Below are 57671 nucleotides of genomic sequence, written 5' to 3'. Positions count from 1 at the left end.
CAAAGGTAGCGCGTTTGGTGATGGAGGGAGAGCCTATTGAGAGCGCGGCCAAACACCATGCCTCTATAGATGTGAATATGAAACCCACCTTCAATGTCACCGGCGGATACATTAACTATGTTGTGCCGGCGGTGTTTGTATTGATACTCCAGCAGACATTGGTAATGGGCGTGGGCATAGTTGGGGCCACCATAGCTAAGCGAGAGTCATGGGCTCGATTGTTGGCTCGTGTGGTCTGCTTTACAGGATTCTACTATGTATTGAGCGCTTACTATTTTGGCTGGAGCTTTGATTACTACTCCGTATCTCGCCTTGCCAATCCATTTGAACTCTTCATGTTTGGTACGCCATTTTTGCTCTCTGCCTGCATGATAGGTCTGTTTCTTGGAATGATAGTACCTCGCAGAGAACTAGTGACGGTGTTGGTGCTAATGAGCTCAATGCCACTGGTGTTTAGCGCGGGCTTTATATGGCCACTAGAGTCGATTCCACAGCCTTTGGTTTGGGCTTCCAACCTGTTCCCAAGTACTCCTGCCATTCAAGGTTTCTTGAAGCTTAATCAGATGGGCGCTGACTTCTCTCAGGTTGTATCCCAGTATTTCATACTGTTGCTACAAGTCATTGGATGGGGGGCACTAGTGGTGTTTGCTAGAATTAGGAAGAATCACACTCAGTGTAGTGACTGACTATTTGATCATCGCATTCTAAACTAAGGAACAGTATGAAAAGTGCAATAGCGACAGGCGTGCAGGCTACGCTGGCAGTATCAATATTTTATCTAGGATACTCCATATATTCTGTCATCAACAAAGTCGACCAGGTTATTGAGCACTTTCCTGTGATGGTCACACAACTAGATGAGTTATCTGGAAAGCTAAAGATAGATGACTGGCTAGCAATCGCAGATGCAGTGAATCAGCAGCTTCCTGAGATGGTTAAAATTGCAGATCAAGCAACTAAGGCTATTGAAAGCACTAATAAAACACTAGCGTCTGTTGATGAAAAAATACCGCAGATACAGAAAGAGTTAACTCTATATCGAGAAACGGTGATTCCCAGCACTCAAAAAGAACTTCAGGCGTATAGAGAGACCGTCGTTCCCCCGTTATTAATCGAGTCTAAGCAATATCGTGAACAGACTATTCCTGCTGTCTTAGCAGAGTCGCAAGCTTTGCGTAAAGACGCTCCTGTCGTTATTGCCAGTGTAGATGAACTGCTGGATAAGAGTCAGGACCTTGGAAGGGAAGCCTCCAAGGGAGCGGTAAAAGGGGTGATACTGTCTCCTGTCGATATACTCATGGACACAGGTAAGCAAGTGGTAGGCAATGACGAGGAGTAGGCTGGTAGTATGAAGCATGAGAGGCTATTGCTTAGCGGTAGCCCGTAAGCTCCATATACCCACTACCCGAATGACTGCCCGATATACTCACAGGCCCCTCCCAATAGGGTACTGTAAGGGGCATTTTTGCCATAGGGTTGAGTGCTGATACCGATAAATCGATATGTTGTGACGGAATTTGAACGCGCCAAGTGGTTGGGTATGGGCGACCTTCTATGGTGGTTTGCTCTATGGCTTTAAGTGTTATGTCATCCTTTGAGAAAGTTTGCCCACTGCCATCTTCATGCATTAACTTCGCATGAGCATAGCTTGCCTCGCCAGTGCTTGAGTCTCTTAATTGAAAAACCACTAAGCTGGTTTCTTTGCTGAGCCTAAGTGCAAACCAATCCCAGCCTTGCTGATTATCTAAAAGAAACTGCGAACTCCACTCTCTATCTATCCAACCTTGACCAGTTACCTTACGGCGATGACCGTCAATAGTGACCTCACCTGACACCTCAATAAAGGGCTGACTGTAGTAGTAAGAGGCGACACTTCCATCGGCACTTTTTGCGCTATACCCTTGATCTCCTTGTTTTTGGTAGGGTGCTGAGCTTGTCAGCGTGAGCGAATAGCTAAACGCCTTTGACTTAGCGTTGAGCGTTGCTGGGAACAGTTCTTGAGTGGATGAGCGCCACTGCCAATCGTCGATGAATACTCGAAATGGGGTGCTTTCTACGCCAGCCAATTCAGGATGTGCCCGTGACCATTTTTCATCGGCATAGTGGAGGTTATCTGTGGTGACGGCGCTATGAGCCATATACATTTGCTGGCTGTGCCAAGCGCCATTAGCCGATTTTTCTTGTGGATCTACCGCAACACGAAACTGTGTCCACTGTATGCCAAGGGCTTTGCCTTGGTCATCGGTTAGATTGGCGGTTAAGTACCACCACTCATGTCTGAAGTCGCTGTGAGCGTTATGGTCACGAGGAAATTCAAGCGATTTTCCTTTGAGCACTGACGTGTAGCTTTGCTCGCTTTGTCCCAGCCAGTTGCCTAGGCTTTCGGGCGCTTTTTCTTCACAGCCTATAAGCAATACTGATGATAAGGTTAAGGCAAGCACAGTTAAATTCTTCATCACAGCACCTCGCTTTGTAGGCTACTGACTACGGGGCGGTTGACTAAGCGCCACAGAGGTAAAAAGGTCGCCACGATTGCCACTAAAAGGGTGATAACGCACACCGTCATAGCATCCCCCCAAGACCATAGATAGGTTAGGCTCCAACCAAAGGCGCGCAGGGTGACAATGTCGGTTAGCACGTAGCCAACAATGGCTCCCAGCGGCAGTGCAATAACGAGCGTAAATGCCACTAGCGCAGCAATCTGGCCTATCATCATAGCCATCAGGTTTCGACGTCTAACCCCTAGCGCGTAAAGCCGAGCAATGGCCGCCTTGCGCGCATCAAGCAACATATAACAGGCACTAAATAAGCCAATCACGGCAATCATCAAAGTCACCGCATTGAGTGCGCTGGTCACAGCGAATGTTCGGCTAAATATGTCTAGCGCAATAGACTTTATCTGGGCTTGGTCGTAGAGCTGGCTAGGGTGGAGCTGCAGCTGCTCTTCTAATGCTTGGTACATCGCATCTTTATCGCCATGTACTTTAACCCCTAAGCTGGTGGGGATGGGAGTAAAGCCTTGCTCAAACCACAGGGTCGGGGCAATGAGCACTTCTCCCTTAGGCGTACCATAATCGTGAAATATCGCGCCAACTCTCAGGGCATGCTTGGGAAGACTATCTAGCTTCAATGCATCACCTAAGTCTAAATCCAGCGTTACTGCCATTGGCTCACTGATAGCGGCGAGTTCGCCTGCGTAGAAGCGCTGCCAAAAGTCATCGACAGATGACTTGAATACCATGGTTTGTTCTAGTGTGGCGGTATCTTTTGTCCCTAGCGTGATTGGTACGTTTTGGGTGGTATCATCAACGTAGTACTGTTTGTACACAGTGCTGATGCCATCAAAGCTCTCTAGCCTTTTTTCGACATTACTCATCTCTCTTTGTGAGGGACTGACATAAATGTCGGCGTGCAGTCGCTGCTCTAACCACTGCTTTAACGTGTATTCAAAACTCCCGACCAAAGTGTTCATTCCTATATTGGCGGTGACCGCCAGCAGCAGTGCCATCATGGCGAGTGACAGCGGTGCTATCAGCTCTTTTAATTCAGCAAACAGATATTGAATGAGACCTGCTTGTGTGCGCTTCTCACTCCATAGTGCAAGTTGGTGAAGCGCTTTGGGCAGATAGAGGGGAATAGAGACAATAAATAGACCGAGCCAAGCCATAGTGAAGCGAAAGTGCTGGCTTAACCACAAGCCTAGTAATGCGATGATTGATAATAAGCAGCCAAGCATAAATAGCTTGGTAGCCTGGTTGTTTTCTGGCAGTTGGTAGAAACCGCCATGCGAAGAAAGGGGCTGATTTATGCGCTGCTTGAAGTGTTGAACGCAGGCGATGGACGTTGCGATTAACGTCAGTAGCAGTGCCTGAATCCACCATTGCCACAGCCAAGTTCCAGGAAGCAGTGTGGCACCATAAAGCTGTTCAAGGGTGAGAGCGATCGTTGGATGAAGCCAGTGGCTTAGTTGGATCCCAAGGATAAAGCCAACACTGGAACCAATGGCAACCAGTATGAATAATTCAGTTAATAGCCCAATCAAAACAGCAGACGCTAGAGTGCCGGACTGTCTCATCTGTACCAACAAGCGGTTGCGTTTCAGTAGACTGTATTTCACGCCGTTATAAGCGATAAATAGCCCAACCATAAAGGCGAGCAGGCTCATTGCGGTGAGATTTAAATGAAAGCTTTCTGTAAGGGCATCAAGATCGGTTTCTTGGGTGTTGATGACCCATTGCGCTTTGCCTTGAATAAGGTCTGTAATGGCGTTTGAGGTTGGCTTAAAAATGGCGATATAACTGAGCCTGGAAGGCTTATTGAGAAGTTGCTGTGCGAAGCCAATATCCATCAGCAACCGACTACCGAGTTGCCATTCATCGGGCAGCACTACGACCTCGACGCTCACATCGTCCAGTACAAGCTGTGATGAAACTCCCATTCGCTCTGCCTGTGCCTCACTCATCATCACAATGGGCTCGCCAGCTAACAGTCTTGGCAGCGGAAACGATCCATTAAACAGAGACACTTGCGTGTTATCTTGGTTGTAATGCAGCCCTGATGTGATGGCTGCAATAAGCTCACTGCCCTGCACTGTCCAACGGCGGCCTTGCTCATCTCGCACTCTCCCCTCAATTATGGGTAGGGACGCGCTAAGGCCAGATTGGCGCAGTTCGAAGTACAGTGATTCAGGGATGGTGTCTTGCCCTGACAAAGGAATAATCATGCTTTGCGCGCGTGCACTGAGCTGCTCCGTTGACTCACTGTAACTGCGCTTGGCGTTGAGATTGATGGCTTGAACTGCCACGAATAGGGTGACAGCAAGAATAATGCCCACCAAGATTGCCGTGGCTTGCAAAGGGGCTTGGCGATAGTGAGCCACAAACAGCTTCAACACTACCCATGCGTGTCTGAGTCTATTGCGATTCATGCAATTGCCCGTTGGCTAGATGAAAGCGTTGTTGCATAAATTCAGCACATTCAAGACTGTGCGTGACCAAGGCTATTGCGCAGTCGCCTTCAGAGGCGATCTCGGTGAGCAATTGCATCACCTCTAACCCTGCTTTTTGATCTAGGTTGCCTGTGGGTTCATCGGCTAATAGTAATGATGGTTTGTGAGCCAATGCTCTAGCGATAGCAACTCGTTGCTGCTGACCCCCAGAGAGTGAGGCGACGTGTCTGCTGAGCAGGGTATCGATTTCCAGTTTTGCTACCAGATGATCGCACCACGGGTTCCATTTCTGTTTGCTGAGGCTTAGCGGAAAGGCGATATTCTGCGCAACATTCAGCGGAGTGAGTAAGTTAAATTGCTGAAATACCACACCTAACTGCTGATGACGAAACAAGCTCCATTGTGGGTCGTGCCACGTTTTTGCATCGATGCCATTAAGCAAGAGGGTGCCGTCGGTTAAGGACTCAAACCCCGCGATAACATTAAGCAAGGTGCTTTTTCCACTACCACTGGCTCCAGTTAGAGCAATACTTTCTCCGCGGCTTAGAGAAAAGTCCACCGCATTCAGAACGCTGTGTGTCTCCTTGCCATCGATAAACTGCTTAGTTGCGTTTTGAAGCTGCACCAGCGGGTTGGTCATTTAATTTCCCTTTAAACAGAGCCTGTTAACTGATACCAGTTTTATCAAACAAGTGATCATTTGCCACATGGGCTGAAGACGTTTTTACACTGTAAACTGTAGTTGAGTAGGGAAGGGATGCTGACTTTCTTCTACAGATTGTGTGGGTGCACTAGACTGGTAAGTAATTGATCTATTAGCAATTGGATGCGTAACAAAAGACATGACTACTATTCTTGGCTACATGGGACTGATTCCCTTCATTTTTTTACCGCTGCTTTTTGGCTTTTCGGCAGAGGGTTCATCTTTTCATTTCTTGATGCCTTTCTTGATGTACAGCGCGGGCATTGCCCTCTTTATGGCGGGTGCTGTGTGGGGAAGATGTGTCGACGCAAAAGCGCCTGACTCTCTGCCGCTGGTGGCGTCCAACGTAATATCTCTGGTTGTTATTGGACTTGGGCTGCTTGCGTATCACAGCCCGGTTGCTCTGCTAATTGGGATAGGACTTGCGCACGGGTTTAACTTATTGTTCGAGCCAAAGCGAGAAAACCCTAGCTATCAGAAGCTGAGGGTCGTCTTAACCAGTGTTGTGTTAACTTCTCACTTGGTGATGCTGGGGCTCTTTGTGCTTACCTGAATCTGTTGTGCTCCGCGTGGTTTAAACTCAAATACCTTTGTGGGGCACACTTCAATGCAGCGACCGCAACTGATGCATTCTTGGCTCATCACTCTGCGATCCCCCTCTTTAAGAGGCTGCTTTAGTATCTCTGGCTCTGGGCAGACGTAAAAGCAATCCATACACTTGGTGCAGGCTTCTCGGTTTGTTGCCGTGATTCTCAGCGTGCTCTTGCTTCCAATCACTCCGTAAGTTGCGCCCAATGGACACAAGTGTCCACACCATCCGTGTTCCACCAGAACAAGATCCAGCAGAAACACCAATACGATGAGGATCCAGCCCGCACCCATGCCAAAAACTAATCCTCGGTGCAACGTCGCGACGGGATCTACCCACGCCCACAAGGTGGTTCCAGAAATGGCGCTGCCAATAAGAATCACCGGGATCAGCCAGTATCTAAGGCTTGATGGCCAGCGATAACTGGCTTTTAGGTTGAGTTTTCGTCTCATCCAAGCCGCCAGATCTGTCACCATATTGAGCGGGCATACCCAGGCGCAAAATACCCTTGGCGCTAGCACTGCGTAGAATACAACCACAATCGCCACACCAATAAAGGTGGTCATTTCAGGGATGTGTCCTGTGGCTAGGGTTTGCAAGACAATCAATGGATCGCTAAGTGGGATGGTATCCAAAAGTAAGCTGGATGAGAGATTTCCCTTGAGTATGCCGAGTGTTGGGCCAAGCATGAAACAGGCCATAATTGAGATTTGGCACAAACGGCGATAGATAAGGAAACGGTGTGTTTGCCACCACCCGAGTGCTTCTATTGCCTCTTTACCAGCATCTTTTGCGAGGTTTTTAGCCATTACTTGTTCTCCCGCATCTCTTTTAGGCTCGGCACGGGGATGGTTTCATCACCCTTCCAGCCCAATTTGTAGTGATGTCCTAACTCACCCTTAGCCAGTTCAGTGGGTACCACCTTGATCGCCGCTATTGGCAGCACGCAAGCTTGTTCACATTTACCACACCCGGTACACGACTCTGAATGCACTGTAGGGATCATTTTGGCGTGAATGCCCGTGCGGTTGTTTCGTTGGTACTCAAGGGTAATGGCTTCGTCGATTAACGGGCAAACGCGATAACAAACATCACAGCGTAAACCAAGATAATTGAGACAGGTTTCATGGTCGATAAGTACGGCTGTTCCCATCAAGGCATCGTCAATATTGGTTAGTGCTGGGTCAAGAGCACCCGTTGGGCAAGCAACAACACAGGGTATGTGGTCACACATTTCGCATGGGATATCCCGAGCGGTGAAATAAGGGGTACCAGAAGCAGACTTGGACATTAGGGTAGACAGCTTGAGAGTGTCGTAAGGGCAAGCTTGAACGCAAAGCCCGCATCGTACACATGCCGCCTCAAAGTCCCCTGCAGGCAGTGCTCCCGGCGGACGAATAGGCACACCAGACCCACCGGCTTGGCTTTGTCGTGATTGAATACCTAGGAGTGTCGCTACAGAAGCCACTCCAACAGCCGTGCGTGCCGCATCACGCAAAAAGCGCCTTCTACTCGGAGAAGGGCCATTTCTTGGTTTGTTCATCGTGCTACCCCAGCGGATATTCCCCCTATTAATTATGTGCCTTTATTGAGCAAATAGTGAGCTTTTAGGGTGAATAATTAAGAGGAAGTTGGCTTTTTATGATCTAGGGCTAGGGAAGGGGGAGTTAAAGCCTTGATGTAGGCGTTGAGGGCTATGAGGTTTAGAATATTGACGCCCACTCGTCTTGCTAAACGAGTGGGCTTTTTTGTGGTGGCAAAAACAGGGTTAGTTACAGAGACTTAACTGAGTCGCGAGGGAAGAGCTTAACGCCCATGTTTACCCGCTTGGCAACATTTACATTCTCATTAAACTCTTGAATAAGAAGTTGTATTGCAGCTTGCGCGGTTAGTCTGTGATCGCAGCCGATCGAACTCAACGCAGGACTGATCATCTTACCTATGGATAGGTTATCGAACCCCATTACCGACATATCATCAGGAACGGAAATTCCGCGCTTTTCTAGCTCATCAAGCAGGGAAATAGCAGTTCTATCACACAAACAAAATACCGCTGTAGCACCGTTGAAAAGCCCCTTATCTAATATCTGAGGCAATACCTTACTAGCTCCAAAGTCGGCACCGGCTTCACCGAGTTTTATACTTTTGCAGATATCAATTTGGTCGGTGTCTTGGCAGTATTGCAAGATATCAATCACAGTGACTTCTTCAGCACCATACTCATGTGCCGCTCTCTCAAAACCATAGGTTCTTTTGCGAATAGAAGGCCTTGTTTGGGCGGTCAACATAGCTACATTTTTGTGGCCATTATTAACCAGATACTTAGCTGCAAGCTCACCTCCCAATTCATAATCGAGAGAGATACTGGATATTCGCATATCCACATCAAAGCCGTTGACCATCACTACTGGGATATTTCTATCCTTGAGTGCGTTGGCAACAACGGGCAGTTCAGGGCCTAGCATTAACACACATTCTGAGCTTGATAGCTTTTCTAGTATTTGCTCATCACCCATGGAGGCATTGAGCAAGATTAGCTGAGGCTGAAGCCCCATTTGCAGAAACTGCTCTTGGAATTGATTAATCATGATGGAGTAGTACGGATCGGGAGTATCCACCAAAACCGTCGTGGCTATGGTGACAGAGCGGATCGGCACATCATATTTCACCTTGGATGCCTTTCTTAGGTATCCACTTTCTTCAATGGCAAGTTCCACCTTCTTGCGCACTTCAGGGTCAACCTTTGGGTTGTTATTAAGCACTCTTGAAATGGTGCTTCTTGATATACCTGTCATTTCAGACAAGTCAGTTATCGTCACTTTTTTCATTTTTAGTAGGTACAGAACGCTTAAGGAAAACTCATAGTAAACGTTCTTAAGAGAAATTTCACTAACTTTAGAATGCGTGAAATATTTCACACGCGTGGGATATTTAAATCTTGTGATTTTGCTCACGGCACTATCATTTCAACTAATACATAATCGCCTCAGTTGATAATTTGGCTCCTGAATAAAAAGAGTGAACATGACAAATAAAAATAATCGCTATCAGGTTCAAGAGGACATCCTAGCCTCGATTGAAAGGAACCTACCTCGTATTGGCACCCGTAACCCTATGATTGGAAATGGTGCACCCAACTTCGATTGGCACTACCCAGATGAGTACTTCTGGACAGATTCATTTTGGACAGGTCAGCTTTGGCTTGCTTACAGCTTGACTGGTGAAGAGAAGTTTAAGAACAGCGCTCGAATGAGACGTGTGCAGATGGAGAAGATCCTAGCAACCCCTATGTGGATTGACCACGATATGGGCTTCTTATATAGCCTTACTGCGGTTGCTGATTACAAACTTACAGGTTGCAGTGAAGCAAAAGCTCAGGCATTGCGTGCAGCTGAAGCTCTGCGTAATCGCTTCAATTGGAATGGTCGTTATTTACCCGCGTGGAACGCTCAACCAAACAACCCTGGTCATGCTGAATTTGTGCAAGGCAAGATCATCATTGATTGCATGCAGAACCTAGGTTTATTGCTTTGGGCTCACAAAGAAACCAGCATCGAGTCGTTTAAAGAAGTGGCGTTGCAACAGGCTGACACCACTCTTAAGTATCTTGTACGTGATGACTTTAGTACTTATCACTCGTTTAACTTCGACCCAAAGACGAACGAACCTATTGAAGGCAAAACAGTACAAGGCTTTGCTGATGAATCTTGTTGGAGCCGTGGTCATTCTTGGGCTGTGCATGGCTTTGCTCAATTGGCTGAAACCACGGGCAACTTAGAGTATGCCGATATCTCAGCGAAGCTAGCAGACTATGTGATTGAACATATTACTGATGATTACATTCCGTTGTGGGATTACTCCCTACCAACGAGCGAAACTCAATATAAAGACACATCTGCTGGCGCAGTAACTGCATCTGGTATCTATATCTTGGCTGATGTGTATAAAAAAGCCGGTCGCCTAGAAGAAGCCGCTAAATACCACGCGTTTGCTGAAAAAATGCTAACGGCGTTACGTATTCATCACGACCTAACAGAAGTTGAGCACGCTGAGGGCCTACTTTCGGGCGCTGCGTCTTTCGTCAAGATGAGGAAGGGACCAGAAACTAGTTATCTGGCTGATGGTATGTTGCCTTACGGTGATTATTACTACTTTGAGGCGGTGATGCGCTCTCTTGGTCACAACCAGTTCTTTTGGAATTAAGAGGAATTATTAATGCCGTACTATTCCCGTTTTTCTGAAAACCCAATGCAGTCTAAGCAAGATTTCCAACAGCTTGTATTAGACCTATTTGAACCAATGCTCCCTTATCTAGAAACTCAAGGAACACATCCTGATTTTGATGAAGGTGGCGCAATCTTTGATATGTCCGCCAGTGGCCTAGAGGGCATCGCACGTCCGCTATGGGGAATTATTCCAATGGTGAAAGGGGGCGGTAAGTTTGACCACTGGCCTCTTTATCACAAGATTATTTCTCAAGGTACAGACCCAGAAGACCCACAGTATTGGGGGCCTGCAAAGGGCATCAATCAACGCAGTGTTGAAATGGCCGCTTTTGGTTTACTGCTTGCCGTTCTTCCTGAGCATGGCTGGGAGCCATTATCTGTTGAAGTACAAGACAATCTAGCGACTTGGCTTGCGAATATACAAAACTGTCCAATGCCGCAAAACAACTGGCTGTTCTTCACCGTTTTGGTTCAGGCAGGTCTGCGTAAGGTAGGGCGAGCCGATTTAGTGGATATCGATGTTGAAGCTAAATACTTAAATAAACTAAAGAATTTTTATCTTGGTGATGGATGGTATGGCGATGGTGAGGTTGAAAATATTGACCACTATGGCGGCTTTGCTATCCACTTCTACAGCCTATTGTACGCAACGGTTTTAGACCATACAGACTCGGAACTTAAGCAGTTGTTTCTTGAGCGAGCAGAAGCTTACTGTGAACCCTTTTCTTACTGGTTTGCAGAAACAGGCGAGTGCTTGGCTCAAGGTCGCTCTCTAACGTACCGCTTTGCTACTTCTGGTTTCTGGGGCGCAGCGGCGGTTGCCAATGTGAAATCAATGCCAATGGGTGAGGTTAAAGGCTTATGGGCGAGACAAATTCGTCAGTGGAAAGATAAGCCAATCTTTACTGCAGACGGCCTGATGAGCCGTGGCTACGACTACCCAAACCTGAATGTATGTGAGGGCTATAACTCTCCAACGTCACCGTACTGGGCATTCAAAGCATTCTTCCCTCTGCTATTGGATGAGTCTCATGAGTTTTGGCAGTGTGAAGAACTTCCGCAAAAACTGACTAAAACAATCTACCCAATGCCGGCTGCGCGTTCTATCGCTCAGCGTATTAATGGCCACAGTATTGTGCACTTTGCAGGAAAGATTGAGCCACAGTTCCAAGTGGATAAATACAACAAATTTGCTTACTCAACCTGCTTTGGCGCGGATATTGGTGCATTGCAATACAGCAACATGCTCAGCTTTGGTGACAATATCTTGGCATTTAGCTTCGATGAGGGTGCAAATTGGCAAACGCGTCTGTTTAACCACGAAGTTGATGTTGCTAACAATGAACTCAAGGTCGAGTGGAGCAGTGGTTCAATTCGCGTAATTACGAAGATCGAAGTTTTGGAAAATGGCGAGTCTATTCGTCACCACGACTTTGAGCTCGATAGCCCTGCATGGGTTGTTGAAACCGGTTTCGCAGTGAGCAACTGGTACCAAGAGCGTGAAACCTTGCAAGAGACTTCAGGTGTGAATGCTAAGGTCGAATTACGAGGCACAAATGGTACGTCTCTAATCGCCAGCGAAGACAGTCACCAAAAGGATGCAAGGCAATGTTGCAGGATACACAGCAACCTTGTTTCACCACGTACACATGTCCCATATTTGCTTACAAAACTGAATGCAGGGCAACATCGCATTTCGAGCAAATTCTGGGTGTCCCCAAAAAATAATAATGAATAATAACGCGCTAAAATAGAAGGCCTACAAAATGAAAAAGACTCTGATTGGTTTAGCACTTGCCTCTATGTCCCTCTCTGTGGCTGTAAATGCTAAAGACACTGACACTCCGAACCTGAAAATTCTGAGTGAATCTACAACTGCATGGACGCACAATTTTAACCCTTGGCTGGGCGGTTTATCCTCGGCTGAGTTTGCTTACGAACCATTGTTCATCTTTAACCTATTGGATGACACTAAAGAGTACCCATGGCTAGCAACCGGCTATGAGGTTAGCGAAGACCTTAAGGTACTAACTGTAACTCTGCGTGAGGGTGTGACTTGGTCTGATGGCGAACCGTTCTCTGCAAAAGATGTACTGTTTACCTTCAATTACACTCGTGAAAACCCAGGCATTGACGTAACGGGCCTGAGCTCTTCAGTAGAGAAGGTTGAGCTAGTAAACGATCACGAGATCAAGATTTATCTGGCCGAAGCTAATGCGTTCTCTCAGTACGATATCTTAATGACAAAGATCGTTCCTGAACATATCTGGAAGGACATCGAAAACCCATCTCAGCAAGTGGTTAGAAACCCTGTGGGTACTGGGCCGTTCACCGAAGTAAAACGATTTACTCCGCAGGTGTATATCCAGTGTCAAAATGAACATTACTGGAATGAAGAGCTAGCGGTGAAATGCCTAGAGTTCCCTCAATACTCTTCAAGTGACGCTGCACTTGAGATGATGGCAAAGGGTGAAACAGACTGGAATGGCATCTTTGTACCTGACATTGAACGCTTGTTTGTGAACGCAGCTGAGGGTAACAAATACTGGTTCCCATCGGGTGATGGTGTGCGCATCACCATGAACTTCCAAACCAAAAATGAAGGTGCAAAAAAAGCGTTTAACGACGTGAATTTTAGAAAGGCCTTTAACTTGGCAATGGACCGAGAAGCGATGAAGGAGCTAGGCGCTTACGGTTATGTAGAACTAGGCAACTCAGCGTCTAACCTGCCGAGTTCACTAGAGAGTTGGCGTGATGCAGAGGCCGATAAGACCTGGGCTAAGTATACCGATTATAACATTGTTGAAGCGAAGAAATATCTAGCGGATTCTGGCTACAAAGATGTGACGGGTAATGGCTTTGTTGAAAACCCAGACGGCTCAGAGCTGCGTTTCTTGATGCAAGTACCAAGTGGTTGGTCTGCAATGGTGAACAACGCCATGATTGCTATCGATGGACTGCGTGAAGCGGGCATAAACGCGAACTTAATCACTCCAGAAGTGCAGGCTTATAGCCAAAACTGGCGCGGTGGAAACTTTGATGTGACCTTTGGTGGAGGCAGTATCGCTTCTTCAGGTTGGAAGTTCTACGACTACACCATGCACTCTCGCTTTGCTAAGAGCGGACAATGGTGGTCCTCAACAATGACCAACTACGAAAACGCTGAATTGGACTCATGGATCGAGGAGCTGAGCACTACCATTGACCCTGAAAAGCAGCGTGAGATTTCCTCGCATATTGAGCGCATCTACGCTGAAAACGCGATTCAGGTACCGCTTTACTACAACGCGATCTGGTATTCGTACAACGATTCTCGCTTTACAGGCTTCTTTAATGCTGAGAACCCAGTTGCACACCCAGCGCCATTTGAATCAAACAAGCTTCTTCATGTTATGCACATTAAACCAAGAACTTAGTGGTTTGACTGTTTAACCCTATTGAAGGTGGGAATACCCACAGTGGTATTCCCCATATTGAAACTGATGTATTGAGGTTCAAATGAAATTTATTCTTAGCCGACTTGGCTTTTATCTACTGGCGTTTTTAGCGGCAGTGACCATTAACTTCTTCTTGCCGAGGCTTATGCCAGGCGACCCTATCCAATCGTTCCTTGCGCGATTGGCTCAGAACGGCGGTCAGATTAGTGCAGAAACTATCGCGTCGCTCGAGGTGCTTTATGGCTACTCAACCAACACTCCATTGTTCGAGCAGTTCATCACTTATGTTGGCTCGATCCTAACGGGTGAGTGGGGAACATCGACTCGCTTCTTCCAACCAGTGTTTGAAGTGCTGGGTCGCGGCATGCTTTGGACTCTACTACTTGTTGGTTGTTACCTACTTGTCTCTTACACCATCACGACTTTGCTGGGTATTTACGTAGCGTGGAAACGTGGTACATGGACTGACTCAGTCATTACGGTTAGCTCAGTGGTTGTTTCATCTGTGCCTGCAGTGGTAATGGCGCTTGGTATGTACTTCCTATTTGCCTCAAACCTAGGTTGGTTCCCAACAGGGTATGCCTACAACCCTTCTATTGACGCAGGTTGGAGCTTTGAGTTTGTTGGCAGTGTGGCTTACCACTTGGTTCTACCGCTGTTGTGTATGGTTGCTCTGGGTATGGGTAACGTGATGGGCATGCGCTCAAACATGATTAACCAATTGGGTGAAGACTTCATCGTGATGGGGTGGGCCAAGGGTGTGAAAGACAAAAAAGTGATGATGCAATACGGCGCTCGCAATGCGGTTCTGCCGATGATCACCACCTTTGCAATGTCAGTGGGCGCAATCTTTGGCGGCTCGTTGATTATCGAAATCATCTTTAACTATCCAGGCCTAGGCCAAGTAATGTTCCAAGCCATGCTGGCGCGTGATTACCCACTGATTCAGGGTTACCTACTGATTATGACAGTGATGGTACTAGGAGCGAACTTCGTAGCTGACTGCTTACTGTTCGTATTAGACCCACGCCTACGTACTCAATTGGATTAAGAGAAGAGATTCATCACTATGAAAACGCTTAAATTAATTAAACAGTTTTTCCTCGATAACCCAAAAGCGGCTATCGGTATATTCATCGTAGCTACGGTTTGCTTGATGTGTCTGTTTGCACCATTGCTGACCCAGTTCGACCCGACAGGGCGTGTAGCGAGACCACACCAAGCGCCAAACCTAGATAACCTGCTTGGAACGACCCGAATGGGACGTGATGTTTGGGCTCAGCTACTCTACGGCGGCCGAATCTCACTGATGGTGGGCTTTGCAGCAGGCACCTTTGTGATTGTGATGGCAATGATTGTTGGTATTGCATCAGGCTACTTTGGCGGCATTGTTGATAACGTTCTGTCTTTCATTACTAACCTGGTCATGGTAATTCCGAGCCTACCGCTAATGCTAGTGTTGGCGTCGTTCCTAGACCAAGTATCGCCACTGGTTATTGCCGTTATTATCGGCGCGACATCGTGGCCATGGGGAGCAAGGGTGTTGCGTTCGCAAACTCTGGCTATCAGAAACAGAGACTTCGTTCATGCAGCTGAAGTTATGGGTGAGAGCAAAAAGCGTATGTTGTTTGCTGAGATCATGCCGAACATGATGTCGATTCTAGCCTCGTGCTTCATTGGTACGGTTATCTACGCCATCATGACTCAGGCAACGCTAGAGTTCATCGGCTTAGGTGACCCATTGACGGTGACTTGGGGTGGCATGCTGTACAACGCAGAGCAAACATCAGCGATTCGTATTGGAGCATGGTGGGAGATTGCAGCACCAAGTATAGCTCTTGCTTCTGTAGCCATTGGCTTAGCGCTAATCAACTTCTCTATTGATGAGATTTCAAACCCGAAACTGAAAGCACAACGCATCATGGCGCGCTTCCGTCGCGAAGAGAAGAAAGCGGCAAAGTTGGCAAAAGCTGAAAAAATGAAGACTGTGGAGCAGGCGTAATGAAAAAGTTAGTTGAAGTAAAAAACTTGTCTGTAGATTACATCACCTTTGATGGCCGCGTTCGCGCGGTCAACGATGTCAGCTTTCACATTGGTGAGGGCGAGATCCTTGGATTAGCCGGTGAGTCTGGTTGTGGTAAATCCACCATCGCCTATTCACTAATGCGTCTGCACCGTCCGCCAGCAATGATCTCAGAAGGTGAAATCTTGTTTGATGGCAATGATGTACTAAAGATGGATGAAGAAGAGCTGCGTAACTTCCGCTGGAAAGATACCTCAATGGTATTTCAAAGTGCGATGAACTGTCTAAACCCAGTAAAGACCATCGAATACCAATTCCATGACATCTTTGATGCGCATGGCCTAGTAGAAAGCCGTGAAGAGTCTATTGAGAAGGCAAAAGAGTTGCTGCGTATTGTCGATATTCCGACCGAGCGTCTGTTCGATTACCCGCACCAGTTCTCTGGTGGTATGCGCCAGCGTGTGGTGATTGCAATGGCGCTAGCGCTAAAGCCGAAGCTATTGATCATGGATGAGCCGACTACGGCATTGGATGTGGTTGTTCAGCGCGAGATCTTACAAAAAGTCCACCAACTCAAAGAAGAGTTTGGCTTCTCTATCTTGTTTATCACTCACGACCTGAGCTTGATGGTTGAGCTGTGTGACCGCATCGGCATCATGTACTCAGGGCAGCTGGTGGAGCTTGCTCCGTCAAAAGAGATCCTGAGTAAGCCTAAGCACCCATACGCTTTTGGTTTAGGAGACTCTTTCCCTACTTTGCATGGTGAGCTTCAGGAAATGAAGGGCATCCCAGGTACTCCGTTAGATCTGAAAAATGTACCAGCCGGTTGTCGCTTTAGCCCACGCTGCTTCAAGGCGACGGAAACTTGTAGAACGACGCCACCAAGATTGCTAGGCGCTGGCGAGAATCGTTGGGTTTCATGCCACCATCCGTTGCCTATAGAAGGCGAGAAGATTGAGATTGTTGAGGAGGCGGTATAAATGAACGCTATCAATCCAGAAATTAATAAGTCGTTGGATGAAGCTCATCCAGTGGTTCTTGAGGCTAAGAACCTTACTATCGATTTTCGCAAAAAGGGCGGGTCTTTCTTTGGGCCTAAGCAATACCTTCGCGCTCTAAATGGACTGGACTTCAAGCTTCGTGAAGGACGTTGTCTAGCGGTGGTGGGAGAGTCTGGTTGCGGTAAGAGTACCAGTGCCAAGATTGCGACCAAGATTCACAATGCGACAGAAGGAGGTATCTACTTCCACGGCCAAAACATTGATGAAATCACCGATGCTGAGCAGTTAGATGCGTATCGCCGCGACGTACAAATGGTATTCCAAGACCCGTTCAGCTCTTTGAATCCACTGCATACTATTCGCTATCACTTAACGCGTCCTTTGAAGATCTATCATGATCTTCAGCCAGGGCAGGAGATGGAAGAACGCCTTGTTTCTATCCTTGAGCAAGTGGGCTTAACGCCGGCGAAAGAGGTTCTAGATAAGTTCCCGCACCAGTTATCTGGCGGTCAGCGTCAGCGTGTGTTTTTGGCTAAAACACTGGCTATTGGTGCCAAGGTAATTCTAGCCGATGAGCCGACATCGATGTTGGATGTGTCAATCCGTATTGGTGTACTTAACCTAATGAACAAGATGAAACATGAAATGGGCAAGGCCTTCATGTACATCACTCATGATATCGCGACAGCGCGTTACTTCGCCGAAGATACGGTTGTGCTCTATTGCGGTCATATGGTGGAGTGGGGTTCTACGGAAGATATTACGCAGAACCCGCAGCACCCTTATACACAGCTGCTACTGGCAGCAGTGCCTGATCCTAGTCGTAGTATTCATGAGAAGCTCCCGACGCATCGCTCAATGGAGACGCCAATGTGGTCACCGGAGAAGAAGGGATGCCCTTACGCCGCTCGCTGTCCACAAGCTAAAGCTGAGTGCAGTGAGTACTTACCAGATGCGGTGGAGGTGGCACCAGGTCATTTCACTCGTTGTCATTTATTTGTGTAGTTAAGGCAGATTGGTAGCTGATGAACACTTTGAAGACACCTTACTTCTCAGACTGGCCGAAGATAGATTCGGCCATTGCCAAAGACCCTGCGATGGAAGCGACTATTGCTGACATAGTTGCGCAGATGACGCTAGAGGAAAAGATCGGGCAGATGGTTCAACCCAACTTGCGCGGTGTGACCCCACAGCAGGCAAAAGAGTACAAGCTGGGCTCAATACTCAATGGCGGCGGTGCATGGCCGAACGAGAATAAGTACTCTTCAGCGCAAGAGTGGGCGGATAAAGCCGATGAGTTTTGGCTAGCCATAGAAGAGGCGTTTGCTGACCGTCCATTTCGCATTCCTTTTATGTGGGCAACGGATGCCGTGCACGGCCATAACAATGTGTTTGGCGCGACGGTATTTCCCCACAATATCGGTCTAGGTTGCGCTCGCGATCCTGATTTGATTGAAAAGATAGGTGAAATCACGGCTATCGAGGTTGCGGCTACAGGCTTAGATTGGACGTTTGCCCCAACGGTTGCCACACCTCGCGATTTGCGATGGGGCAGGGTGTATGAGGGATACTCGGAAGACCCTGAAATCACTTATGCGTACGCTGGGCGCATGGTTAAGGGTCTACAAGGCAATGCAACGGAGCTGAAAAGTGACTACAAGGTGTTGTCAAATGTGAAGCACTGGGTCGGAGACGGAGGCACGCAATTTGGTGTAGACCGTGGCATCAACGACTACAGTGAAGACCTACTGCGAAATATCCATGCTATGGGCTATTTCAGCGGCTTGGAAGCCGGTGCTCAAGTGGTGATGTCTTCATTTAATACGTGGAGCAAGGAGAGCAACTACGATCATGCTCCTGAGTCTGGCCCAGAGTACAACTACAAGATACACGGTAGTAAGTATTTGCTTACCGACGTGCTAAAGCAAAAAATGGCGTTTGATGGGGTGGTCGTTACCGATTGGCACGGTCACTCTGAAGTCAGCAAGTGCAGTGACAGTAATGCGACATACGCTATCAATGCGGGCAACGATGTACTGATGGTTCCTGAAGAGGAGCACTGGATCGATCTTTACCATCAAACGGTCAGCGATGTTAAAAATGGCACCATTGCACTGTCGCGAATTGATGATGCCGTTACACGTATTCTGCGCATAAAAATGCGTGCAGGTTTATGGAATAAATCTCAACCTAGTGAGCGCTTACTTGCTGGAAAGCAGTCGTTGATTGGTGCTTCTGAACATCGAGAAGTGGCTCGTGAAGCGGTAAGAAAATCTCTGGTACTGCTTAAGAACAAAAATCAGCTACTGCCCCTAAAGCGCGACCAAAAAGTGCTACTGACAGGCAGTGCAGCAGATGATCTTAACAAGCAGTCAGGTGGGTGGAACCTCACTTGGCAGGGAGATGAAAACCAGCTTTCTGATTTTCCTGGCGCAACTACACTGCGCATGGCATTAGAAGCGGAGCTGAACTCTGATTGCGTTACCTTTGACCCATATCTAGAGACTGATTTATCTCAACAGCAAGTGGCTATCGTGGCGTTTGGTGAGGACCCTTATGCTGAGATGATGGGAGATATCAAAGAATGGCAATCACTAGAGTTTGCCACCCTAAAACGTAAGTATCGTGCCGATTGTGAGCTTGTCGACAAGCTCCATAAGGCAGGGGTAAAGGTGATTTCTGTCTTCTATAGTGGCAGACCTTTGTATCTCAATAGTGAAATTGCTAAATCTGATGCCTTTGTTGCGGCGTTTCTGCCTGGAAGTGAAGGGTTGGGAATGACGGATGTGTTGCTTAGGGATGAGCATGGCGAAGTGAACTATGACTTCCAAGGAACGCTTTCTTTTAGTTGGCCTAACCACAGAAATAGCGCTCGTGTTAGCAAACTGGCGAGCCATATTCCTAATTATCAGGTACCCGCTAATGAGCAAGATCCACAAGGAGAGCATAAGCCGCTATTTAGCTACGGCTATGGACTAAATTACTCTAATAACTTACAGAGCACCGACTTAGATAACTTGTCTGTTGATGCGTTAGCGAGCGATGAAGTCAGCAAGCAGCAGTCTATGCATATCTATGGTGTTCGCTCTACCATTGGCGACTTTCAGTTGATGGGATCATTGCAAGGAGAAGATAATGGCTTTGAAATCTCTCGCAATAACCCAATGCAGTTCAATGGTTTTAGCACTAGACCTTATAACTACATGCAACAGCAAGATGCAATGGAAGTACAGTTTCAGGGTAAAACTGCCAATGTCTATGTTATGGCAACAGGCGGGGCGAAAGAGTCTCTTTCTCAATATATTGAGAATGGGTCATTAACCTTTGATATCAAAATAAAGAATATACCTACTGAACCAGTATTGGTTTCTGTGCAATGCGGAGACTCAGATATTGATAGAGAAGTAGATATAAGTGGTCAATTAAAAAATATAGATAGCTTTGTTGAAATTAGTATTCCTGCGAAAGAAATAGTATTAAATGATAATTGTGAATTTGATCGGTTATTTAATATATCAACTGGTGGGAATCTTGAAGCTGTTTTGGCAAATATAAGGTGGCGTAACAACTAAAAAAATCTCTGAATATAAAAACCTCAAAAATATAATAATAAAATAAATAACCAAAGCCTTGAATATTATTCAAGGCTAGGGACTCTCTATACCTAAACATAATGGATAAACAATGAAAACTAACTTTGTAAATAAGTCTCTTATTGCCCTTGCTGTCTGTTTTTCTTTTGGCGCTCAAGCCTCAACAGATTTCTTTGGATATGCCCGTGCTGGCATGCACGTATCTCCAGATGGGGAAAAAGGCAATGGTCACCCAGATTATATTCGTGCTGAAGGCGCACCCAATAAATATCGCCTAGGTAATGAGGATGACTGGGCAGAATTAGGCGTGCGTCACGACATGTATGAAAACGGTCCAGAGCGCGCTGAAATTGGCTTTATGATGGGTACCTGGCACAACCCTGAAACGCGTTCTAACTCATTTACCATTATGCAAGCATGGGGGCAGATGTACGGCATCTTAGGCAGCGATAAAACGAGTATCTGGGCTGGTCAACGATACACGCGAAATATTGCCGATGATATGCTGGACTTTAAATACTGGGATAACAGTGGCCGTGGTTTCGGACTACGTGATATCGAAGCGGGCAGTGTGCTAATGGACTTTGCGACAGTCTATAACAATGTGGCTTATGACGACGTCAATAACCCTGATAGCACGCGACGATCTGCGGTACTAATGCCTGAGTTCCGTGTGCATGGCATTGATTTCTTAGGCGGCAACCTGACACTAGGTGCTAACTACGCGTACATTATCGACGATACCGACATTAAGAAGCACGTAGGAGCAGGTAACTACGATCGTGATGGCTACATGTTTACCGTTAACCACAAAGCAAGCTTTGCTGGTACCTACAATATCTTCACGGTACAGATGAATGGTGGCATCGGTGTTGGCGGTTGGCATGATGGTGAAGGTGAGCTGCTAAACCTAACTACCCCAGGTACGAGTTACCGTATTATGAACCACGGTTTCTGTACCATTAATGAAGACTGGAGCTGTCAGTACTCTCTTGCCTACGAGAACATCAGCATGGATAACGCTTCCGATGACGGAAAGGACTGGTTTGCAGCGGGTATTCGTCCGAAATACAACTGGAACAAGTACCTGCAAACTGAAGTTGAGCTAGGTTACCAACTGGTCAACAGTGATCGTTTTGATGATAGCAACACATCTTGGAAGGCCACTTTATCTCAAAAAGTACACTTTGGTACTGTGCCACATATCCGATTCTATGCGACTTATGCAGAGTCAGAAACGAACTGGGAAGAGCAAAGCTTTGGTAAACACGTAGCAACACAATCAAAAGAAATGGATTCTTGGACGTTTGGCGTTCAGTTTGAAGCGTGGTGGTAAGAGATATATGTCATACTTCTTTAATTATTTTATTCAAAGTGTAGAAAACAGTGTTGAATATAATTAATCTAAAAGAAGAACATAATATTTTAATTGGTTTGTTATTTCTAATAAATTAACGAAGAGTCCACGATGTTTCGCATTGTGGACTTTGTTGTTTTTTGCTCTGGTAATTTTTATGAATAAGATATTTAAAGGAACTGCGTTTTTATTTGGCCTGCTAGCATTAGGATGTCAAACAACGGAGGTTCTGGAACAAGAAAACTTTGAAAGTCACTCACAACTCTCAGAGATTACTTTTACAGATATAAGTAAGCTAGGTAAATATGAGTTTGATGTAACCTCGAGTACACAGAGATTATCCAATGAAACGATTAATAGCCCTGTTATCGGAGTAAATCTGCCTAAGAGTGAATCAGGGTTTTCTATTTCAATCAGTAGTGAAATAAACAAGAGTGTTTTTGCTCCCAATATTGTCTTTTTGGACGATGAATGGAAGCCCGTTGAATCGGTAGATTTTGCTGAGTTTGAGTATCAACGACCAGATACCTACAAGGGGGACGCGCTCACCTACAAGTTTGAAGTCAACAGCATTGAACACAGAGAGTTTTCTCACATGGTTCTCTACACCACACCCGAGAATCTTCAGTCCTATAGCCATGCCATTCATCCGGCCCGCTTGAAGGCAGAGATGAGGGATGAAGTGCTGGATATCAATGATATAGAAGTTAAGCACTCGGAGTATGGTGAGATTAGCATAACTCTTGATTCCGTCGTGTTAGACAGTGAAGAGGCAAAGCAAGAGCGTCAAGAGAGAGCCAAATCAGCAGACTATTACTTTAGCGAAATTAACAAATACGTGAGTGAAGGTGATATAGAAGAAGCGCTACGCATACGAGATGAGGCTAAGTTCTATGGTATTGAGGGTGCTGACGAAGCCTTTGCCAAGGCCTTGCAACAAAATCAGTAATCACTAGCCGTCTTCTAACAGCTAGTGATGCACAGAGATTAGACAACAGAGATGTCACACCTAGGGTGTGGCATTTTTTATAGGCCTAATGCCTTGTTCAAGTTGTTATATTCCTGGTCAATACGCAGCAGCACATACTTTTTTCGTTCAATATAAGGGGCAGTGTCTGACATCGCCTCAACTTTTTGTTCAACCAAAGAGAGTTGTTCGGCTTTCCAGTCGTCCAATACGCTCTGAATTTGTTCTGTAGTCATGTTTTGCTTGATTGACTCAATACTCAAAGAGTCTAGGGCATTGGTTGCCATGGTATTGAAAGAGAGTGTTAAGCCAATTGCTAGCGTACCGGCAGTCAATATCTTCATGTTATCTTCCTTGTTGTGACCCAGAGGTGAGTGTAATCATGATAAGTGTTGTAGATAAATCTTTCTTTTACAACGATAAATTAGGATAAAACCAAAGAAACATTGAAGAAATTGGCGAGATATTTCAGTGAAAGGATTATGCTCGGAAGCTGCGAAATTTAATAGGATCAAGAGAAAGTTCTGAGATGAGCTAGGCAAACATCTCAGAACTACTCGTAGTTAGTGCTTTATTTCGCGAAGTTCACGATAGGGAAGCATTTGAAGAAACCATTATCGGCACAGTTAATTAGGCCGATTTGAACACCATCGATGCTTTTGGTTTTGTTGAAGATACCCACTTGGATATTGGATTTATTAGATAGGCTTACTAGACCTACATCTGCCATGGTTTGGCCATCTGAGTAGTTCACTGCTGACCAGTTTAAGCCTTCTACATCGTGTGTAATGTTTGCTAGACCTAAGTTAACACCGGTTGCCTTACCTGTGTTCCAGTTGAACCAACCCCAAGAGAGACCTTTCATTTCTTGGTTTACCTTGTTTGCACCAAACCATAGGTTAAGGTTCAAGCCAGTAGTACGGTCTGTTTCTGACATACCTAATAGAGAGATATCAACACCTTTAACTTCTGAGGTTTTACCGTGCAGTACTGAAAGTCGCACACCTTGCACTGAGCTATCTTGTGGTGCGTTCATGTCGATCGTTGAAAACATGACAGGAGTTTGTGCCGATGCAAAAGAAGAAGCCATGGTTGCAGCGATAGCAGTAGCGATTAGTAATTTTTTCATGATTTATCCATCCCGGTAAATATTTAATTAAGTTCTTTTCGATGGAAGTGATAATAGCCATGAAATTGGTTTTATATAATATCTAAAAATGGAAAGTAATCTTATTAAGCGATAATCTCACTATTAGTAAAAGTAGGCCTTATTTCTTGGTTGTTAATTTAACTGTCTGTTTTTGCTTGTCTTTTATGTTGTGTCTCTTGTTGGTTTATCGCGGTAGATAACGATTTAATCGTATTTATTAATTTAACCGGAACATAACTTATATTAGTGTTCCTGTTATTTTGTGATCTTTTATGCTGCGACTTATTATATTGTCATCTCATTAAATAAAATAGATACTCATAGTTTAACCTTAATAGTTAACTCGACTATTAACCGCGTGTTCTTCATTGACGCGTTGCGGTGCAAGCACGAACAGATCACCTTGCCACATCTTAAAGTCGAAGCACCATTTGGCAAACTCCTCTCGCGCTGGTTTATCTAATTGCATAGCCGCGCAATGCTGATGGCAAAACTGCTCCCAACTCTCGGTTTCCAAGAAAAGGTGGGGCTCAGTCTCTGTTAAGTATTTCTCTATAAACAGACGACGCTTTTTAGCTTCATCTTGTTGAAGTCGGCTTAATAGAAGAAAACGCTTTGATGCGTAGGCCATTGAATAGTTCTACAAGGTAATGGATTCGCTTAAATGGTAGGGTTTAACGTGCTTCAAGGGCAAACTTTATCACTAATTATGAGTGAATAGCGTGACCCAGTAGGCATCACAATGAAAGGAGTTTACAGCAATTAGGCGCAGTTTAACGACAATTTGTATTACTTTATATCAAGATGGAGCAGGCCCTAGACCCTGATACGACCTCAATAAAGTAGACACCTAATTTAAGGATTAGGTGTCATGCAAGTAAAACAAAGACGAGTATTTTCAAACGAGTTTAAAAGAAACGCAGTTCAAAAATCACTAGAGTCTCCAGATACAGTAAACTCAGTCGCTAAGTCATTAGGTATTCATCCTAGGCTTTTGAGTAAATGGAGGCGCAAATTGACATCATCTAAGCAAACTTCAAACCCAATTAAGAACGAAGGTCCAGAGCATTCTTTAGCTGAGCTAGAGCGAGAAGTCGCTCGTCTTAAAAAGCAGCTTGAAAGGGCTGAAATGGAGAATGACATGCTAAAAAAGGCGAAGGCCTACTTCGACAGCCGAAAAGAATAAAGTTTGAGTTTATAGCTAAGCACCATAGTGCCAAGCGACCGATTAAGTGGCTTTGCCATCTCTTTGAAGTCTCTCGTTCAGGGTATTATAAGTGGTTGAACAGTGAACTTAGTGAACGGTCTGTAGAGAATCGTACATTATCTGATTTTCTCAAGGCTACCAGCGACGAGCAGCACTGTATTCCTGGTTATCGGAAGCTTTGGAAATTTGCGATTGAAAACAGCTTTGTGTGCAGCAAAGCGAGGGTCCAACGCTTACTGCAAGCTATGGGCTATCGTTCTCGGGCTTGTAAACGCAGCTTTGGTCGCGCAGTAAGTAAATCAAATACCATTAACGCTTTTAATCTGCTGAATCGAGAGTTTAAAGTCGCTGACCCTAATCGTGTTTGGGTATCCGATATTACTCAGGTTAGGTGCCGGGATGGTTGGCAATACTTGTGTGTAATTCTTGATTTGTACTCAAGAAAAGTTGTTGGTTGGGGAACGAGCAAAATAAACAATGCTGACTTAGTCATAAAGACACTAAATCGAGCGTGGAAGCTCAGAAAGCCGGACGGTGACAAATTACTATTTCATTCAGATCAAGGAACCCAATATACGGCTGAGAATACATTGCTTTGGCATCACAAACGGAACATTACCGTGAGTATGTCTAGGAAAGGAAATTGCTGGGATAATGCGTGTGCAGAGAGCTTCTTTGCACAGTACAAAAAAGAGTGGATGAGTAACGTTGGAGAGATATCTCGCCAGCAAATGATCACTCAAAGTCGACTTTATATCGTTAATTATTATAATTCAGTAAGAAAACATGGGACACTCGGTGGAGTTAGTCCCAATGATTTCGAACTAGTAAAATAAAACCCCGTGTCTACTTTTACGGGGTCATATCACCCTAGACCCTAGAACCTAGAACCTAGAACCTAGAACCTAGAACCTAGACCCTAGAACCTAGAACCTAGAACCTAGAACCTAGAACCTAGAACCTAGAACCTAGAACCTAGAACCTAGAACCTAGAACCTAGAACCCAGAACCCAGAACCCAGAACCCAGAACCTAGGATCTAGGTTCTTATAATCAAACTAACGTTGCCGCAGTTTGATCTCCTATCGCAAATAACCTTTCTAGTACACGCTCACCATCAGCACGTATGCCGTTGTGTTCGTACTCATTGGTTATCCATGCTTGAGAGTTCGGTATCTTGCTGAGCGTCTCACAGCTTAGTGCCATCTCAACGAACATATCGTCGGCATAAACTGCGCAGCTTAGAGGAACCTTGTTGCTTGATAGCACTTCTGGGTTGTATAGGTCTCCCCAGTCGCTTTTCTCAGCAAGCAGGGTAGCTGCGCCTTGAAGTGGCTTGAGATTGGCATATTGCTCAAACATCCAAGGGAAGGTCATCTCGCCTGTAAAATAGAAGGGCTGACCTTGTTGGTAGTTGAACTGCTCATTCTGTTGGCGAACTCGATGAGCACTCCATTGTGAAGAAGCGCCTTGGCAATAGATGGATTCATGCAAAATGGCGTAGATAGGGTTGGTTTGAAACCCTTGCTCAGAAAGCATGGCGTTCAAGAACTCATAGCTCAGCTTTTCTGTGCCATTAACGTCAACGAATGCATTTTCTAACAGGTAGTAGGTAGGTAAAAAGGTATCACTCATACCAAAGTTGATACCTATCTGCTGGAATTGCTCGACGGTAAATCTTTGTCCGTTAGGTAGACACTCTTCGTTGTTAACAAGGTGGTCAGCAATTTTTTGACAAAGCTGCTGTGCCGATGGGAACTGTCTAAAGAACGCCTTATTTTTTTGCTCAGTACGTTTGAATGTTGCTTTGTAGACATCGTCGATAGGTCTATCTATAGAGGGGATCCCTCCAGTGACATAGCACTGTAGTAGGCTATCTGGAAATAGCGAAAGATAGGCAAGTGTACAAAAGCCGCCATAGCTTTGCCCTAGCGTTGCCCATTTCTCAATGCCGAGTTTTTCGCGGATGGTTTCGGCATCACGCACTATATTGTCGGCTCGAAAATGAGTCAGGTACTCAGCTTGTTCAGCACTGCTAAGGTGTGCCATGGTTTGGTGAGTGATAACGTTGCTGTGTCCAGTGCCACGTTGGTCGAGTAGCAGAACGCGGTATCGCTGTAGGGCGGCTTTTAACCAGCCAGAGTGACCGTTCGGTCGTGGCGAAGGGAAACCAGGTCCACCCTGAAAGAATAGCAACCAAGGCTTAGCGCTGTTTTCATCACCAACTAAGCGAACCTCTCTGGCAAAGATTGATAGCTTTGCAGACTGTGGGTCGCTGTAGTTAAGCGGTGCTTCAAAGGTGTGATTCTGATAGCAACACCCATCGTTGATAAAGGTATGTCCCTGTACTGCTTCTACGTGCATTGATTTTCCTTGGTTTTGATTTTGTTTCTACCCTACTGATCGCTAATGCGTTTGCCAAGCAATAGCCCGCAGAAACTGCTGATTTATCGTGTTAGAATGTTGCCGTTTTCATCCTATATTCCAGAGTATTTATGCCCTCTTCTGCAAAATCTGTTGTTGTTCTCGACTTTGAAACCACTGGCCTGTCTCCTAATATGGGCGACCGTGCTATTGAAATCGGTGCCGTTAAACTGGTCAATGGTGAGGTTGTGGATACCTTTCAGCAGCTTATGAATCCAGGCTTTCGAGTCAGCTCTTTTATTGAGAGGTACACTGGCATCACCAACAACATGCTTCGCACTGCGCCAAATTGTGGCGAAGTGATGCGTGAGTTTGCCTCATTTGTTGGAGCGAGCAACATGGTGGCGCATAACGCCTCTTTTGATAAACGCTTTTTGGACGCAGAATACTCCCCTTTAGGCATTGAGTACCAAGGACAATTTGCCTGCTCTATGTTGATCGCAAGACGTCTGTATCAAGATGCGCCGACCCATAAATTGGGTGACTTGGTTCGCTATAAGAAGATTGACCACGATGGCGTCTTTCACCGCGCGTTAGCGGACTCAGAGATGACAGCAAAGCTTTGGATGGTCATGCTACAAGACCTACAATCCAGTGGTATTGTTGATCCTGATTTTTCTTTTATGCAAAAAATATCAAAAACAAGCAAGAGTGCTTTGAGTTCTTTAATTAGCAAGCAGGTAAGGCTAGCGAGAGCTTGATTCTAGGCAGACATTATCCCCCTGCTAATTTATAGGCAGGGGTTCTTTCTTCTTTACACTGTAAATACCTTCTCCTTTTATCTTCTAACTTCGATAACTATCTTTTAATTTTTCGATATTTCGTTATGTAAATCAGATGTTTACTATACTTCAAATCGCAACAGTTTTTGTTTGGCCAAAATACTGTCATTGGAGGAAGTAAATGAGATCAGCGAAAAAGCAGTATGCCGTGATAGGACTGGGTCGATTCGGCTTATCAGTGTGCCAAGAATTAAGCCGAGCAGGAGCACAAGTGCTAGCTGTCGATCTGAATGAAGAGCGGGTAAAGAGCGCCATCGAGTTTTCCACCGAAGTGATAGTGGCAAACTGTACACAAGAAGAAACGGTTGCTGAGTTAAAGCTGGAAGAATATGACATGGTGATGGTGGCAATCGGTAGCGATATCAATGCCAGCATCTTAACCACTTTGGTACTCAAAGAAGCGCACTGTAAGACCGTTTGGGTTAAGGCCAACGATAAATTTCATGCCAAGATCTTAACCAAGGTTGGGGCCGACCGTGTGATCATGCCTGAGAAGGAAATGGGCATTCGTATCGCCAACCAGATGATCGATAAACGAGTTAAAGACTTCCACCCGCTTGGCAGTGGCTTGGCGTTGACCGAGGTCGTGGTCAGCTCAAATCTACTCGGAAAATCCTTGTCTGATATGTCTTTGTGCCGTGAAGAGGGCGTCAGTGTGATCGCTCTTAAACGAGGCCCAGAGGTCATCCCTTCACCTAGCTTCGAGAAAAGCCTTGAGATAGGTGATGTCATTATCGTAGTCGGCCCTGAGGCCGAGCTTGCTCAAAATCTGCGCGCATTATGATCCCAAGAATTCATCAAAGCCGAGTCTATACCCTTGGCCCAGAACGAAAGGGTGGTAAAGGGGGAGAGCCTAGGATCATCGTACTTACGTTCTTGATGATCTTGCTTCCTTCTGCTGTGTTGCTCACTCTCCCTGTTTTTTCTGTATCTGGTCTGTCGATGACCGATGCTCTGTTTACGGCAACATCCGCGATTAGTGTGACGGGCCTCGGTGTGGTAGATACCGGGCAGCATTTTACGCTGAGCGGAAAAATCCTATTAATGATTCTGATGCAGATTGGCGGTCTAGGGCAGATGACCTTATCTGCTGTACTTCTGTATATGTTTGGTGTGCGATTGTCGTTGCAACAACAAGCGTTGGCAAAGGAAGCGCTTGGACAAGACCGCAGAATCAATTTACGAGGCTTAGTGAAGAAGATCATTATCTTCGCACTTGTGGCCGAATTTGTTGGGTTCCTAGTACTTAGCTTTAGGTGGGTGCCTGAGATGGGATGGAGCACTGGACTGTTCTACGCGTTATTTCACTCTATATCTGCGTTCAATAATGCTGGCTTCTCCTTATTTTCCGACAGCTTGGTAGGCTTTGTTGGCGACCCAGTGATTATTAGCACTCTAGCAGCGCTATTTATCTTGGGCGGTCTAGGCTTTACCGTAGTTGGCGACCTATCGACTAACTTGCACAAAGGCTTTAGGCACCTTCAACTGCACACTAAGATCATGCTAGTGGGTACGCCAACGCTTCTCATTGTTGGTACTTTGATGTTCTGGTTACTTGAGCGGCATAACGCAGCAACGCTAGGGCACCTTTCCACTTCAGAGCAATGGCTAGCCGCCTTCTTCCAATCGGCAACCGCTCGAACTGCAGGCTTTAACAGTATTGACCTCGCCTCGCTTACCTCTCCTGCTATGTTGTTTATGATGCTACTCATGCTGGTGGGTGCGGGTTCAACGTCGACAGGCGGTGGTATTAAAGTGTCTACCTTCGTAGTGGCTGCTGTGGCGACATGGGGCTTCCTGCGACAAAAGAAAGATGTGGTTCTATTTCATCGAACCATAGGCTCACAAATCATAGTGCGCTCACTGGCCATCATAGTGGTCAGTGGCATCTTGCTATTCTTGGCCATGTTCGCATTGATGATTACCGAGCAGGCGCCGTTTAAGATGGTTATCTTTGAAGTGATTTCGGCATTTGCGACAGTAGGTGTTAGCGCAGGCTTAACAGCCCAACTCTCCGAGCCCGGTAAGTTAATTATGGTAATAGTGATGATCATCGGCCGTATTGGACCTTTGACCTTGGCCTACATGTTAGCGAGACCGGAGAAGACGTTGGTTAGGTATCCGGAAGAGCCGGTGTTTACGGGGTAGATATAAAGGGTTCTAGAGGCCTAGGCCCTAGGTTGTGGGGAGGGCTATGGCTCTATGGTCTGAATCCTGTTGTTCTCGCATGCTGTTAATGGGAATTTAGGAATACGCTAACTCTAAGATTGCCGATAAGAGCCCTCGGCAATGACGAGCCTACACTTGGTGGTATTTGGGGCGACTGTATAAGTGGAAGCTGTGTCAGTCCCTACGTAGCAACAACCGACATTCGTCATCCCCGAAGTGTCCTATCGGGGATCTCTTCACCTTCAGAAGCTATCAGGTTCCCAATAAAACACCTTGGGAACGACGAAGAAGTTAGTCCTTTCGAACCAATGACCGACATTCGTCATCCCCGAAGTGTCCTATCGGGGATCTATTCACCTTCAGAAGCTATCAGGTTCCCAATAAAACACCTTGGGAACGACGAAGAAGTTAGTCCTTTCGAACCAATGACCGACATTCGTCATCCCCGGAGTGTCTTATCGGGGATCTCTTCACCCTCGGTAGCCAACAGGTTCCCAATAAAACACCTTGGGAACGACGAAGAAGTTAGTCCCTTCGAACCAATGACCGACATTCGTCATCCCCGGAGTGTCTTATCGGGGATCTCTTCACCTGCAGAAGCCAAAAGGTTCCCAATCAAACACCCCAAGAACGACGGGTACCGAATCTACTGTTCGACAACCGTTCTCACGGTGTTTCTTTCTACCAATTTAGGCTCTAGTTGTACCGTTTTATGTGGTGCATCAGCATTACTCAGTTTCTGCAAAATAGCGTCCACTGCTGCCTTACCCAGTCGAAATTTTGGCTGATGAATGGTGGTCAGTGCCGGGCTCATAAATCGTGCGATGTGCAAATCATCGTAGCCAATGATGGAGAGTTGTTCGGGTATAGTAATGCCTAACTCATGCGCGGCATTAATCGCCCCCATCGCCATCATGTCGTTGCATACGAAGACGGCGCTTGGCAGTTTGTCTTGCTTAAGAATGCGCTGCATGGCGTTGTAGCCACCGTCACATTCAAAGTTACCTTCATCGACCCATTGCGAGTTTAGGTCAATATCGGCCTGCTGTAGTGCCTGCTTAAATCCTTCAAAACGCTTCTGCGCTTGATACTTAGACATTGGGCCGGTAATACAGCCGATATTGCGATGACCGTGCTCAATCAGGTGCTGAGCGGCGAGATACCCGCCATGCAGAGAGTTATCTTGGATCTTGTCACTTTCAAAGCTCATGGTGCCCCAATCCATCACCACTACTGGAATGTTAGGAGAACGCTCAAAAGACTCTAACTTTTCGCCCTCAAGTGAAGGACACATGAGTATCAAGCCATCGACCCTTTTCTGCATTAAGGTGTCGATAGATTCGCGCATGCGGTTATGGTCGCCTTCTGTGTTGCATAAGATCAGGTTGTAGCCTTTCTCATAACAGTGTCTTTCAACGCCTTTTACCACCTCGCCAAAAAACGGGTTGGTGGAGTTGGTCACCAACATGCCAATGGTATTAGTGCGATTCATTTTCAGACTGCGCGCCAAAGCAGAAGGGAAGTAATTCAACTCTTTGGCGGCTTTGTTAACTCGCTCGGATATTTCTTCACTGACGTAGCGTCGTTTACTGATCACATGACTTACCGTCGAGGTCGAAACCCCGGCTAATTTAGCGATGTCTTTCATTGAAGCCATGTAACGTCCTTTAGTTATTGCTGTAAAAATGCATCGACTTCTTGTCTCGTTGGGATAGAAGTTTGCGCGCCAAATCGAGTGACTGAGATTGCCGCTGCCGCATGAGCAAAGATGATGGCGTCGTGCATGGACTTGTTTTCAATCAAGCCAGTCACCAAAGCACCATTAAAGGTATCACCCGCCGCCGTAGTATCGGTAGCTTCTACGCGAAAACCTTCGATAAGTTGCCCGCTGCCGTTTTCACTCAGCCAAACCCCTTTCGCACCAAGAGTGATCATCACTGTGGTGATGCCCTTGCTGTGCAATTCATCTGCGGCTAATTGTGCCGTTGTTTGGTCTGTAACTGCAATACCTGTCAGTACTTCTGCTTCAGTTTCATTTGGGGTGATGATGTCGACTTGTTCAAGAAGTTCGTCAGACAGAGGGCAAGCTGGAGCAGGGTTGAGGATAACCTTGGTATTGTGTGAATTGGCATGCAGCGCGGCTTTTGTCACGCCACACATTGGCGTTTCTAATTGCATCAAGAGGTAGTCAGCAGAGGCGATGCTAGGAAGGTCTTGCTCTATCGACTGTTCGGTTAGGGTAGCGTTGGCTTCGGCTGAGATACAGATGCTGTTTTCGCCGCTATCGGATACTTGGATCATAGCAATGCCTGTCGGAAAGTCAGAAGTGACTTTTACACCAGAGACATCAATGCCATCGCTCGCAAAGCTCTTAACGATATTAAGGCCAAACGCGTCATTACCCACGGCAGCAATGAAAGCAATATCAGCGCCTAAACGAGCGGCCGCAACGGCTTGGTTAGCCCCTTTCCCTCCAGGGATAACTTGATAGCTTCGCCCGTGCAATGTCTCACCGGGACGAGGAAACGATGGAACCTGCAAAACATGGTCAGCGTTCACGCTACCCAAAACGACTAATTTGCTCATTGGTGGTCCTCACAGATATAAACAGATAAGTATGAACTCTAGGAATTAGAGCTCAGGCGTATCTGTCCAGCCCTTGGTGGAGAGGCAAGGGCTGGATAGAAAGGGTTATTGCTTAGTCACTACTTTTAGAGGAACAGGGATGTACTGCTCTACGTCTTGGCCCTTAAGAACCTTATCTGCAGTCTCTACACCTAGAGCGCCGATCATATCTGGTTGCTGTGCAATCGTTGCTGATAGCATTCCGCGATTAACGGCTGCGATACCGTCGTCAGTGCCGTCAAAGCCCACAATAGTCACGTCTTTACCTGATGCTTGGATGGCACGTAGTGCGCCCAGTGCCATTTCATCATTCTGAGCAAAAACAGCTTGAACGTTCGGGTTTGCCGCTAGTAGGTTTTCCATAACGTTTAGGCCTTTGGTGCGGTCGAAGTCAGCTGGCTGGCTAGCAAGTAGCTCCATACCACCGCCGTCAACGGCCTTCATAAAGCCTTCGCCACGTTCACGTGCCGCAGAAGTACCAGCAATACCTTCAAGCTGGATAACCTTCGCTTTCTCACCGACGCGCTCCATGATGAATTTACCGGCCATTTCACCGCCAGCAACGTTGTCTGATGCGATATGGCTGACGACTTCACCTCGGCTTGCACCACGGTCTAATGTCAATACAGGAATGCCTGAGCGGTTAGCCATACGAATAGCGTTGGATACAGCGTCCGAGTCTGTAGGGTTGATTAGGATAGCTTTAACACCGCGAACAGTAAGGTCCTCTACATTGGAAAGCTCTTTGCTTGGATCGTTTTGTGAGTCCAGAACGATAAGGTTATAACCTAGCTCTTTTGCCTTTGCTTCAGCGCCATCTTTCATGGTGACAAAGAACGGGTTGTTCAGTGTAGAAACCACGATCGCTAGTGTGTCTTGAGCCTGTGCTGAAACAGACATAGTCGACGACAAGAGCGCGGCAGAGATAAGAGTTGTTAGTTTTTTCATTATGCTTTCCTTGTGTAGGGAGAGGTTCACTAAAGTGGCCACAATCCGTGACCACTTTGTTCTCAGGGTGTTATTTATTTTTATTGTCTACCATTACTGCCAGAAGAATGACCACAGCTTTGGCTATCATCTGGAAATAAGAAGATACGTCTAGAAGGTTAAGTGCGTTGTTTAGGAAGCCGATGATGAGTGCACCAATTAAGGTACCCATGATACGTCCCTTGCCGCCCATTAAACTGGTGCCACCCAGAACTACCGCAGCAATGGCATCGAGTTCATAGCCCATACCCGCAGTAGGTTGAGCTGAAGATAGACGAGAGGTCACGATGATGCCTGCGAGTGCTGCTAGCAAACCACAAATAGCGTAAACACCAATCTTTACTCTATCGACATTGATACCTGAAAGACGAGCAGCAGATTCATTACCACCAAGAGCGTAAACGTAGCGACCAAAGCGGGTATGGTTAAGTAGGTACCAAACAGTGGCAAATACACCAACCATGATCCACACCGGAACAGGGATGCCCATTGCATAACCAGTACCAAACCATGCAAATGCATCAGCGGTATCTGTAAAGCCTGCAGAGATTGGGCGACCATCGGTATACACCATAGTCACGCCGCGCAAGAGCGTCATCGTTACTAGCGTGGCAATAAAGGCTTGCACCTTACCCTTAGCAATAATGATGCCACTGATTGCGCCTAGACCCGCACCTGCAACCAGTGCGGTAGGTACTGCGAAGAACACGGGTACTTCCAGTGCGATCAAACTTGCTGCGAAGGCACCACATAGCGCCAGCACAGAGCCGACACTCAGGTCGATACCAGCAGTAAGAATAACCAGCGTCATACCCACCGCGATAATCGCATTTACACTGGTTTGACGAAGGATGTTTAAGATGTTGTCGACAGTAAAGAAGTTCGGGTTAAGAAACGACACAACAACAATCAAAAACAGCAGTGCTATCAATGATTTTTGTTCTATTAGCCACTCTTTGCTGAACAGTTTTTTACCGTGTGTTTCGGTGTTTGTCTTACTCATAGCATTGCTACTCATGCTGCTACCTCATTAATTTTTTTGCCCACGGCGCATGCCATTAGTTTTTCTTGATCGGCTTCATGTGCTTCAAACTCGCCACTGATTCGGCCTTCGTGCATTACTAGAATGCGGTCACTCATACCCAGCACCTCGGGCATTTCAGAAGAGACTAAGATGATGCTCATGCCATCGGCTTTAAACTTGTTGATCAATTGATAGATTTCTTTTTTGGCACCAACATCTACGCCGCGAGTGGGTTCATCGAGAATCAGCACCGTTGGCTTAGTCATTAGGCCTTTTGCTATCGCTACTTTCTGCTGATTACCACCAGATAGGTTACCGATGATTTGTTCGCGAGTAGGCGTCTTGATATTGAATAAACGAATGAAGTCCTCAACCGCAATGGCTTCTGCATCGTGCTGAATGCGCCCGCCCTTGGTGATCTTGTCTAAGGCGCTTAGTGACATGTTTTCTTTAACAGACAACCCAAGGACCAGCCCGTCGCCTTTACGATCTTCTGAGATATAAGCGATGCCGTTGGCCAAGCCATCTTGAGGGCTCACTGGGTTAATTGTTCGGTTATTAAGATTGATCACGCCGCGCTCGCTTGGAAGGGCACCGTAGATCACCTTCATCAGATCAGTGCGTCCAGCGCCCATAAGACCGGACACCCCAAGGATCTCTCCGCGCTTAAGGTTAAAGCTGATGTCATGCACACCAGAGCCCGTTAGCCCTTTTACTTCTAGGCAGGTGTCACCGTGTCTAACGTCAACGCGAGGGTATTGTTCTTCCAGTTTTCGACCAACCATCATTTCAATCAGGCCATCTTCATCGGTGTTAGCAACCTCACATTCACCAATGAATTTGCCGTCACGAAGTACAGTAATGTCATCACAGATCTGGAAGATTTCTTTTAATCGGTGAGAGATATAAACGATGCCACAGCCTTGCTCGCGAAGTTCTCTGATAACTGCAAACAGCGATTCAGTCTCAGTATCGGTCAATGCATCGGTCGGCTCATCCATGATGATGACTTTTGATTTGAAAGACAGAGCTTTGGCAATTTCGACCATCTGCTGCTCGCCAAGACTAAGGTCGCCCAATAGCGTTTTTGAGCTGTGTTTCACGTTCAAACGCGCTAATAATTGGTCAGCTTCTTGGTACATTTGATCCCATTGAATTCGACCAAACTTAGAGGTGAACTCGCGACCAAGGAAGATGTTTTCTGCGATAGTCAGCTCAGGAATAAGGTTGAGTTCCTGATGAATGATACTGATGCCTGCTTCTTGAGAGTCTCGTGGCCCCTTGAAGGAGGCCGTTGAACCCTGATAAGCAATAGAACCAGAGTCTTTGCTGTAGATGCCGGTGAGTACTTTCATCAAAGTGGACTTGCCTGCGCCGTTTTCACCCATCAGTGCCATGACACGACCGGGATAAACATTAAGGCTCGCCTTATCCAAAGCCTTCACTCCAGGGAAAGCTTTCTCGATGTCGGCTAGTTGTAGAATGGCTTGATTCATACCAGTTCCTTAAACCAATGGATTAAAAGACGACGCCAGCTTGGAAAATAACGTTAGCGTAGGGTGTGCATTCGCCAGTTCTGACCACAGCGCGGCTTTGACGCGTTTGGTCTTTGAAAGCTTCATGAGAGATGTAGGTGATAGTGATGTTTTTTCCACAGCGCTCTTGTTCTGCTTCGATTTCACTAAGGAAGGCATCATGAAGAGATGGACTGACAACCTTGAACTCTTCCGCGAGGACGACACCCTCAACTTGAGACTCAGATAAGATCACCTTGATCGTTTCGATAAACGAGGGCACACCGTGTGTCAGTGCAAGATCGATTCGCTGAGTTTCATCTGGGATGGGCAAACCAGCGTCGCAAATTGTGATTTCATCTGTATGGCCAAGAGTGGAAACTAGATATGAAATCTCGGAATTAATTAGGGTACTTTTCTTCATGTTTTGCGACCTTCTGTGTTATCGCTATTGTCGATTTTAAACTCATCGATACGTATCGATGGGAATAATAACCAACATTGATTAATTAGCGAGGAGTAGTCGGAGAATGTGTGACTAGGATCTAGAGTGAGGTAGACGGGAGTGTGATTAATATCATGTTACATGTGATTTCGAGTAGTAGGATCTAGAGAGTTAGGTACCCAAAACTAAAGTTCACTATTGTCATCCCCAAAGTGTTTTATCGGGGATCTCTTCATCTACAGGAGCCAGCAGATTCCCAATAAAACACTTTGGGAACGACGGAGAAGTTAGCTCCTCCGTACGAATAGTTGATTTTAGTCATCCCCGAAGTGTCCTATCGAGGATCTCTTCACCTGCAGAAGCCAACAAGTTCCCAATAAAACACCTTGGTAACGACGGGGAGGTTAGCCCCTATGTACAATGGTCGATTTCTGTCATCCCCGAAGTGTCTTATCGGGGATCTCTTCACCTTCAGAAGCCAGCAGGTTCCCAATAAAACACCTTGGTAACGACGAAGCAGTCAGTCCTTTCGAACCAATGACCGACATTCGTCATCCCCAAAGTGTTTTATCGGGGATCTCTTCATCTACAGGAGTCAGCAGGTTCCCAATAAGCCACCTTTTGAACGACGTTAAATCTGCTTGATAATATGCTCATTGATGAACGCATCTATCGCCATGAGTACTGATTTTTTCACTGTGGCAATTTGCTTAGAGTGCGGACACCACAGGGCAAAACCAAACTTGAATCCATGCTTCATTTGATCCATTTTGACATGCTGCATATTTGCGTTGACGTAGTCTGAAGACATTAGTGATTTAGGTAGCAATGCCCAGCCCAGTTCTTCTTGCACTAACTTTACAATAAGCGAAAGCTGGTCAATTTCTTCATGGTCAGCAGAGAGCAAGATCTTGTCTTTCATCCCGTCATCAACCAATGCAGTTAACACAAATTGTCGTTGATTACGCAACTCACCATACACTTTGTCTGAGGATAGCTTGGTGACTTCGCTGTCTTTTTTAACAAAAGGTAGAAACTCTAAATTCCCTAGGAAGGTCGCATCTAAGCTATGTATCGCAGTGCTCTCGTGAATATTTACTAGCGCAAAGTGTATATCGCCGTTGGTTAAGCCAGTTTTGACTTCAGATTTGGTTTTTGCGCTAAAGTTCACGCGCATGCTCGGAAAGTCTTTTGCCAATTGCACTCGAATGTCAGCCAGTAATTTTTGAGGCAGAATATTTGAGTATGCGATATTGATACTTTCCAATTCACCATACGAAAGGCTGAGAGCCACCTTATCGAAGGTTTTTGCCTGTTCAATGGCTTGCTTGGCGTAATGGTACAGCAGGTGTCCATCTTCTGTGGGTTCGACTGAGCGCCCAATTCTGTTGAACAGGGTAACTGCTAACTGGTCTTCTAAGTTGGTAATTACTTGACCAATGGTCGTTCTGTGCTTGTTTAATTTAACGGCTGCCTTGCTGAAAGAGAGTTGTTCATAAACGTTTACGAAGGCAAGCAGTTGTTCGAGACTGAAATTCATATACAGGTCTATTCGGTCTAAATCGTATTTAAAACAGTAACAACTAAATCCAAAAATGACCACTAATCCGCTTTAAAAGAATGCAATATTCTCTCTTTGTTTCAGATTATGACGGGTTCTGTCCTTCATCTGAGATTAACAACCTATTACAAATCCATCGTATCTTAGCGCTATTGAACAGAGCTACAGGTTGGAAATTATGCCGAGTGAAGTGGTTATTGGAGAGATTTATTTCCCGCCCTTGTTATTGGCGGTATTGGTCTCCTATCTAGCAACAACAATTTTTTCTTTCGTGGGTAACAAGGTCGGTATCTACCGATACATTGCTGTACCTGCGATTTTTGAGCTGAGTCTGGTGGTGATCTTTGTAGGTGTCATCAGTCGTTATTGGAATTTAGTTTAAGGTAAAGCATGATGATGCGTTATATCACTACATTAATCTTCGTCGCTGTGGCTGGCTTCGTAGGTTACACACTTTACTCTACTTATGATTCAAATCCATGGACGCGAGATGGTCAGGTTCGAGCATACATCGTTGAGATTACCCCTCGAGTGACAGGTCAGGTCACTCATGTGCACGTTAATGACAACGTGCAAGTGAAGAAAGGTGATCTGTTGTTTGAGATTGACCAGAGTGTTTATCAGGCTTCTCTGAACAAAACATTGGCAAGCAAAAAGCAAGCCAGTGCTTTGCTTAAAAAAGCACGTGATGAGCAGCGAAGAGCAGTCAGCCTTGAGAAGCGAGCGCCTGGAGCTGTACCAGTATTGACTCTAAATAACTTAGGCAATGCGGTAGAGACAGCGAAGGCAAACCTAGAGGTGATGCAAGCCGCTGTTGAAGAGGCAAAACTGAACCTTGAATTTACTAAGGTATATGCACCAACAGATGGCTACATCACTAACTTGCAATTGCGAGAAGGCTCTCAAGTTACCGCGAATACTCCGGTAGTCGCGCTTATTGATGAAGACAGCTTTTGGATAGAAGGCTTTTTCAAAGAAACTGATCTGCAAGGTGTCGATGAGGGCGATCTTTCCTTTGTTACGCTACTGACTCAATCTGACCGCGTGTTAGAAGCGGAAATCAAAAGTGTTGGTTACGGCATCTCGATGCAAGATGGCTCTACGGGAAACAGCTTGTTACCTGTTGTGAATCCTAACTTTGAGTGGATTCGTCTAGCACAACGAATCCCAGTGAAAGTGAAATTGACTCATGTTCCTGAAGATATTCAACTGCGTATTGGCATGACTGCATCGGTGAAGATCATCAAAGGGGAAAATCCGCAATGATGGGGTCAACTGTGTTGAGCCGCTCGACTCAGGAAGCCATCAAAGTCGCTCTGGCTATATCGTTGTCTATTTCGATAGCGTTATGGTTCGGATGGGACAAACCTTATTGGGCAGCTATTGCGGTAGTGGTTGCTGCAGCTAACGAATCGTATTCACACTCGGTGAAGAAGGGGCGCAATCGAGTGTTAGGTACGTTCTTAGGGATAAGCTATGCGATGTTTTTGTTGGCACTGTTTCCGCAAGACCACTTAGCATTTATTGTGTTGTTTACGCTGTTTTTGGGCTTTTGTTCGTTCATGGGTTCTCATAAACAGTTTGGATATGCCTTTACCATCGGGTTTACTGTTTGTGCCATCATTGCCTGCATGGGTTCGTTTGATAGTGTTACAACCTTCAATATAGCGATATTACGGATTCAGGAAACCTTGCTGGGTTTGTTCGTTTTTAGTGTGATATTCAGTGTTATTTGGCCACAAAAGATAGAAGACGATTTCTTTGCGTTGTTGGTACCAACAACAAAAAACTTGAAGGCACAGCTGAGCCAACTTTCTTTGGGTAAATTTGAACGTGACGAAGAGTTGGCGGGCCAGCAAAAAACGAATCTAAGCAAGTTAAAAGCAATATTGGATCTGCCTTTGAATGGTAGCCACAGACTAAGACATGAGAGAAGCGCTTGGCGCGTGATTATCCGTGCCATTGAGCTCCTTGAAGTATTAGTTGAGTCGCCAAAGGTAGCTCGTTCGGTGGACGTGCAAGATGTTAGAGATGGAAGCAGCCTACTGACTAAAGCACTTTCTAATCCCATGAATGGGCGTGATGATCTAGGCAAATGGCTAGACCAAATGACAGTGAAATACGCGATCCCGAAGATCAAGTACAGTGCCTTTGACTTACCTTTAGATAAACGACTGGGTAATGTGGTTCGATCGCTTAGTGTACTTCTAACTGGTCTTGCAATCTGGTGGTATTTGCCAATTCCAGGCGCTTACATGATGCCTTTGGTCTGTGCGATTTTTGCGAGTGTGATAGTGAGTTTGCCGAGCAACGCAATCGGGCAAACTGTGATTGGCGTTGCGGGTTGGGGGACATTTTTCTTAACCCAGTATGTGCTTATCCTGCCATCATTTACAGAGCTTTGGCAGCTAGCTGGATTCTATTTTGTGAATGTATTTTTGATTTGGAAGATAGCTTCAAAGCCGGCTCTAGCATTGCAAAAAGTACTAGGTGTTAACTTACTAATGGTAATGACCATGAGTGCCATGTACCTTACACCGAGCTTTTCACTTGTGGTGCCGATTACTATGCTAACCGTTATGGCGCTTGCTCTTGCTATCAGTGCATTCTATATGAAGTTATATCGAGATCTGTAGTTGAACTCGGTCATCCTCGAGTGCTTTTCTGGGCCGGCATTCCGGTCGAGGATCTAATGAGCTCTACAGTTGAAGAGATCTCCGACCAGTGTGCTGGCCCAGAAAAGACTTCGGAGATGACAGTTCATAGCCCGTTCGTACATTCCACCCCGACTTATTTTCCCAATTAATCACAATCACTTAGCTCGAGTATCCTAAACTAGGATATGATTCTCGTCCCCCAAGACTAACAGACACTACTATGCCAACTTCTTCTCTCTCACTAATCCCTGTTGGGGTTAGGTTTATGCTTCTCTCCGCTTTTGGGTTCGCGCTCATGTCGGCGTGTGTGAAGTACATCAGTAACTATGGCATTCCTGTATTTGAGATTGTGGCGGCTAGGGCATTGGTGTCGCTAATCATTAGTTACATCGACGTAAAGCGAAAGGGGATATCCGCGCTGGGCAACAACAAGCCTCTGCTGTTTCTACGTGGTGCGGTTGGAACAGGCGCGTTAATGTGTGTGTACTATGCAGTCACCACATTACCCTTGGCTGAAGCCACTATATTGCAGTATGTCCATCCTGTGTTTACTGCCCTACTTGGCGTGCTGTTCCTTAAAGAGCGTATTCAGCAGTCCACCATGATATGCATTGCATTTTGTTTACTGGGATTGTTCGTTATGGTTCAGCCGAACATGGGCGGAGATAGTAGTGAATTGCCTATGTTTAGCATAATGATTGCTCTTTGCGGCGCGTTTGGAAGCTCCATTGCCTACGTTATTGTACGAAAGCTAAGCCGAACAGAAGACAGCTCTGTCATCATTTTGTATTTCCCTATGGTGGCTCTTCCGGTTTCTACCCTATTGATCTGGCAGGATTTTGTTTGGCCAAGTCTGTATATCACTATCATGCTAGTACTCGTCGGCATCTTTACTCAGATAGGTCAGTACGGCCTAACCAAAGCAATGCAAACCCAAGATGCGGGTAAAGCGTCTGCGTATTCTTATGTGCAGATCGTGTTCTCTGCATTACTTGGCGTTTGGGTGTTTAGCGAGATTCCGTCTGTTTGGACTTACATGGGAGGGGGACTAATCGTCATCGGTGCGCTTATCAATGTGTTTGGCAAGCAGTTGTTGGTGCCATTTCAAAAGGAAAAATCGTAGTTAATCCAGTTTTTCAGTCAGACAAAAATAGCGCCCTACTATGTATAAAACAGTGGGCGCTATTTTTAAATTACTCTTTGTAATAGCTACTGTATCAGCACCAAAGAAACGTTTACCGCGACGGTGGAGGATATCGCTATATCACCCACGGTCTTTGATACGGCCTGCAGGGCTTCTTTGGGAATACCAAAACTTGTGCCATCTACGATGACAGGTTTGACGCTCGATACCGAAATTACATTCCCAACTCTTACGATATTAAGCATAAAGTCTAGAGTTTGAGATTTCCCATATAGAGTAACTGTTGCAGCTATGGTTGCTTGCGTTACAACCCTATCGCCTTTCATCAACTCAGCTGGAACCTGAGCTGATATTTTCACATCAGGGAAGGTTGCAGCGTTGAAAAAGAGCTCATTGAGCCTGTCATTTCGAATCGATACACCAGTGTCCAAATTCTTGAGAGGCACCATCACTTCCAACATACCTTTGTCATCAAGACTGCCCGATACACCACTAATAACCGCAGGTTCAACGATGTATTGTTTCTTGATGGTGGCAAAGCTGACGGTGGAGATCTTTGAATCGACCTGATAGTGCCCAGCGGCTATCGCTTTTAAAGGGATGAACAAACTCATAGAGAGCATCGCGCAGAGTGTCAGAAAATGTCGCATGTCATATTCCTTGATATCCATTGCATTGGATAGAGTGTTGTTCAAAAAATAGACTTTGCAACTTTTGCTCTACAACCTAACTAGAAAGCAGAGCATATCGGCTCATTGAAAATGGTCTGACAGGCTTAACTCTTCTTCACATATTTCGCAGTAATTAGGATTTCACCCCAACCTTCAACTTTGCAGTCGAGCTGGTGGTCTTTAGCTATGGTTACGCGCTTAATGACCGCCTTGGCGCCAATCTTAACCGCAGAAGAGCTTCCTTTAACCTTGAGATCTTTGATGATGGTGACTTTGTCCCCTTGCTCTAACTTATTGCCATTAACGTCACGTACCGCTGAAGCTTCTGCTTCAATAGCGTCTTGAGTTGGGTTCCATTCATAGGCGCATTCTGGGCACACTAGGTTGCTCTGATCTTGATACACATATTCTGAGCTGCAATTTGGGCAAGGAGGAAGAGACATACTGGTTTTCCGATGGGTTAAACTTTCCTTATATGGTACTGAGGTTTTTGAGTATTGGCGAGAGTGTCGCTGGGTTTAACAAGAATGTGTTAACTTGCTCTTTAGTTACAATAAGGAACTTGGCTAATGAACTCAGATACCCTCTCTCAATACCTTTCTCGAATTGGCTTATCGAAGCAACCCGAGGTTTCAGTGCAAGGCTTAAAGGCACTGCACAATGCTCAGCACAGAGCTGTACCCTTTGAAAACTTTGATGTGATTGCGGGCAAAAAGATAGAGACTACCGCAGATGAAATTTTCAATAAGGTTGTTACTCATCAGCGTGGTGGTTACTGTTTTGAATTGAACGGTTTGATGCTGAGAGTCTTATCAGCAATAGGTTTTGAAGCAAGAGCACTGTTGGGTCGAGTGCACCTGTCGGGAGCACCAACAGGGCGAGGGCACCAAGTCTCATTGGTTACACTTGATGGCCAGCAATGGCTGGTGGATGTGGGCTTTGGTTCGCAAACTCCAAGGCATCCGCTTCCTCTAACAATGGATACTGAGCTTTGTACCGATCTACAAACCTTCCGTTTGGTCGCTCATGATTTATACGGCACCATGTTGCAGGTAAAAGACCAAGATAACTGGCTCAATCTTTATAGCTTCGATATGGAAGAGGTGTGCGCCGGTGATATTGAATACGGCAATCACTTTACCTCAACAAGCCCCAATTCAGTGTTTACGTCTGCCGGTATCGCGTCGATAGCGACCGAAGAAGGCACAGTTACCTTGCTTAACGATCTTTTGAAGATTAAGAAAGGTGAGCAGATTACGGAGATAAAGCTCTCCAATGAGTCTGATTACTTTAAGCAAGTGAAGACTCACTTTGGTTTAGAGCTTGATATGCCGTATCAAAAGATTGCTCAGTATTTTGACGTGACGTGACGTGACGTGACGTGACGTGACGTGACGTGACGTGACGTGAAGTGAAGTGATGTTTTGTATTTTTTACTCATGACCATTTCTGGTCTAAATCTTTCGCGTAGAGCAATATAGCGCGTTGATACTCTTTGATGGCTTCACTGCTGGTGGTAGAAACCAGTAGTTCCAGCAACAATGAGGTCGCTCGTTTGTGCTCTCCAAGATTATATAAGCACATTGCGTAGAAGGGTTGCACCTCTACTGAATCGGGGTATTCGCTCATCGTCTGCTCAAAGTAGTAAAGTGCTTTCTTGTATTGACCAAGACTCCTAAACGTAGAGGCAAGACCAAACAGCGTATCGAAGCGTTCTATTGAAGTCAGTTTACCCAGTAACGCTTGTTGATAGTGGGAAATGGCCAACTGCTCTTTTCCTTCGTTGTCATAGGACCAAGCAATATGCAGGTGCGCCTGTCCTTGATAGAGCTCATCGGGTACTAGACCTTCAAGTAGCTCCCTAGACTGTGAGTATTTCCCTTCTTTGCGCAATGCAATTGCGTTTCTAATGATGCTATCCATGCCAACTCCTCGGGTCATTGTGCTCTTTACTGAGCAGAGCATTGAATAATGCTATTACACACCAATCAATTAGCAACTACTATCTAATGCTATAGCACTTCATTTAGCTCTAAAGGATAGACAATGACCAAAGTACTTATTCCCGTTACCAGCCACGCGACACTAGGTGACACTGACCAAGCCAATGGTACGTATGCGCCAGAGTTGACTCATGCACTGCATGCCATACTTGCTGCTGGCTTTGACTATGACATTGCCTCTATACATGGCGGCAAAGCGCCTCTTTATGGCACTGATATTGAGGGCGATAGTGTTAATGCAGATATTTTAGCTGACAGCGATTTTCAGAGCCGCGTCAACAATACGATCCCAGTATCTGCGGTGAACATCGGAGATTATGACGCTATCTTCTATCCGGGGGGATTTGGCCTGCTTTCAGACCTGGCAACGAATGAAGACTTCGCCAGCATTGCCGCAAAACACTACCAAGGTGGTGGCATAATCTCAGCGGTGTGCCATGGTCCCGGTGCTTTGCTACCTATCAAGCTAAGTAATGGCGAAACGCTATTGCAGTCGAAATCGGTGACAGGTTTTACTCGAGAAGAGGAAATCGACTTTGGCACCATCAATGATATCCCATTCTTACTAGAAGAGTCTTTAGCGCGAAGCGCTGCCCGCTACAACAAGGTTCAGCCTTGGCAAGAGCTAGTGATTGTGGACGAGAGAGTGATCACCGGACAGAACCCAACTAGTGCCAGTGCCGTGGGCAAAGCCTTGGTGAAGCTGCTTTCCTAGATAGATGCTTTTATTTGTACCGAACCCTACTTGATTAGAATATAGCTTTAGCTCATTGCCAGAACTACTATTCAATGGCTAGCCCAGCACAGCAATATAGGCCTGAATGATGACCAGATTGACGATGTCTATAAAGAATGCTCCGACAAGAGGCACGACAAAATAGGCTTTGGTCGACGCTCCATAGTGCGAGGTGATGGTATTTAGGTTCATCATAGCTGTCGGTGTTGCGCCCATACCAAATCCTACGTGCCCAGCAGACATGACTGCCGCGTCGTAGTTTTGTCCCATCACTCGGAATGTTATCCAATAAACAAACAGGATAGTGAACAGCAATTGGCTAAATAGAATCACCAAAAGCGGTGTCGCTAGACTCAATAGGTTCCATAGTTTTAGCTCCATCAAGGCCATTGCCAAGAAGAGTCCAAGGGATATACCGCCAACCTGTCCAATATCAAAAGCAATAGGGCTAAGCTTTTTCCGCGTGAATGGGATATTCCCCACAATGACCCCAAAAGCGATGGCGTAGACAAAGTTAGGAACAAACTTCAGTACTGGGTTGTCGAGTGCACTGATGTGCTCGAATGCATACTGGGCCAGTAATCCAGTAACGAGCAAGATCCCAAAGCTGATCACTTTTGGCTTCATCTTTCTTGAAGGCGCTACTGTTTTAGTTGTGGTTTTTTTCTCACTCACAGAAGCATTTTCTTCACTGGCGAGTGAGTGCTTCTGGATGAGCCTGTTACCTAATGGGCCCCCTAAAATGCCACCGACCACAAGGCCAAAGGTGGCACATGCCATTGCGATCTCTAACGCATTATTGATATGAAAATCATCAGCAAAAATATCAGCCCAGGCTGCGCCAGTACCATGTCCGCCGGAGAGGGTAATGGATCCTGCAAGTAGACCAAGTAGGGGGTCAAGACCCAATGCCTCAGCCATACCAATCCCAACAACGTCTTGAAAGACAATGAATAGAGTGGCGCAGAACAAGAAAGCGATCAGTGTTTTTCCACCTTGCCTGAGCAAAGCTAGGTTGGCCGAAAAACCGACACTGGCAAAAAACATCAGCATGAAGGGCGTTTTCAATGGAAGCGCAAAGTTCAAAGTGGTTCCATTTTGATGTAGTAGGGTAGCGAAAACCGCGAGCACGATACCGCCAATAATAGGCGCGGGAATATGGTAGTGACGCAGTATATGGACCCTTTTGAGTATTTGTTGCCCTATCGACAACACCAACACTGCCAGCGCAAAGGAAGCATAAGCATTAAAAGAGAGTGAATTTGTCATTGTTGTATCCTCATGAAAAAATGAAGCCTCGGGTTATCCGAGGCTTGCTGTCTTAATCTTCAATCGGAGGAATTAGCCTTGAAACTCAGCAAAGTACTCGTCAAGTACAGTGCGGGTAGCGCGGCCGATTAGCTCATACTCGTGGTGAGTAAGGTTAGCTAGTGATACACGAACAGAGGCATGTACAGTATCAAAGCCGTTACCTGGAAGCAGAATAACACCAGTTTCATGTGCTAGACGGAATAGGAAGTCTTTACCTTTACCGCTTGCTTTGAACCATTCAACAAACTCTTGACCGTATAGTTTGCCACCTAGAGTGTCTAGCTCTAGTAGTGTGTAGTAATCAACGCGGTCTTTGTTCTCTTCAACTTCTAGACCCATGTTGGTGTATAGAGTTGTGTAGCGCTCACGAATGATGCGTTTACATGCTGCTTTGTAGCTACCTTCAGAATCCATTAGGCAAGTTAGAGCAAACATTGCCATTTGAACTTGTTGAGGAAGAGACAGACCAGCAGTGTGGTTCAAGGCTACGCTGCGGCTATCAGCAACAATGCGGTCGATGAACTTAATATCACGTGGCTCTGGAGTCAGTGTTTTGTAGCGGTCATCAAGTTGGCATTGTTTTTCTTCGCTGAAAGAACGTAGTGCGTCATCAAATACGTTTTTGTGTTGGATACCAATGGTACCTAAACGCCAGCCTGTTGCGCCAAAGTATTTAGAGAACGAGTAAACACAAAGAGTGTTGTACGGTAGTTTTGCGAATAGAGAAACGAAATCATCTGCAAATGTACCGTATACGTCATCGGTGATGATGAATAGGTCACTGCGTTGCTCATTCACAAAGTTGGTTAGGTTCTCTAGAGTCTCATCAGAGAATTTCACTGATGCTGGGTTAGCAGGGTTAACTACGCAAAGTAGTTTGATGTCTGTATTTGCTAGTTTCTCGATTTCAGACATTGGTAGCTGCCAAGTAGTCTCATCAAGACGTAGCTCAACGATTTCTAGTTCATACTCAGAAAGCTCTGGGATTTCTAGGTAAGGAGTAAAGATTGGCGTGATTAGCGCAACTTTATCGCCTTTTTTCAATAGACCGTTGTTGAACATAGTTTGGAATGTGTAGGTCATTGAAGCCGTACCACCTTCCGTTGCAAATAGATCGAAGTCTGTGGTCATTGGAACTGGACCGTACATTTCTTCTGCGATGTACTGCTTAACCACTTTTTCAATGTTCACTAGCATACGTGGTGGTACTGGGTAGTTACACGCTAGGTAAGCAAGAACCAGTTCGTTTAGGAACGCTTGTTTTTGGATGCCTAGACGATCTTTTGCGTAGCTGAGTGCGCGCTCGATGAACTGAACACCTTTGTCGTTTGAGTACTCTTTAGCAAACGTATCGAAACGCTCAACAATACCCACGCCATCGGGGATACCACCGAAATCACCACCTAGGTAAGCGTAGTTACGCTCAGCTTCAGCAACAGCAAACTCACCAAGACGAATGAACGCTTTACGTGGCAGAGTTGCTAGGAAGTTAGGGTTACCACGGCCTGCATCTAGAAGAGCACGGTCTGGAACAGTTTGTGCCACTTCGATAAGTTTGTCTTTTAGCTCGAATGGGCTTAGGTCTGCGAATTTAGAAAAATCGATGTTTGTAGTTGCAGTAGTCATTTGAATTACCTTAATTGAATTTTGTTTGGGTAAGACGATCCCCTCCCTTGAGTTCATGGTCAGGGATCAGTCTTGAATAATTGGGTTATTTACATGCCGGCGTTTACAGTAATAATGCCGACGATAATTGGTCCCCAGAGCGTAAGCAGAACGTTTGCTACCGCATAAGTGACGGTGAAGGTAAATACTGGTGTTGCATTACCTGTTTTTTCCATTAGGGCTGCGAATGCAGGGTTTGCACTGCGGCCACCAGTCACACATCCTAGTGCTTCAATTGGGTTCTTAATTCTCAACACATAGTAAGAGAAGAAGAACGAAATAATTTGCGGAATAATGGTTACTGCCATACCTAGAAACAGTAGGCTCATGCCGTGTTCTTTAATAGTATCAACAGCTTGAGGACCAGCCTCTAGACCAACGATGCCGACAAATGCTGCTAGACCAAAGTCACGAATAAACGCTGCAGCTGATGTTGGGAACTGAGCAACATGTGGGTTGCGGCTACGTAGCCAACCGACAAGCAAACCAGAGATCAGACAGCCTGCACCAGAACCAATGGTCACTGGGATACCCGCAATCTTGAAGCTGATTAGGCCAATTAGAAGGCCTACAACCATACCCATGCCAAGAATAACGAAATCTGTCATCGCACTTGTGTTCATGCGTTTACCGATGTTTTTCTCAACACGGTTAATGTCTTTAGCTGAACCTGTTAGCTGAATAACATCGTTTTTCTGAACCACTAGATCCGGAGTTACTGCGATAGAACTGCCTTCGCGGATGTAGTCAGTGACATAAACGCCGCGGTAAGTGCCATCATTGGCCTCTGAACGTATATCGCTTAGTGTGCGACCAATCAGCTTTTTGTTGTCTGCAATAAGTTGGCGGTTTTCTTCGATGACTTGATAGTCAGCTGGAAGCACTACTTCTTCGCCAATGGCAGCGTGTTGTACTTTGTAGATAGCATCTCGAGTGCCAGTGATGACGAGAACATCACCTTCTTGAACAACGCTGTATCTATCTGCATCAAGTTCTTTGCCATCTCGCTCGATGATTTCAATGCGGGCATTGATTGAGTCTTGATTGATGTTGGCAATGGTTTTGTTTTTAAGAGAGCTTTCGCTATCAATCTTAAAAGCGCGAGTTTCTAGTTTGGTTAGAGCGTTAAATTCGCCTTCACCTAGAGCTTGCTGACCATCTGAATTCGCTTCTGCCATTTTGATAGCTTCAGCGCGGATATCCCACTTCATCAGTGTTGGGAATACCCAAGTTACCATTAGGATTGGACCTAGTGAGCCAAAGATATATGTCACCGCATAACCCACAGCAACGTTGGTTTGCATTAGGTGTTTAGCTTCTTCGGTCAAGCCACCAAGGCGTCCAATCGCATCACCAGCAGTACCTATGATTGCAGATTGAGTCAAACCACCGGCAGCAAGGCCTGCAGCAGTCCCACGGTCTAGGTCAAACAGCCATGCTGCTGCCAAGACACATAAAAGGCCTGATACCGTCATCACTACTGCTGACAGCAGAATGTTAATGGTTTTAAAGTTAAGGGCTTTGAAGAATTGTGCTCCGCCCTGATAACCAACAGCGTAGATAAATAAAGCAAAGAAGATGCTCTTCACGCCTGGGTCGATGTCTACACCAAATTGGCCCACAACTACGCCCATCAATAGTGTTCCTGCAACACCACCAAGAACGAAGCGTCCAATAGTGATCTTACCTACTAGGTAACCTAAAGAGAGAGTAATAAATAAAGCTATAAATGGTGATAAGTTAAATAAATCTGAAATTATGCTCATAACTAAATCACTTTCTAAATTCTAAAATAGGTAGCCAAACAGTGGCGTATCGCTTGAATTGACTTAAAAATTAACTCACCTCGTCAGTGAGTGAGGCAACTTTAACGAGGTAATTTAGAATCAAACAATGCACTTTGAATGACTGAATCCTCACTTAATCTGTGGTGTTAGTTAAGTGATTGTTTTATTTGGTTTTGATGTATGAAAGGGAGTAAGAATTAAAGTGAAATTTGTTCTATTTACTCCTTTTGGAGTATTAGAATCGTGCGTATATATGGTCAATTAGGCTTGTTTTGAGAGCAATTAGTCAGAGTGTCATCATCTAGATGAATAATTTAGATTTAGGATGTTGAGATGAAAAAAAGCCCCAGCAAACTAGCTAGGGCAAAGGGAGTCTCAGGTGTGGACTTTTCAATAAGAAATGAAGGTCAAGAAGACCATAAAAACGCTCAAGGCGTTAACTTTGTAGGTCGAACTGCCCCATAATTGTGGCTTAATCAATTATGGGGCGAGGTTCAGTGGAGAGTGTAATCAAGCTATAGAGATGCTCATACTCTCATTTGAATGGTTAAACCCATCAAGCGCAATCCTATCTAGCGCTCTCTGGCTAAAAACACGGTGAAATCAACAAATTACTGCCCATTACTTTCACTGCTTTTCATGATGCTCGAAGAAAATTGATTTCTCATGAGGGCAATAGCTTGTTTTGACATCGAGTAGCGATAATACCGAGCAGTAAAAATTGTCCTGGGTGAAGGGAACGTCTTTGTTTTTGATGACATCTTGATACTTGAAGGTCGATGAGTCATTTAGCCAAGCGACTGCCGCAACGTGTTTTTGAGCCTCTGGTGCAAAGGCGAACGGCATTCCATGCAAGTAGATATCGTTTTCTCCTAAAGATTCACCGTGATCGGCAACGTAAAGCAGTGAGGTTTTGTATCTGTCTGAATACTGATCTAACCAATCAATGCTGCTGTCAATGAAGAAGTCAGTAAATAGCATGGTGTTATCGTAGGCATTGATTATATCTTCGCTTGAGCACTTATCCAATTGATTGCTTTTACATACAGGAGTGAAGTGTTCAAAGACTTGAGGGTAGCGTTTAAAGTACTCCGGTCCATGACTGCCCATCGCATGCAACACAATAACGATATCTTGATTTGGGTGCTTATCGACATAGTCATCCAGACCAACCAGCATTCCAGTATCTCTACATTCAGGGTCGCAGATGGTATTGAGATCAGAAGACTTAAATGACTGATAATCAACGCGTTCCGCAACCCCCTTAGAGCTGGAATTGTTGTCTCTCCAAAGTACAGCAACATTATTTTCATGTAGCGCGTCTAAGGCATTGAGTTTGTTGTAGATGGACTTACTGTCAAACTCATCTCTGGGATCGGGAGAGAACATACACGGCACAGACACAGCAGTGGAGGTGCCGCAACTAGTCATGTGAGTGAAGCTGATAACACCCTTGCGTTTACTCAGTCTTGGATTAGTTTGGCGTTTATAGCCATTCAAAGAGAAGTGATCGGCGCGCCCTGTTTCTCCCACAATCAGCACTATCAGGTCGTGTTGGTTTGGATCGCTATGCTCTATCTTGGCATCAGGGGCCACATTGAACATTTCCGATTCAGGCTTAAGTGGGCTGACATGGCTTTTGCCAAAGTATTTGCCTACCGAGTAGAGAGGAAAAAGAGGCGCAGAATAGAATCTAACGCTTTTGTATTCACGAAAGAATGAGGCGTAGTTTGCGCTGTAAGGCACCAAGGCCCCTGCAATCATCACAACTGCGAGCATGATAGAGAACAGCTTAGCTCGTATTTCTTTAAGAATACCTTGATAGCCCACAGGTGCTTTGTAGACAAGATAAGCGGGTACTAGAGCCCCTAACAGCATCACAATAACAAGCTGTGCTGAGAGCAAACCAAATGCTTCACTGCTGTCTGTTTCTATGATGTTTCGTAGCATCACAGTGTCAACGACGATGCCGTAGGTCCATGAAAAATAGGCGGCTGAGGCGCCAATCAAGAAGCCAATTATTAGGACTAACTTGGTAAACAGTCGCCCACCTAAGATAGAAAATACGAGAGCATGAGCGGCAATCAAAAATACGACGACACTGATCAAGAATCCGGTGTTTCCCTCACTTGTAGGGAAGGCATCGGTGAAGTGCTTGAAGAATGAAAAGTTGAAGAGTGCCGAATAGGCGATAGCACATAGCCATATAAGCCTATACTGCCCCGTAATCATTCTAAATAAAAAGTTCATCAAATTAATCCTTTGCTCGCAGCTAGCTAATTGTGAAAGCAAGATAGCAAGTGATTGCTATGAAGACTGAGAGTAAAAGTTAGATTGCTACGATGACTGCTCTGTCTATTAAGATTTTAGCTGTTATTGGCAATTTAATATTCAATTCATCATTTCGTTGGGAAGTGAACTCTTTCATTTCGTGTATTTAAGGTACGATGAATAAAAGAAAACCTCTCAAGTTTCTGACTTCAGAGGCTTTTTGCTTGTAGAGTTAGATTAATGAAACTAGTTACTTTCACCCAATGGCACAACTAAGATATCTACTGGTGAGTTGTGAATCAGGTGTTTGGAGTAGGAAATTATACGGCTCCAGAAGTCATGGTGATGCCCACAGATCAAGAGATCACAGCCGTAACTTGCGATGGTGTCAGGAAGCTTATCGCTTAGGTCTCCTGTTCCAATGAGGAAGTGCTTGATCGGCTGGTCGGTATACTCTGTGAGTTGTTTCAACTGCTCTAGAGAAGCACGTTTGATGGGAGGTTCTTGTTCATCCACCTGGATATCCACCAAATCTGGGTAAATCTCTCCGTGCGATCCATCAATGTGAATAAATGAAACCTCAGCGTCGAGTATCTTTGCCAGAACGGCAGCTCTATCAATAAGCACCTTGCTGTCTTCCGCGAGCTCTAGTGCGACTAGTATATGTTTGTATTTCATAACGGCACCCTGTTCCTTTAGTAACACTTTCAATAATAGACACTTTTACAAAGAAAGAGTGTAGGAAAGCTCTCACATCAGAGAATATCCTTATATTTTCCATGGTTTCTGTGATGGAGATAATTATCTGTTCTTATTGTTGAGTAAGCCTACTTTTGTAGTCTTTAAACTCGGCGAGAATAGCCTCGATGACCACCTGCTGGGCATTGGTTTTACGCGTTCTGTGTCGATACACCAAGGAGATATCGCGATGAGAGAAATCATAGTCGGGCAGCCACTCGATCAAGCTACCTCTTTTCAGGGCTTGCTCTGCAAAGTATTCAGATACAAAGGCGAACCCCAAGCCATTTTCCGCCATCTGTACTACGGATTCAGCGCTGGCCAAGGATATTTTTGGGTAGAGTTTAACCGTTTCGAGGTTATGTGTTTTCTTGTTGTAGCCAGTGATTGATTGATGCTGAAGGTGACCAACATAATCAATCTCTTTGAGTTGCGCCAATGTTGTTGGAGGTGACCTTAAAAACGTAGGCGAAGCAACGACTCTGACGTTAATAGACATTAGTTTTTTTGCGACTAAATTGCTGTCGGGAAGATCTCCCACCAATACGCCTATATCTGCGTCAGGATCTAAAGTTGAGGTATCAGAAGCAGGAATAAACTTGAGTTTTAGTTTTGGATATTTGCGAAGCAGGTTTTCCATTTTATCTTTAATGAAATACTGATAAACAAAGTCAGTACAATCAATGGTTACCCGTCCAGACACATCGTCTTTATCACTATTGATGTTTTCTAGCTCATCGCAAAGGCTAGTAAAATGAGAAGACAGACGTTCGTAGTACTGCCTGCCCGTGTTAGTGGGTTTAAGGCTGGCTTTAGAACGGATAAATAGGGGAGACCTTACTTGTTCTTCCAAGTAAGCAATGCGTCGACTGATAGTCGAAAGAGGAATTTCGAGCTCTTCACTTGCGGCTTTCATGCTGCCAAGTTTTACTACCTGACAAAATAGGTAGAAGTCATCTAGGTTACGTGCCATGTTCCATACAACGTCTGTAAGTATCTGTTATAAAAATACATTACAGACGCTGAGGGTGCGAGTTTATTTGCCTAGAAAATCGAGTGTAAAGGGTTACGAGAAACGACCACCGTTGCGTTTACCGTCTTCATCGCCGACAAAACTACCACCGGTTTTGTCGCTTGGGTCTTCCCAAGTGTATCCGCCACCGCTCTTCTCGCTAGGGTCTACCCATGCAAAGCTACCACCGGTTTTGTCACTAGGATCTTCCCAAGTGTATCCGCCACCGCTCTTCTCGCTAGGGTCTACCCATGCAAAGCTACCACCGGTTTTGTCACTAGGGTCTTCCCATGTATAGCCGCCGCCACTTTTCTCGCTAGGGTCTACCCAAGCAAAGTTGCCACCGGTTTTATCACTAGGATCTTCCCAAGTGTATCCACCGCCAGTTTTTTGGCTGTAGTCCATAAACGAACTTGTGGTTTGTTGGTCTGTGATTTGAGTCGTGTCTTGATTCGCTGCAAATACAGCAGGAGTGACAAATAGAGTTGTAATTAATAGTGTTGATAGGGTTTTCATACGTTCACCTTTATAGATTAATTTAAAGTTGATATTCCGCATTCCCTGCCGACAAGAAGAATAGTACGCCTAGCTATTGATTCCGTAAATATAAAAAATTAAGAACTTCAATCCCGATAATGGGATTTGGTGGGGTGGGTTAGCATGAAGATGTGTATGAAATTAGGGATGGGGCATAAAAAAATCCCAGAGTGAGGGGGAGTCACTCTGGGATTTAAGCGTTTGGGGGGATTATATCAAGCTATTACAGCTCGATAGTTACTGTCTCGCCATCAACAGTGAGTTCTAGCGTGTTGCCTACAAGCTTGTGAGACACTTCAACTTGCTCGCCTTCGTTCTTATTAGGAACTAGAAGAGTAAGGATGTTGTGCTCTTTAGAAGGCTTGAATTCCACTTCAACGTGACGGTGGATTTCAAGATCTTTGTACTCGTATGGGTCAACTTCGCCGAAGCCTTCAACGTTCTTCACTGAAGTGATGTTGTCAGCAGACTCGTTGATGAAGTTCACGTCTAGGTGCGCTACTTCGCCACGGATAGTGAAAGACTTATCAGCCACTTCGTTTGCGAAAGTCGTGTGCATTAGCCAAGTCATGTCTTTCTCTTCAGAAAGCGTTGCCTTGTCTTGCATTACGAATACTTTACCTTGTACGAACCAGATCTTACGCTTGTAAGACTCGATTTCAGGAACGAAGTACTTGTAAGAAGCCGTCGCATCACCTTCAACCATCTTCACATCAGATTCTGTGTCGTAGTCTGTGATGGTACCGCCAGCTTCGATACAGAAGCGATCTTGGTGACCTTCGTAGCCAGTGTTCTTGTTCTCACCGTATTGACCTTCGCCACCGAATAGAGGCAGGTTCTTAGAGAACGTTTTACGACGCCATTTAGTGTGCATGTCTACACCGAAACCACCGTAGTAACCGGTGATTGCAGCTAGAGTTTCGCCAAATGCGTGTAGAGTGAACGCGTTTTGGTCACCGTGAGAGTGGCTGATAGAGCCAAACGGAGAACACTTGAATACCATGTGGATGTGGTTTTCACGCTCAGTCATCTTGTTGTGGAATGCAGCCCAACCAGTGATTGGGAATACTTTCAACAATGGATCGTTTGACGGTGCTTTCTCTTCTGGAGCATCCCAAAGGATGTTGAAGCGAAGATCGTCGTAGCCGAAGTCCCACCAACCGAAGTTGTAGAATTTTGTGTGCGCTTCAGTATCACGACCTTTAAGTTGGTTGTAGTACCAAACGTACTCAGGCTTCTGGTTAACACCTGCGTAGTGCTTGATGTTGTAAGCCAGTTTTAGACCTGGGAAATCACCAATTGAAGACTGGTCACAGAAGCTTGCGCGCTTAGAGTGAACAGGCATGCAGTATAGTGGGAAGTCACCTGTGTTTTCGTAGAATGTTTTGTTAAACATGTCTACGCCACAGTAGGCTTTCAGTAGGTCGAATGCTTCGCCTAGGAATGCTGTTTGCGTGTTCCAGTAGTCAGGACCTTCAGCCCAACCGCCGTCTTCACCGCCCCATGGTGGGTAGTGTACTGCGTAGTATTCTAGTGCGTATGCAATGTACTCGCCTGCTTTCGGGTGATCGTGGTAAAGCGCGATACACGTTGGGATGATAGCAGAAGAGATAGAACGAACACCGTGGCTGTTTAGTGGGTTGTTTAGTAGATCAACGGTCACTTTCAGGTGGTGCATGATTTCGTCTAGACGAGTGATCAGTGCATTCTTAACGATTTCACGCTCTTCGTCAGTGAAGTGAGCGTTTAGCCAGTCGTAACCCCAAGCCATAGCAGCAACTACGCGGAAAGCCGCTTCATCGTTGTAGCCACGAGAAGTTACGCCATCTGGATCGTATGAAGCTAGCTTAAGAGTCCAAGCTTTAGCTTTAGCAATTAGGTCTTCGTCTTCGTTAACGACACCAGCGATTGCTAGGTTACGAGTCGCGTTAAGTGCCATTTGGCAGTCAACGTACATTTGACGCCAGTAAGGACGCCAAAGAGATGCTTTACCTACAGTTTCTGCAGGGTATGGCTGTGGCTCTTCGAATGGTGCTGTTTCATAGAACTTCTCAGTAGAGTTCTTGATGAAATCATCGTACATGCAGAAAGAAGGGTCTTCTTTAACCTTCGCTTTAAATTCAGCTAGGTTTGCACCTTGTACTAGAAGACGTGGACGTGCTTCAGATAGGTTGTCTAGAAAAGAAAGGTCAAAGTCTCTTTTTTGAACTTCGATCGGTAGAAGGTCTACCAAGTTACCCGCTGAGGTATCATTCTCAAGCTTCATCTTTCTGATAGCATCAAGCGCTTTGTCGTTGCTCATACGAACTCCCGTAAAATGTGTTTGGGGGAACAAATAAAATTTTTATAAAGCTTATTGTAATACAATTAACTAAAGATCACGATTGTCATTTCACAAATTTGTTCAT

The 57671-nt window shown here is 45.6% G+C and carries 51 protein-coding genes (1 of these 51 cut by a window edge); 23 read left to right on the top strand and 28 right to left on the bottom strand.

What is annotated here, in order from left to right; translation table 11 throughout:
• Both A6E01_RS18765 and A6E01_RS18760 read left to right on the top strand, forming a co-directional pair.
• Positions 1–686, top strand: the 3' portion of a protein-coding gene (locus tag A6E01_RS18765; RefSeq protein ID WP_065211000.1) for an ABC transporter permease. It extends 436 nt beyond the left edge of the window; only the last 686 of its 1122 coding nucleotides appear in the window; its start codon lies beyond the left edge, outside the window; the stop codon is at positions 684–686.
• 35 nt (positions 687–721) lie between these two features.
• Complete coding sequence (locus A6E01_RS18760) at positions 722–1339, top strand: hypothetical protein (protein WP_065210999.1); 618 nt, start codon at positions 722–724, stop codon at positions 1337–1339.
• A gap of 31 nt (positions 1340–1370) precedes the next feature.
• Here the strand turns inward: A6E01_RS18760 and A6E01_RS18755 are convergent, their stop codons facing one another.
• The 3 genes from A6E01_RS18755 to A6E01_RS18745 are packed head-to-tail and all read right to left on the bottom strand — an operon-like array spanning position 1371 to position 5588.
• On the bottom strand, positions 1371–2456 hold the full coding sequence (locus tag A6E01_RS18755; RefSeq protein WP_065210998.1) for a lipocalin-like domain-containing protein: 1086 nt from the start codon (positions 2454–2456) through the stop codon (positions 1371–1373).
• Entirely contained in the window at positions 2456–4927 is a 2472-nt protein-coding gene (locus A6E01_RS18750; protein ID WP_065210997.1) for an ABC transporter permease, read from the bottom strand. The genes A6E01_RS18755 and A6E01_RS18750 overlap by 1 nt, the downstream gene beginning before the upstream one ends.
• A complete protein-coding gene (locus A6E01_RS18745) occupies positions 4914–5588 on the bottom strand; it encodes an ABC transporter ATP-binding protein (protein WP_065210996.1) in 675 nt (224 codons plus the stop codon). The genes A6E01_RS18750 and A6E01_RS18745 overlap by 14 nt, the downstream gene beginning before the upstream one ends.
• Positions 5589–5790: 202 nt before the next feature.
• Between A6E01_RS18745 and A6E01_RS18740 the strand changes: the two genes are divergently transcribed.
• Positions 5791–6204 (top strand): DUF3429 domain-containing protein, encoded by a 414-nt coding sequence (locus A6E01_RS18740; RefSeq protein WP_065210995.1) that lies wholly within the window; start codon positions 5791–5793, stop codon positions 6202–6204.
• Here A6E01_RS18740 and napH read toward each other — a convergent pair.
• The 3 genes from napH to A6E01_RS18725 form a co-directional block, all read right to left on the bottom strand.
• Positions 6168–7049 (bottom strand): quinol dehydrogenase ferredoxin subunit NapH, encoded by an 882-nt coding sequence (gene napH, locus A6E01_RS18735; protein WP_065210994.1) that lies wholly within the window; start codon positions 7047–7049, stop codon positions 6168–6170. The two genes, A6E01_RS18740 and napH, sit on opposite strands and share 37 nt — an antisense overlap.
• Positions 7049–7783, bottom strand: a complete 735-nt coding sequence (gene napG / locus A6E01_RS18730; protein WP_065210993.1) for a ferredoxin-type protein NapG — start codon at positions 7781–7783, stop codon at positions 7049–7051. The genes napH and napG overlap by 1 nt, the downstream gene beginning before the upstream one ends.
• A gap of 229 nt (positions 7784–8012) precedes the next feature.
• Positions 8013–9068 carry a LacI family DNA-binding transcriptional regulator gene (locus A6E01_RS18725; protein WP_065210992.1) on the bottom strand — a complete coding sequence of 352 codons (1056 nt, stop codon included), beginning with the start codon at positions 9066–9068 and terminating at the stop codon, positions 8013–8015.
• Positions 9069–9264: 196 nt separating this feature from the next.
• On the opposite strand from A6E01_RS18725, the gene A6E01_RS18720 reads away from it, so the two are divergent.
• The 10 genes from A6E01_RS18720 (at position 9265) to A6E01_RS18675 (ending at position 22826) form a co-directional block, all read left to right on the top strand.
• Positions 9265–10443, top strand: coding sequence for a glycoside hydrolase family protein (locus A6E01_RS18720; RefSeq protein ID WP_065210991.1), 1179 nt, complete (start codon positions 9265–9267; stop codon positions 10441–10443).
• Positions 10444–10455: 12 nt separating this feature from the next.
• Positions 10456–12204, top strand: coding sequence for a DUF2264 domain-containing protein (locus tag A6E01_RS18715; RefSeq protein WP_065210990.1), 1749 nt, complete (start codon positions 10456–10458; stop codon positions 12202–12204).
• A 28-nt stretch (positions 12205–12232) separates the two neighbouring features.
• Positions 12233–13882, top strand: a complete 1650-nt coding sequence (locus A6E01_RS18710; protein ID WP_065210989.1) for an ABC transporter substrate-binding protein — start codon at positions 12233–12235, stop codon at positions 13880–13882.
• A gap of 82 nt (positions 13883–13964) precedes the next feature.
• Positions 13965–14954: an ABC transporter permease gene (locus A6E01_RS18705; RefSeq protein ID WP_017030200.1), complete on the top strand. Its 990-nt coding sequence runs from the start codon at positions 13965–13967 to the stop codon at positions 14952–14954.
• Positions 14955–14972: 18 nt separating this feature from the next.
• Positions 14973–15905, top strand: a complete 933-nt coding sequence (locus tag A6E01_RS18700) for an ABC transporter permease (RefSeq protein WP_017030199.1) — start codon at positions 14973–14975, stop codon at positions 15903–15905.
• Complete coding sequence (locus tag A6E01_RS18695; RefSeq protein WP_065210988.1) at positions 15905–16906, top strand: ABC transporter ATP-binding protein; 1002 nt, start codon at positions 15905–15907, stop codon at positions 16904–16906. The genes A6E01_RS18700 and A6E01_RS18695 overlap by 1 nt, the downstream gene beginning before the upstream one ends.
• The gene (locus A6E01_RS18690) at positions 16907–17932 is read left to right on the top strand and encodes an ABC transporter ATP-binding protein (RefSeq protein WP_017030197.1); all 1026 of its coding nucleotides are present in this window, start codon (positions 16907–16909) and stop codon (positions 17930–17932) included.
• Between the two features lie 20 nt (positions 17933–17952).
• Entirely contained in the window at positions 17953–20499 is a 2547-nt protein-coding gene (locus tag A6E01_RS18685; protein ID WP_065210987.1) for a glycoside hydrolase family 3 protein, read from the top strand.
• A 112-nt stretch (positions 20500–20611) separates the two neighbouring features.
• Positions 20612–21856, top strand: coding sequence for a carbohydrate porin (locus A6E01_RS18680; RefSeq protein ID WP_065210986.1), 1245 nt, complete (start codon positions 20612–20614; stop codon positions 21854–21856).
• Positions 21857–22034: 178 nt separating this feature from the next.
• Positions 22035–22826 (top strand): MalM family protein, encoded by a 792-nt coding sequence (locus A6E01_RS18675; protein WP_065210985.1) that lies wholly within the window; start codon positions 22035–22037, stop codon positions 22824–22826.
• Positions 22827–22903: 77 nt separating this feature from the next.
• Here A6E01_RS18675 and A6E01_RS18670 read toward each other — a convergent pair whose 3' ends face one another.
• The 3 genes from A6E01_RS18670 to A6E01_RS18660 all read right to left on the bottom strand — a co-directional run bounded on the left by A6E01_RS18670 (position 22904) and on the right by A6E01_RS18660 (position 24625).
• A complete protein-coding gene (locus A6E01_RS18670; RefSeq protein ID WP_065210984.1) occupies positions 22904–23188 on the bottom strand; it encodes a hypothetical protein in 285 nt (94 codons plus the stop codon).
• A gap of 227 nt (positions 23189–23415) precedes the next feature.
• On the bottom strand, positions 23416–23973 hold the full coding sequence (locus A6E01_RS18665) for a VC2662 family protein (protein ID WP_065210983.1): 558 nt from the start codon (positions 23971–23973) through the stop codon (positions 23416–23418).
• Positions 23974–24325: 352 nt separating this feature from the next.
• Positions 24326–24625 carry a hypothetical protein gene (locus A6E01_RS18660; RefSeq protein ID WP_065210982.1) on the bottom strand — a complete coding sequence of 100 codons (300 nt, stop codon included), beginning with the start codon at positions 24623–24625 and terminating at the stop codon, positions 24326–24328.
• Positions 24626–24865: 240 nt separating this feature from the next.
• On the opposite strand from A6E01_RS18660, the gene A6E01_RS18650 reads away from it, so the two are divergent.
• A protein-coding gene (locus A6E01_RS18650) for an IS3 family transposase (protein WP_156744619.1) occupies positions 24866–26037 on the top strand; the annotation gives its coding sequence in 2 pieces (ribosomal slippage) (positions 24866–25139 and positions 25139–26037; 1173 coding nt in all).
• 216 nt (positions 26038–26253) lie between these two features.
• Here the strand turns inward: A6E01_RS18650 and A6E01_RS18645 are convergent.
• Entirely contained in the window at positions 26254–27564 is a 1311-nt protein-coding gene (locus tag A6E01_RS18645) for an alpha/beta fold hydrolase (RefSeq protein ID WP_065210981.1), read from the bottom strand.
• 131 nt (positions 27565–27695) lie between these two features.
• Here A6E01_RS18645 and A6E01_RS18640 point away from each other — a divergent pair, with 131 nt between their 5' ends.
• From A6E01_RS18640 to A6E01_RS18630, 3 genes are all read left to right on the top strand, one after another.
• Positions 27696–28325 (top strand): 3'-5' exonuclease, encoded by a 630-nt coding sequence (locus A6E01_RS18640; RefSeq protein ID WP_065210980.1) that lies wholly within the window; start codon positions 27696–27698, stop codon positions 28323–28325.
• Between the two features lie 202 nt (positions 28326–28527).
• On the top strand, positions 28528–29190 hold the full coding sequence (locus tag A6E01_RS18635; protein ID WP_065210979.1) for a potassium channel family protein: 663 nt from the start codon (positions 28528–28530) through the stop codon (positions 29188–29190).
• On the top strand, positions 29187–30554 hold the full coding sequence (locus A6E01_RS18630) for a TrkH family potassium uptake protein (protein ID WP_065210978.1): 1368 nt from the start codon (positions 29187–29189) through the stop codon (positions 30552–30554). Before A6E01_RS18635 ends, A6E01_RS18630 begins: the two co-directional genes overlap by 4 nt.
• A gap of 667 nt (positions 30555–31221) precedes the next feature.
• On the opposite strand, the gene A6E01_RS18625 is transcribed toward A6E01_RS18630, so the two are convergent.
• The 7 genes from A6E01_RS18625 to A6E01_RS18595 all read right to left on the bottom strand — a co-directional run bounded on the left by A6E01_RS18625 (position 31222) and on the right by A6E01_RS18595 (position 38710).
• Positions 31222–32232, bottom strand: coding sequence for a substrate-binding domain-containing protein (locus A6E01_RS18625; RefSeq protein ID WP_065210977.1), 1011 nt, complete (start codon positions 32230–32232; stop codon positions 31222–31224).
• 14 nt (positions 32233–32246) lie between these two features.
• Positions 32247–33161 (bottom strand): ribokinase, encoded by a 915-nt coding sequence (gene rbsK, locus A6E01_RS18620; protein WP_065210976.1) that lies wholly within the window; start codon positions 33159–33161, stop codon positions 32247–32249.
• Positions 33162–33266: 105 nt separating this feature from the next.
• Complete coding sequence (gene rbsB / locus A6E01_RS18615; RefSeq protein WP_065210975.1) at positions 33267–34148, bottom strand: ribose ABC transporter substrate-binding protein RbsB; 882 nt, start codon at positions 34146–34148, stop codon at positions 33267–33269.
• A 70-nt stretch (positions 34149–34218) separates the two neighbouring features.
• Positions 34219–35205 (bottom strand): ribose ABC transporter permease, encoded by a 987-nt coding sequence (gene rbsC / locus A6E01_RS18610; protein ID WP_065210974.1) that lies wholly within the window; start codon positions 35203–35205, stop codon positions 34219–34221.
• Complete coding sequence (gene rbsA / locus A6E01_RS18605) at positions 35202–36707, bottom strand: ribose ABC transporter ATP-binding protein RbsA (RefSeq protein WP_065210973.1); 1506 nt, start codon at positions 36705–36707, stop codon at positions 35202–35204. The genes rbsC and rbsA overlap by 4 nt, the downstream gene beginning before the upstream one ends.
• A gap of 22 nt (positions 36708–36729) precedes the next feature.
• Entirely contained in the window at positions 36730–37149 is a 420-nt protein-coding gene (gene rbsD / locus A6E01_RS18600; RefSeq protein WP_065210972.1) for a D-ribose pyranase, read from the bottom strand.
• A gap of 652 nt (positions 37150–37801) precedes the next feature.
• Positions 37802–38710 carry a LysR family transcriptional regulator gene (locus A6E01_RS18595; protein ID WP_065210971.1) on the bottom strand — a complete coding sequence of 303 codons (909 nt, stop codon included), beginning with the start codon at positions 38708–38710 and terminating at the stop codon, positions 37802–37804.
• 199 nt (positions 38711–38909) lie between these two features.
• On the opposite strand from A6E01_RS18595, the gene A6E01_RS18590 reads away from it, so the two are divergent.
• The 4 genes from A6E01_RS18590 (at position 38910) to A6E01_RS18575 (ending at position 42511) form a co-directional block, all read left to right on the top strand.
• Positions 38910–39113 carry a DUF1656 domain-containing protein gene (locus A6E01_RS18590; protein ID WP_017027017.1) on the top strand — a complete coding sequence of 68 codons (204 nt, stop codon included), beginning with the start codon at positions 38910–38912 and terminating at the stop codon, positions 39111–39113.
• 8 nt (positions 39114–39121) lie between these two features.
• Positions 39122–39997 carry an HlyD family secretion protein gene (locus A6E01_RS18585; RefSeq protein WP_026026053.1) on the top strand — a complete coding sequence of 292 codons (876 nt, stop codon included), beginning with the start codon at positions 39122–39124 and terminating at the stop codon, positions 39995–39997.
• Positions 39994–41367 carry an FUSC family protein gene (locus A6E01_RS18580; RefSeq protein WP_065210970.1) on the top strand — a complete coding sequence of 458 codons (1374 nt, stop codon included), beginning with the start codon at positions 39994–39996 and terminating at the stop codon, positions 41365–41367. The genes A6E01_RS18585 and A6E01_RS18580 overlap by 4 nt, the downstream gene beginning before the upstream one ends.
• Before the next feature lie 241 nt (positions 41368–41608).
• The gene (locus tag A6E01_RS18575) at positions 41609–42511 is read left to right on the top strand and encodes a DMT family transporter (protein WP_170962421.1); all 903 of its coding nucleotides are present in this window, start codon (positions 41609–41611) and stop codon (positions 42509–42511) included.
• A gap of 86 nt (positions 42512–42597) precedes the next feature.
• Here A6E01_RS18575 and A6E01_RS18570 read toward each other — a convergent pair whose 3' ends face one another.
• Together A6E01_RS18570 and A6E01_RS18565 are read right to left on the bottom strand one after the other, a co-directional pair.
• Positions 42598–43182, bottom strand: a complete 585-nt coding sequence (locus A6E01_RS18570; protein ID WP_065210968.1) for a YceI family protein — start codon at positions 43180–43182, stop codon at positions 42598–42600.
• A 125-nt stretch (positions 43183–43307) separates the two neighbouring features.
• Positions 43308–43646 (bottom strand): zinc ribbon domain-containing protein YjdM, encoded by a 339-nt coding sequence (locus tag A6E01_RS18565; protein ID WP_017027012.1) that lies wholly within the window; start codon positions 43644–43646, stop codon positions 43308–43310.
• 126 nt (positions 43647–43772) lie between these two features.
• Here A6E01_RS18565 and A6E01_RS18560 point away from each other — a divergent pair, with 126 nt between their 5' ends.
• A complete protein-coding gene (locus tag A6E01_RS18560) occupies positions 43773–44573 on the top strand; it encodes an arylamine N-acetyltransferase family protein (RefSeq protein ID WP_017027011.1) in 801 nt (266 codons plus the stop codon).
• Positions 44574–44640: 67 nt separating this feature from the next.
• Here A6E01_RS18560 and A6E01_RS18555 read toward each other — a convergent pair whose 3' ends face one another.
• Positions 44641–45126 (bottom strand): tetratricopeptide repeat protein, encoded by a 486-nt coding sequence (locus A6E01_RS18555; protein ID WP_017027010.1) that lies wholly within the window; start codon positions 45124–45126, stop codon positions 44641–44643.
• Between the two features lie 123 nt (positions 45127–45249).
• Between A6E01_RS18555 and A6E01_RS18550 the strand changes: the two genes are divergently transcribed.
• Positions 45250–45921 (top strand): type 1 glutamine amidotransferase domain-containing protein, encoded by a 672-nt coding sequence (locus A6E01_RS18550; protein ID WP_065210967.1) that lies wholly within the window; start codon positions 45250–45252, stop codon positions 45919–45921.
• Between the two features lie 78 nt (positions 45922–45999).
• Here the strand turns inward: A6E01_RS18550 and gltS are convergent, their stop codons facing one another.
• From gltS to A6E01_RS18510, 8 genes are all read right to left on the bottom strand, one after another.
• Entirely contained in the window at positions 46000–47211 is a 1212-nt protein-coding gene (gltS, locus tag A6E01_RS18545) for a sodium/glutamate symporter (RefSeq protein ID WP_065210966.1), read from the bottom strand.
• Positions 47212–47283: 72 nt separating this feature from the next.
• On the bottom strand, positions 47284–48879 hold the full coding sequence (locus A6E01_RS18540) for a bifunctional aspartate transaminase/aspartate 4-decarboxylase (RefSeq protein ID WP_065210965.1): 1596 nt from the start codon (positions 48877–48879) through the stop codon (positions 47284–47286).
• Positions 48880–48968: 89 nt separating this feature from the next.
• Entirely contained in the window at positions 48969–50684 is a 1716-nt protein-coding gene (gene aspT, locus A6E01_RS18535; RefSeq protein ID WP_017243752.1) for an aspartate-alanine antiporter, read from the bottom strand.
• Between the two features lie 648 nt (positions 50685–51332).
• Positions 51333–52955 carry a phosphoethanolamine transferase gene (locus A6E01_RS18530; protein WP_017243751.1) on the bottom strand — a complete coding sequence of 541 codons (1623 nt, stop codon included), beginning with the start codon at positions 52953–52955 and terminating at the stop codon, positions 51333–51335.
• Positions 52956–53222: 267 nt separating this feature from the next.
• Entirely contained in the window at positions 53223–53654 is a 432-nt protein-coding gene (locus tag A6E01_RS18525) for a universal stress protein (protein ID WP_065210964.1), read from the bottom strand.
• Positions 53655–53787: 133 nt separating this feature from the next.
• Entirely contained in the window at positions 53788–54687 is a 900-nt protein-coding gene (locus A6E01_RS18520) for a LysR family transcriptional regulator (RefSeq protein ID WP_065210963.1), read from the bottom strand.
• Positions 54688–54780: 93 nt separating this feature from the next.
• Entirely contained in the window at positions 54781–55242 is a 462-nt protein-coding gene (locus tag A6E01_RS18515) for a hypothetical protein (protein ID WP_065210962.1), read from the bottom strand.
• 244 nt (positions 55243–55486) lie between these two features.
• A complete protein-coding gene (locus A6E01_RS18510) occupies positions 55487–57565 on the bottom strand; it encodes a DUF4962 domain-containing protein (RefSeq protein WP_065210961.1) in 2079 nt (692 codons plus the stop codon).
• Between the last annotated feature and the right edge of the window lie 106 nt (positions 57566–57671).

It is taken from the genome of Vibrio breoganii (assembly GCF_001677275.1).
GTDB classification, from domain to species: domain Bacteria; phylum Pseudomonadota; class Gammaproteobacteria; order Enterobacterales; family Vibrionaceae; genus Vibrio; species Vibrio breoganii.
Note: the sequence above shows the minus strand (reverse complement) of the source record. Positions and strands in the feature narration are given on the sequence as shown.

What these genes read in the sequence shown, in the direction of transcription:
- A6E01_RS18755 (WP_065210998.1), bottom strand. Translation starts at nt 2,456, where the DNA reads ATGAAGAATTTAACTGTGCTTGCCTTAACCTTATCATCAGTATTGCTT.
- A6E01_RS18665 (WP_065210983.1), bottom strand. Translation starts at nt 23,973, where the DNA reads ATGAAAAAATTACTAATCGCTACTGCTATCGCTGCAACCATGGCTTCT.
- A6E01_RS18590 (WP_017027017.1), top strand. Translation starts at nt 38,910, where the DNA reads ATGCCGAGTGAAGTGGTTATTGGAGAGATTTATTTCCCGCCCTTGTTA.
- A6E01_RS18510 (WP_065210961.1), bottom strand. Translation starts at nt 57,565, where the DNA reads ATGAGCAACGACAAAGCGCTTGATGCTATCAGAAAGATGAAGCTTGAG.
- A6E01_RS18705 (WP_017030200.1), top strand. Translation starts at nt 13,965, where the DNA reads ATGAAATTTATTCTTAGCCGACTTGGCTTTTATCTACTGGCGTTTTTA.
- A6E01_RS18585 (WP_026026053.1), top strand. Translation starts at nt 39,122, where the DNA reads ATGATGATGCGTTATATCACTACATTAATCTTCGTCGCTGTGGCTGGC.
- A6E01_RS18725 (WP_065210992.1), bottom strand. Translation starts at nt 9,068, where the DNA reads ATGAAAAAAGTGACGATAACTGACTTGTCTGAAATGACAGGTATATCA.
- A6E01_RS18645 (WP_065210981.1), bottom strand. Translation starts at nt 27,564, where the DNA reads ATGCACGTAGAAGCAGTACAGGGACATACCTTTATCAACGATGGGTGT.
- A6E01_RS18685 (WP_065210987.1), top strand. Translation starts at nt 17,953, where the DNA reads ATGAACACTTTGAAGACACCTTACTTCTCAGACTGGCCGAAGATAGAT.
- A6E01_RS18555 (WP_017027010.1), bottom strand. Translation starts at nt 45,126, where the DNA reads ATGGATAGCATCATTAGAAACGCAATTGCATTGCGCAAAGAAGGGAAA.
- A6E01_RS18635 (WP_065210979.1), top strand. Translation starts at nt 28,528, where the DNA reads ATGAGATCAGCGAAAAAGCAGTATGCCGTGATAGGACTGGGTCGATTC.
- rbsK (WP_065210976.1), bottom strand. Translation starts at nt 33,161, where the DNA reads ATGAGCAAATTAGTCGTTTTGGGTAGCGTGAACGCTGACCATGTTTTG.
- A6E01_RS18540 (WP_065210965.1), bottom strand. Translation starts at nt 48,879, where the DNA reads ATGACTACTGCAACTACAAACATCGATTTTTCTAAATTCGCAGACCTA.
- A6E01_RS18745 (WP_065210996.1), bottom strand. Translation starts at nt 5,588, where the DNA reads ATGACCAACCCGCTGGTGCAGCTTCAAAACGCAACTAAGCAGTTTATC.
- napG (WP_065210993.1), bottom strand. Translation starts at nt 7,783, where the DNA reads ATGAACAAACCAAGAAATGGCCCTTCTCCGAGTAGAAGGCGCTTTTTG.
- gltS (WP_065210966.1), bottom strand. Translation starts at nt 47,211, where the DNA reads ATGACAAATTCACTCTCTTTTAATGCTTATGCTTCCTTTGCGCTGGCA.
- rbsC (WP_065210974.1), bottom strand. Translation starts at nt 35,205, where the DNA reads ATGAGTAGCAATGCTATGAGTAAGACAAACACCGAAACACACGGTAAA.
- A6E01_RS18720 (WP_065210991.1), top strand. Translation starts at nt 9,265, where the DNA reads ATGACAAATAAAAATAATCGCTATCAGGTTCAAGAGGACATCCTAGCC.
- A6E01_RS18640 (WP_065210980.1), top strand. Translation starts at nt 27,696, where the DNA reads ATGCCCTCTTCTGCAAAATCTGTTGTTGTTCTCGACTTTGAAACCACT.
- A6E01_RS18740 (WP_065210995.1), top strand. Translation starts at nt 5,791, where the DNA reads ATGACTACTATTCTTGGCTACATGGGACTGATTCCCTTCATTTTTTTA.
- A6E01_RS18565 (WP_017027012.1), bottom strand. Translation starts at nt 43,646, where the DNA reads ATGTCTCTTCCTCCTTGCCCAAATTGCAGCTCAGAATATGTGTATCAA.
- rbsD (WP_065210972.1), bottom strand. Translation starts at nt 37,149, where the DNA reads ATGAAGAAAAGTACCCTAATTAATTCCGAGATTTCATATCTAGTTTCC.
- A6E01_RS18750 (WP_065210997.1), bottom strand. Translation starts at nt 4,927, where the DNA reads ATGAATCGCAATAGACTCAGACACGCATGGGTAGTGTTGAAGCTGTTT.
- A6E01_RS18630 (WP_065210978.1), top strand. Translation starts at nt 29,187, where the DNA reads ATGATCCCAAGAATTCATCAAAGCCGAGTCTATACCCTTGGCCCAGAA.
- A6E01_RS18760 (WP_065210999.1), top strand. Translation starts at nt 722, where the DNA reads ATGAAAAGTGCAATAGCGACAGGCGTGCAGGCTACGCTGGCAGTATCA.
- A6E01_RS18560 (WP_017027011.1), top strand. Translation starts at nt 43,773, where the DNA reads ATGAACTCAGATACCCTCTCTCAATACCTTTCTCGAATTGGCTTATCG.
- A6E01_RS18520 (WP_065210963.1), bottom strand. Translation starts at nt 54,687, where the DNA reads ATGGCACGTAACCTAGATGACTTCTACCTATTTTGTCAGGTAGTAAAA.
- A6E01_RS18715 (WP_065210990.1), top strand. Translation starts at nt 10,456, where the DNA reads ATGCCGTACTATTCCCGTTTTTCTGAAAACCCAATGCAGTCTAAGCAA.
- A6E01_RS18550 (WP_065210967.1), top strand. Translation starts at nt 45,250, where the DNA reads ATGACCAAAGTACTTATTCCCGTTACCAGCCACGCGACACTAGGTGAC.
- napH (WP_065210994.1), bottom strand. Translation starts at nt 7,049, where the DNA reads ATGGCTAAAAACCTCGCAAAAGATGCTGGTAAAGAGGCAATAGAAGCA.
- A6E01_RS18710 (WP_065210989.1), top strand. Translation starts at nt 12,233, where the DNA reads ATGAAAAAGACTCTGATTGGTTTAGCACTTGCCTCTATGTCCCTCTCT.
- A6E01_RS18570 (WP_065210968.1), bottom strand. Translation starts at nt 43,182, where the DNA reads ATGCGACATTTTCTGACACTCTGCGCGATGCTCTCTATGAGTTTGTTC.
- A6E01_RS18670 (WP_065210984.1), bottom strand. Translation starts at nt 23,188, where the DNA reads ATGAAGATATTGACTGCCGGTACGCTAGCAATTGGCTTAACACTCTCT.
- A6E01_RS18595 (WP_065210971.1), bottom strand. Translation starts at nt 38,710, where the DNA reads ATGAATTTCAGTCTCGAACAACTGCTTGCCTTCGTAAACGTTTATGAA.
- A6E01_RS18675 (WP_065210985.1), top strand. Translation starts at nt 22,035, where the DNA reads ATGAATAAGATATTTAAAGGAACTGCGTTTTTATTTGGCCTGCTAGCA.
- A6E01_RS18680 (WP_065210986.1), top strand. Translation starts at nt 20,612, where the DNA reads ATGAAAACTAACTTTGTAAATAAGTCTCTTATTGCCCTTGCTGTCTGT.
- A6E01_RS18580 (WP_065210970.1), top strand. Translation starts at nt 39,994, where the DNA reads ATGATGGGGTCAACTGTGTTGAGCCGCTCGACTCAGGAAGCCATCAAA.
- A6E01_RS18690 (WP_017030197.1), top strand. Translation starts at nt 16,907, where the DNA reads ATGAACGCTATCAATCCAGAAATTAATAAGTCGTTGGATGAAGCTCAT.
- A6E01_RS18530 (WP_017243751.1), bottom strand. Translation starts at nt 52,955, where the DNA reads ATGAACTTTTTATTTAGAATGATTACGGGGCAGTATAGGCTTATATGG.
- rbsB (WP_065210975.1), bottom strand. Translation starts at nt 34,148, where the DNA reads ATGAAAAAACTAACAACTCTTATCTCTGCCGCGCTCTTGTCGTCGACT.
- A6E01_RS18695 (WP_065210988.1), top strand. Translation starts at nt 15,905, where the DNA reads ATGAAAAAGTTAGTTGAAGTAAAAAACTTGTCTGTAGATTACATCACC.
- A6E01_RS18660 (WP_065210982.1), bottom strand. Translation starts at nt 24,625, where the DNA reads ATGGCCTACGCATCAAAGCGTTTTCTTCTATTAAGCCGACTTCAACAA.
- A6E01_RS18700 (WP_017030199.1), top strand. Translation starts at nt 14,973, where the DNA reads ATGAAAACGCTTAAATTAATTAAACAGTTTTTCCTCGATAACCCAAAA.
- A6E01_RS18525 (WP_065210964.1), bottom strand. Translation starts at nt 53,654, where the DNA reads ATGAAATACAAACATATACTAGTCGCACTAGAGCTCGCGGAAGACAGC.
- A6E01_RS18515 (WP_065210962.1), bottom strand. Translation starts at nt 55,242, where the DNA reads ATGAAAACCCTATCAACACTATTAATTACAACTCTATTTGTCACTCCT.
- A6E01_RS18625 (WP_065210977.1), bottom strand. Translation starts at nt 32,232, where the DNA reads ATGGCTTCAATGAAAGACATCGCTAAATTAGCCGGGGTTTCGACCTCG.
- A6E01_RS18575 (WP_170962421.1), top strand. Translation starts at nt 41,609, where the DNA reads ATGCCAACTTCTTCTCTCTCACTAATCCCTGTTGGGGTTAGGTTTATG.
- rbsA (WP_065210973.1), bottom strand. Translation starts at nt 36,707, where the DNA reads ATGAATCAAGCCATTCTACAACTAGCCGACATCGAGAAAGCTTTCCCT.
- aspT (WP_017243752.1), bottom strand. Translation starts at nt 50,684, where the DNA reads ATGAGCATAATTTCAGATTTATTTAACTTATCACCATTTATAGCTTTA.